The following is a 55,857-nucleotide window of genomic DNA, read 5'->3' as shown; positions in this document are numbered from 1 at the left end:
ACGCTGGACAAGGTTTATCGCGACAAGCGCGTGCACGTCGCGTTCGATTTGCCCGACCCATGTTACGTACCGATCGAGCAGGGTGCTCTGCTGGAAATGATGGGCAATCTGCTGGAAAACGCCTATCGCCTGTGCCTGGGCGAAATACGCATCAGTGTGCGTGAAACCCTCAGCGGCACGCAGTTGTGTGTCGAGGACGACGGCCCTGGCGTACCACAGGATCAGCGCGCACGGATTCTCGAGCGCGGAGAACGCCTGGACCGCCAGCACCCGGGGCAGGGTATCGGCCTGGCGGTGGTCAAGGACATCATCGAGAGCTACCACGCCCAGCTGACCCTGGGGGATTCACCGATGGGCGGAGCGGCGTTCCGGATTTATTTTCCGGCGGTGTGAACGGGTATTTGATAGCAGTCTTTTCGGGCTACAGGCATCAAGCGTTAAACGACCGGCAACAATGTTTTGTTGGCGTTCAGCCGTTTGGTGGCAAGTAATAAGCCTCGCCTTATTGACGACATGAACACGCAGAGTCTGTGTTGCTTGCATGAGTGGATAGGGGCTGAAGCGTTACAAGCCACCAAAGGAGATAAGGATGGAAAGGAAGAAAGTTTGGCTGACGTTTGACGACGGTCCTCGGCAAGCCCAGACCGAAACCGTGCTGGAAACACTGGAGCTGTTTGATATCAAGGCAACGTTTTTTATTGTTGGCAATCTGGTTGCCAGGCATGGCGAGCGTATCAAGCGCATCCTGGGCGAAGGGCACCGGATCGGCAATCACACTTACGATCATCTAAGACTGGTCGGCCAGGACAAAGACACCATCATCGATCAAGTCAAAATGACGGAGCAGGCGCTGACTCCCTACCAGCAGCCGGACCTGATCATGAGGCCGCCTTATGGCGCTCACGACGCGATGGTCGATCGCACTGTCGCCGAGTTGGGGTACCGGCAGGTTCTCTGGAACGTGGATACCCTGGACTGGAGCAGCAACTACCAACCGGGGGGCTGGGTATCCCATGGTGTTGAGCAAGTAAGGAAAAGAAAGAATTCCATTGTGCTGATGCATGACATACATGCGACCACGGCCAATAATCTTGGCCGGTTCATCGGACAAGTAAACCTGCTGGGCGATGTGGACTTCGAGTCACCGGCCACACTGGCGATTGCGCCGGTCAGTCAGTTGAATATGTATGTGGTGGTAAGGGGCGATACATTGTCCAGAATTGCCAGAGAGTTTTATGGTGATGCTGCCAAATACCTACTGATCTTTAATGCGAACAGGTCGGTGCTGGATCATCCAGACAAAATTTACCCTGGCCTGTCACTGATCATCCCGCCTCCAGGGTAAGCGTTCGCCAAATCTGGACGGGGTATTCCCCCGGTACGTACGGGAGGACACCAGTGATCACTGCGTAACGCGGGTGCTGAAAATTCAGCTCTCCTGCGCCCGATAAGCCCCCGGCGTCAGCCCCGTCCATTTCTTGAACGCCCGGTGAAACGCCGACGGCTCGGAAAACCCCAACTGCTCGGCGATCTGTTGCAACGACAGGTCGGCGCGGCTCAGGTGATAAATCGCGATGTCCCGGCGCAATTGGTCCTTCAATTCCTGAAAGCTCGAACCCTCTTCCCGCAAATGCCGGCGCAAGGTCTGCGGGCTGATGTGCAGGTGGGCGGCCACGGCTTCCAGGTCGGGCCAGTGTGAACTGTCGCGACTGAGCAAGCGCCGCAGGCGGCTGCTCAAGCTGTCGCCATCGTCCGGGCGCGAGAGCAGGTCGGCGGGGGAGCGTTCGAGGAAATGCTTGAGGGTGCGTTCATCCTGCAACAACGGCATGGCCAGGTAGCGGCTGTGAAACAACAGGCTGCTCTGGGGCCTGGAAAACTCAAGCGGACAGGAAAACAGCAGGTCGTACTCGGCGCCGTGTTCCGGCCGGGGGTAGCTGAACGTGGCCTGTTCCAGGCGAATGCGCTGGCCGATCAGCCAGCTGCCGAAACGGTGCCAGATCACCAGCAGGCTTTCACTGAGGAAATGATCCGGGTCCCAGAGCTGCGAGTCGTCCAGGCTCAGGCGCACCCATTCATCTTCGCGGCTCAGGGTCAAACGCGGCGCCCCGGGGAACAGGCTGTAAAACAACAAGCCGCGATGGAGTGCCTTATCCAGGCTGCGGCAGTGAATCACGGCATGGCACATCATTGCGAAGCTGCCCGGCCTGCTTGGGGCTTGCCCGAACCCGAGGTACTCGTCGTCCAGTGCCAGCCATAACGCCTGGATCAGTTGGGTGAATTGCTCCGGAGCGATGCGTGCCCGGGGTTCGTCCAGCAACTCGGGGCTGATTCCCAGTTGCTGTAGCAAGCCCGAATAGTCGTAGCCGTGCCGACGCGCACCACACAGGGCGGCGCGGGCGAAGTGACTGGCGATGGTACGTTCGCGCATGGCAGCAGATCTGACCGTTGATCGACGGATGTTAGCTGCGCGCCGCGGGCGTGAACAGGGCGGATATCCGCCAAATTGCAGGACGACTTTCAGTGCAGGGGCGGAAATCCGCCACATGCTTGTAGCCGTTCGGTGACAGGGAATTCGCTGCAACCCCAGATATAAAAAGGCTTGCAGGGGGTTTTACGGAAGGTGGCACGGGCCTTGCGATACAACGAGCAGATGCCTGCCGTTGCGCAGCTCGAAAAAACAAATCCCTCCAGTGCAGGAGGGTTCGCAATCGCGGTGTTGCGGGCAACAGCTGGATGTTGTCACCGGGCACCTTTGAGGAACTTTGCAATGACGACTCGTCAGCCACTGTACAAATCCCTGTATTTCCAGGTGATCGTTGCCATCGCTATCGGCATTTTGCTCGGTCACTTCTACCCGCAGACCGGTGTAGCCCTCAAACCGCTGGGTGACGGGTTCATCAAACTGATCAAAATGGTCATCGCGCCGATCATCTTCTGTACCGTCGTCAGTGGTATCGCCGGCATGCAGAACATGAAATCGGTCGGCAAGACCGGCGGCTATGCGCTGCTGTACTTCGAAATCGTGTCCACCCTTGCCTTGCTGATCGGCCTGGTCGTGGTCAACGTCGTGCAACCGGGTGCCGGCATGCACATCGACGTATCGACCCTGGATACCAGCAAAATCGCTGGCTTCATCTCGGCTGGTAAAGACCAAAGCATCATTGCCTTTGTCCTCAACGTGATCCCGAACACCATCGTCGGCGCGTTCGCCAACGGCGACATCCTGCAAGTGCTGATGTTCTCGGTGATCTTCGGTTTCGCCCTGCATCGCCTGGGTGCCTACGGCAAGCCGGTGCTGGACTTCATCGATCGCTTTGCTCACGTGATGTTCAACATCATCAACATGATCATGAAGCTCGCTCCAGTCGGTGCGTTCGGTGCGATGGCTTTCACCATCGGTGCCTACGGCGTCGGTTCGCTGGTGCAACTGGGCCAGTTGATGATCTGCTTCTACATCACCTGCATCCTGTTCGTGCTCCTGGTACTAGGTGCCATCTGCCGCGCGCACGGTTTCAGCGTCATCAAATTGATTCGCTACATCCGTGAAGAACTGCTGATCGTGCTGGGCACTTCCTCTTCGGAATCCGCTCTGCCACGCATGCTGATCAAATTGGAACGCCTGGGTGCACAGAAATCCGTTGTGGGTCTGGTGATCCCGACTGGTTACTCGTTCAACCTCGACGGTACGTCGATCTACCTGACCATGGCCGCTGTGTTCATCGCTCAGGCGACTGACACCCCAATGGACCTCACTGCCCAGATCACCTTGCTGCTGGTGCTGCTGTTGTCCTCCAAGGGCGCCGCCGGCGTGACCGGTAGCGGTTTCATCGTACTGGCTGCCACCCTGTCCGCCGTGGGCCACCTGCCGGTTGCCGGCCTGGCGCTGATCCTCGGTATCGACCGCTTCATGTCCGAAGCCCGTGCCCTGACCAACCTGGTGGGTAACGCTGTTGCGACCCTGGTCGTGGCCAAGTGGGTGAAAGAGCTGGACGAAGACACGCTGCAAGTCGAACTGGCTTCCGGCGGTCGCGGTATCTCCGACGAGCGTGAAGTAGACGACCTGGGCGTGGCCGAAGGCCCAGCCCCGGCCAGCGTCAAGTAAACGCTCAACAGAAACTCGGCCTGCAATGAAAAACCCGCTTCGGCGGGTTTTTCATGCCTGCGATTTGAGCGCAACGGTCACCGCCAGTGACGCATCAGGTGATTGCTGCGATGTTCTCGGCTGCCTAGGCTTGGAGGATCGCACTGGAGAACACTTATGCTCGGTCCACTGGCATCACTCAAGGTTCTGGATTTCTCGACATTGCTACCGGGGCCGTTCGCCTCGTTGCTGCTGGCGGACATGGGCGCCGAAGTGCTGCGCATCGAATCGCCGACCCGCATGGATTTGCTGCGGGTGTTGCCGCCCCACGATCAAGGTGTGTCAGCCAGTCATGCCTATCTCAATCGCAACAAGCGCAGCCTGGCCCTGGATCTCAAGCAGCCTGAGGCGCTGGAGGTGATCAGGTCGTTGCTGCAGGACTACGACATTGTGCTCGAGCAGTTCCGTCCCGGTGTCATGGAGCGTCTGGGCCTGGGTTACGAAGCCCTGAAGGCGATCAATCCGAGACTGATTTATGTGTCGATTACCGGCTATGGCCAGACGGGCCCCTACAAGGACCGCGCCGGTCATGACATCAACTACCTGGCCCTGTCCGGGCTGGCGAGTTACACCGGCCGTGCCGACACTGGGCCGTTGCCGTTGGGCATGCAGGTGGCGGATGTCGCCGGTGGTTCGCTGCACGGGGTGATTGGCTTGCTGGCGGCAGTCATCGCCCGACAGCAAACCGGGCAGGGCCAGCACCTGGATGTCAGCATGACCGACTGCGCGTTCAGCCTCAATGCGATGGCCGGTGCCGGGTATCTGGCCTGCGGCGTCGAGCCGGGACCGGAAAACCAGGTGCTCAATGGCGGCAGTTTCTACGATTACTACCGCTCCCGGGATGGGCGCTGGCTGTCGGTGGGCAGCCTGGAGCCGGTCTTCATGAAACAGTTGTGCACGGCATTGGGTCTGGAGGAATTGGCCGGCCTCGGCCTGTCACCGCAACCGGCGCATCAGAAACAGCTTAAAGACGCGCTGAAGCTCGAATTCGAAAAGCATGACTTTGCCGAGTTGCGCGCGCTGTTCGCAGAGCTGGATGCGTGTGTCGAGCCAGTGCTGAGCCTGGGAGAAGCGCTCGGTCATCCGCAGTTGCAGGCGCGGGAGTTGGTGGCCGACGTACCTCGTGGCGATGGCTCGACCCAGGCGCAGATGGCTTGTCCGCTGAAGTTTTCGCAAGGTTTGCCGGAGCCCCGGCATATTGGCGCGGCGCTGGGGCAGCATACGGATCAGGTGTTGGGAGAGTTGGGGTTCAGTGCTGAGCGGATCGAGCAGTTGCGGCGGGCCAAGGTGATTCTTTAGTGCCTGTCAGGCCGCCATCGCGAGCAAGCTCGCTCCCACAGAGAATCTGTGGCGTGACACAAACCCAGTGTGGGAGCGAGCTTGCTCGCGATAGCGGCAGCACAAACACCGAAAATCCAACTACTCGACCCGCATCTCGCCACTGAACACCAACGTATTGCGGCACCGCCGACACAAATACCGCCGTCCCTGCCGAACCAGGCTGTGGCGCTGTGCCGAAAACGGGAAGTCGCTGTCGACGCACGGGCACTTGTAGATGTAGCGGGTCACGCTGCGGCGTTTGACGTCATAGGTGTGGCAGCGGTTGGGCGGCAGTTCGTACACGCCGCGCATGATCAGTTGCCACTCTTCACCATGGGGCTGGATGCGGTCGCCGAACAGTTGGTGGGCGATCAGGTGCGCGACTTCATGGGCCACGGTCTGCTTGAGGAAATCTTCGGTGTTTTCCCGGTACAGCTGCGGGTTGAAGCGCAGCAGGTTCTCGTGCAAATGCGCGACACCGGCTTTTTGCCCGCGCAGCTTGAGGCTCACCACGGGGCGCTTGAAAGGTCGTTTGAAAAAGGATTCGGCTAGTTGGAAACAGTCTTCGACGCGGGTATTGAGTTGCTCGGGCATGCTTGATGGATCTCCAGAGCGGTCGAGTATGCCGCAACCTTCGGACCTTGCGAATCACCAGGTTGCCGAATGGTTGTGTGCGTTCTCGTTGCTGAAGAATGAAAAGACCGCCTTGCGGCGGCCTTTGTCGGCAGTTCTGATTTTCAGTGATGAACGGCTAACTGGTGTAGACCGGGCCCACGCCGAGTCCCCAGACAATTACTGTGAACGCCATGATGGCGACCAGCACCACCAGGCCTACGGCGAGCACCGAACTTGAAAACAGGAAGCCCTCGTCAGATGGAATGTTCATGAATGTCGGCAAGCCCACATACAGCAAGTACACCGTGTAGCAGATCGCTGCGGTACCGACGATCATCCCCAGCCACAGGTGCGGGTACAAGGCGGCGAGACCGCCGATGAACAGCGGTGTAGCGGTGTAGGTGGCAAACGCAATGCAACGGGCCAGGCTTGGGTTGGCGTCATAGGTGCGGGCCATCCAGTGGATGAAGGCGCCCATTACGGCCACACCACCGAGCATCGCCAGGTACGACATGACCGTCATCCATATTGCGCTTTCTACGGTCAGCATTACGGGAGGTCGATTGCCGATGACCCAGCCGACCTGTGTGGTGCCAATAAAGGCAGACACGGCGGGGATCGCCGCCAGGATCAGCGTATGGGTCAGGTACATGTGGCTGATGCTTTCCTCCTGGTCGCCACGGATTTCTTTCCATTCTTGGTCAGGGTGGGTGAAGAGCCCCACTACGTGATGGATCATGCCAGTCACTCCTCTTGTTTTTACCGTCGCCCCCCAGTGGAGCGCCTACGGGCCAATGCGGCCAAGCAAGTCATAGGTCTGAATTTGTATGTGACCTTATGTCGCAGTATAGGGAGGAGTTTCCTCAGAGGGAGTAAGGGCTTTAGAGCAAATCGCGCTGTAAACGCAGTTGTTAATCGCCGCAGGGTCTGTGGCGAACAGCCCTTTTGGCGAGGCACTTCGCCCCTGAGGCGTTTTTGCGTAAAATGCCGGCCTTTCGTCACACCTCACGGATTTCGCGTCATGGGCACTCTCACGGTCAACCAGAACAAACTGCAAAAGCGCCTTCGCCGACTGGCCGGAGAGGCAGTTGCCGATTTCAACATGATTGAAGACGGCGACAAGGTCATGGTCTGCCTGTCCGGTGGCAAGGACAGCTACACCATGCTCGATGTGCTGATGCACTTGCAGAAGGTCGCGCCGATCAAGTTCGAGATCGTGGCCGTGAACATGGACCAGAAGCAGCCGGGTTTCCCGGAGCACGTGCTGCCGGCCTACCTCAAGGAACTGGGGATCGAGTACCACATCGTCGAGAAAGACACTTACTCGGTGGTCAAGGAGCTGATTCCGGAAGGCAAGACCACCTGCTCGTTGTGCTCGCGCCTGCGTCGCGGCACGCTCTACACCTTCGCCGATGAAATCGGCGCGACCAAGATGGCCCTCGGTCACCATCGCGACGACATCGTCGAAACGTTCTTCCTGAACATGTTCTTCAACGGTTCGCTCAAGGCCATGCCACCAAAACTGCGCGCCGACGATGGTCGTAATGTGGTGATCCGCCCGCTGGCCTACTGCAACGAAAAAGACATCCAGGCCTACTCGGACTTCAAGCAATTCCCGATCATTCCGTGCAACCTCTGCGGTTCCCAGGAGAACTTGCAGCGTCAGGTGGTCAAGGAAATGCTGCTGGACTGGGAACGCAAGACCCCGGGCCGTACCGAGAGCATTTTCCGTAGCCTGCAGAACGTGATCCCGTCCCAACTGGCGGATCGCAACCTGTTCGACTTCACCAGCCTCAAGATCGACGAAAGCGCCGCATCGCGCTTCGTCAACGTGGTCAACCTCTGACCAAACTGTGGGAGCGGGCTTGCTCGCGAAAGCGGTGTGTCTTCAGCATTGATGTTGGCTGACACTACGTCTTCGCGAGCAAGCCCGCTCCCACAGGTTTTTCGTTTACCTCAGGAGAGGGCATGCGCGACTACAAGTGGCTGAATGAGTACTGCTTGAACCGCTTCGGTTCGGCGGCTGAACTGGAAGCCCATCTGCCCGTTCCCAAGACTCCCGCGCAACTGCGCAAGATCAGCGACGATCGCTACCTCTCGATGATGGCGCTACGGGTGTTCCGCGCCGGGCTCAAGCACAGCCTGGTGGATGCCAAGTGGCCGGCCTTCGAAGAGGTGTTCTTCAGGTTCGACCCGGAAAAAGTCGTGCTGATGAGCGCCGAGCACCTTGAGCGCCTGATGCAGGACACGCGGATCATCCGTCACTTGGGCAAGCTCAAGAGCGTGCCGCGCAATGCGCAGTTCATACTGGACGTGGCCCATGAAAAGGGCAGCTTCGGCGCGCTCATCGCCGACTGGCCGGTGACCGATATCGTCGGGCTCTGGACCTTCCTGAAAAAACGTGGACATCAGTTGGGCGGGCTGTTAGCCCCGCGCTTCTTGCGGATGATCGGCAAGGACACCTTTGTACCGAGCTATGACGTGGTGGCGGCGCTGAATGCGCAGGACATCATCGACAAGGTGCCGAGCAGTCTGCGCGACCTGGCGTTGGTGCAGGACGTGTTCAATCAGTGGCATGAGGAAAGCGGCGGGCGGCCGATGAGCCAGATTTCGATGATGCTGGCTTACACAGTCAATCATTGAGACCGAGTCGCCCCAATCGCGGGCAAGCCCGCTCCCACATTGGATCTGTGTCGTTCACAAAATCCCCTGTGGGAGCGAGCCAGCTCGCGATAGCGGTGGGTCAGGCGACGGAGGGTTCGCCCTCGCCAGCCAACTTGCGATTCAACTGATACCGCCACCGCACATACAACAGCGCCGAGCAAAACACCGCCAGACTCGCGCCCATCTCCAGCAAGCCGAAGACTTGCCGGTTCGGGTCATAGGCGGCCAATGCGCCCTTGATGAAGTACAGGTTCACCACAAAGCACATCCACGAATGCCCGCGAGGGCTGCCGACGATCATCCCCGGTGCCAGAATCAGCAGGGGCACCAGTTCGATCAACAGGATCACCCAGGGGCGTGCCCCATGCAGATCGGCAATCGCCAGGTAGTAAACACACAGCAGTCCCACCAGGCCGAAAAAGCACAGCAGGCTGATGGCGCGCATCGCCTTGACGCGTGGTTCGAGCCATTCGAGGGCGGGCAGGATCTTCGGCTTCTTGGCCACCTCAGCTCTCCAGTTTCTGTGCGGTCTTGGCCAGGCGCAGACCCAGCGCGCGGCACAACGCCACTTCATGGGCATCCAGACCGCTTTTGCCGTCGGCGCCGGCGTGGTGGCTGGCGCCGTATGGCGTACCGCCGCCCTGGGTTTCCAGCAGTGCCGACTCGCTGTAGGGCAGGCCGGTGATCAGCATGCCGTGGTGCAGCAACGGCAGCATCATCGACAGCAGCGTGGTCTCCTGGCCGCCGTGCAGGCTCGCGGTGGAGGTGAACACACCCGCCGGTTTTCCCACCAGGGCGCCGGTCAGCCACAGGTTGCTGGTGCCGTCGAGGAAATACTTCAGTGGTGCCGCCATGTTGCCGAAGCGGGTCGGACTGCCGAGTGCCAGGCCGGCACAGTTTTTCAGGTCGTCGAGGCTGGCATACAGCGCGCCTTCGTCGGGAATCTCCGGCGAAACGGCTTCGCACTCACTGGAAATCGCCGGCACCGTGCGCAGGCGGGCCTCAAGCCCGGCCTGTTCGACACCACGGGCGATCTGCCGGGCCATTTCGTTGGTCGAGCCGCTGCGGCTGTAGTACAGAACCAGAATGTACGGTGCACTCATGGCAACAGTTCCAGGATCTGCTCTGGTGGGCGGCCGATGATGGCCTTGTTGCCGACTTCGAGAATCGGTCGTTCCATCAGTTTCGGGTGGGCGGCGATGGCAGAGATCAATTGCGCTTCACTCAGGCTGCTGTCGGCCAGGTCAAGGGTCTTGTACTCGTCCTCGCCGGTGCGCAGCAATTGCCGGGCGCTGATCCCGAGTTTGCCCAGCAGGCTCTGGATTTGCGCGGCGTCCAGCGGAGTGTCCAGGTAACGGACCACGGTCGGGGTCAGGCCACGGGCTTCAAGCAGTTCGAGCGCACCGCGGGATTTCGAGCAGCGCGGATTGTGATAAAGCGTCAGATCGGTCATGAGCGGGTCGCATCTTGCGTAAGGTGGCGGCTATTCTAACTGTGCAGCGCGCAATCCAGAACCGTAAGAGGCGATGGGTCGCAGGTGCATTCAATTTTTGACAAGGAACACGACATGACAAGGCGACTGGCAGCAGCATTGGCGATCATCGGAGCGTTGATGCTGGGGGGCTGCGGTAATGACTATGGCATCGACCAGGACGGCCACAAGATCGCCGCCGACCGACTGGACGGCAAATGGCTGGTCCTCAACTACTGGGCAGAATGGTGCGGGCCTTGCCGTACCGAGATACCGGAGTTGAATGCCTTGGCTGAGCAGCTCAAGGACAAGAAAATCGGTGTGTTCGGGGTCAACTTCGACAATGTCCAGGGGCAAGAGCTGAAGGACGCGAGCGAGAAACTTGGGATCAGGTTCACCGTGCTGGCCCAGGACCCTTCCGAACTGTTCGAGCTGCCGCGCAGCGAAGCATTGCCGGTGACCTACATCATCGATAACAAGGGCAAGGTGCGTGAGCAGTTGATGGGCGAACAGACGGCGGCGGGGGTGATGGCGAAGCTTGAGGCGTTGCAGGCGAAGAATTGATCAGATGATCGTTTTCATTGTGGTCAGGGGCTTTTTGTGGCGAGGGGGCTTGCCCCCTCCCCACAGGTTTCACCGTGCTGAAAGGGCGATCAACCCTCCTCGAGCCACCAACGCAACGGCTTGCCTTCGGCTGGCCAGAAGCGTATCTGCTCGATCGGGGAGACGTCCCAGCGCTGGACGTTTTCCAGGGCCTGAAGGAAGCGTTTTTCCTGTTCCATCAGTGCCGGCGCGCACAATTTGCGGGTGCTGCCGATTTTGCCGAAGGTCAGTTTGTCGCCATCGAGGGTGTACGGCGCGAACCAGTGGTTGCAGCCGCCATTGCCGTAGGCCCGGCCATCTTCGTCGAGGGTGACGGTCAGGTGGCTGTAGTCCATCAACGGCCGCTCGCCGATCCACTCCAGAATGTAGCTGCGGTTCTGTTGCAGTTGCACCGGCTCGGCGGCGCAGCCCAGCAGGCCGGCACCGACCATGGCGGTCAGAGCGAGGCCTTTCATCACGCAGGCTCCTGGCATTTCGGGCAGAGGTGTTTCTCGCCAACGCTGGTCCAGCCCAGCTCGGCAATCCGCGCGGTGGCGGCAGGCTTTTCGGCCTTGTTGCCCAGCTTGGCATCGACGGCAAACTCGAAGCTCAGCTCTTTGGCACAGCTGTCACAGTTCACTTGCCAGGTGTGGATAGCCAGTTCGCCGAACACCGGGCCACTGGCTACCGCGACCCATTGGCCGGGCGGGTTGATCAGGTGGCGAACCGTTTCGACGGTCAGGCGCATGGACAAGTCCTTGGCACCCTTGAGGGTCACAACCAGCACGTCATTGTTGCGAATCGAACCACCGTTGCCGGTGACTTGATAGCGCCCCGGCACCAGGGCGCGGCATTCAGTGAGGGTGTGTTGCGGGTTCATCAGGCTGTAGCGGAAATCGTGTTCGACCATGGGTCCTCCAAATATGCGCGATATGCTAGCACGGGCTTGTACGCCGCATCGCGCAGGTAGATGACCTTCGATCCGTTTCAGTCTCCCGTCACCAGGTTTTCCGGGGTGCCCGCCGTCCAGGCTGCAATGTTGTGTAATGTGGTGGCGGCAATCGCGTCCAGTGCTTCGCGGGTCAGGAACGCCTGGTGCGCGGTGACGATCACGTTGGGGAAGGTCAGCAGCCGTGCCAGCACATCGTCTTGCAGCGGCAGGTCGGAGCGGTCCTCGAAGAACAACTGCGCTTCCTCCTCATACACATCCAGCCCCAGGTAACCCAGGCGACCGTCTTTCAGGGCATCGATCAGTGCCGGGGTGTCCACCAGACCGCCACGCCCGGTATTGATCAACATCGCGCCCGGTTGCATGTGCGCCAGGGACTCGCGGTTGATCAAGTGCTTGCTCTGCTCGTTGAGCGGGCAGTGCAGGCTGATGATCTGCGATTCGGCCAGCAATTGCGGCAGGCTCAGGTAGCGAGCGCCGAGGGCTTCGACCTGCGGGTCGGGGTAGGGGTCATAGGCCAGCAACCGGCAGCCAAATCCGCTCATGATTTTGGCGAAGGTGGCACCAATCTGACCGGTGCCGACCACGCCGACGGTCTTGCCCACCAGATCGAAACCGGTCAGCCCCTGCAGTCTGAAATCCCCTTCGCGAGTGCGGTTGTAAGCGCGGGGCAAGCGGCGGTTGAGTGCGAGGATCAGCGCTACTGCATGTTCGGCAACGGCGTGGGGCGAATAGGCCGGGACACGCACGATGGCCAGTCCCAGGCGTTTTGCTGTCGGCAAGTCGACATGGTTGTAACCGGCCGAGCGCAGGGCGATCAGGCGTGTGCCTCCAGCGGCCAGGCGCTCGAGTACCGCAGCGCCAAGATCATCATTGATGAACGCGCAGACCGCTTCATACCCTTGGGCGAGCGCTACCGTGTCGAGGCTCAGGCGCGCAATCTGAAATTGCAGCTCGATGCCGGCCGGTTGCCCGGCCGTGAGAAAGCTGTCGCGGTCGTAGTTCTGGCTGCTGAAAAGAATCGTACGCATGCGGTGCTCCTTGAAGGTGGCCTGCGCCGTTGAGCAAGCCGGCATTCGACAGTCCTCAGGTTAACTCGCCGGCAGCCCTTCGCGATTGCGCTGCATCAAGCATTGATGCGCGCCTGGGCTGCCAGGCGATTGATTGCCCGGTCGAGCTCATCCAGTGCCAGGCTGGCTTTCGGGTCCTGTTGCTTGAGCAGGGTTTCGCTGCGTTGGCAGGCCGCACGCAATTGCGGTACGCCGCAGTAACGCGTCGCGCCATGCAGGCGATGGACCCGTTCGACCAGGGCGTTGTGTTCATTGCTTTGCCGAGCCAGTCGGATGGCTTCGCGGTCAGCCTCCAGTGACGCCAGCAGCATCGCCAGCATGTCCGCGGCCAGATCGGCCTTGCCGGCAGCCAGGCGCAATCCTTCCTCGTGGTCGAGCACCAACAGGTCATGGGCGCCAGCATGCCCATCGCCGGAGCGCTCCGGGCTGTGATTGCGCAGCGCCAGACCGCTCCACTTCAGCACCACTTGCGCCAACTGCCGTTCGCTGATCGGTTTGGTCAGGTAGTCGTCCATGCCGCTTTGCAGCAGCGCGCGTTTTTCGTTGGCCATGGCGTGGGCAGTGAGGGCCACGATCGGCAGCGGCGTGCAATGGCGTTCGCTTTCCCACTGGCGGATCGCCTCGGTGCTCTGGCGACCGTCCATGCCGGGCATCTGCACGTCCATCAACACCAGATCGAATGTCTCGTTCTGCACCGCCTTGACGGCGGCATAACCGCTTTCCACCGCGAGTACCTTGGCGCCCATGTCTTCGAGCAGGGTTTGCACCAGCATCAGGTTGGCCGGATTGTCGTCGACGCAAAGCACCTTCGGGGCGCGGCTGGATACCGGTTCGCCCGGCTCGCTGCGCATAGACCGCGGGTTGACCAGGTCAGACAGGGAGCGTCGCAGCTTGCGGGTGCAGGCCGGTTTAGCCTGGAGCTGGCTGTGGGGGTTGGGCACGGAAAGATGGAACAGCGTCTGTTCCGTGGTCGGGCACAGCACCAGCACTTTGCAGCCAAGATGCTCGAGGTCCCAGATGTGCTGGTTGAGGCGTTCCGGCGGCATGTCGTTACTGGTGATGCCGAGCACGGCGAGGTCGATCGCCTGATCGGTCTGGTGGGCGGCGGTGACGCCATTGGTCAGGCTTTCCAGGGTATTGAACGGTGTGGTGCTGAGGCCGCAGTCTTCCAGTTGATGCTGCAACGCCTGCCGTGCCAGCTCGTGGTTTTCCAGTACCGCCACCCGTCGCCCGAGCAAGGGTGCCGAGGGCAGGTCTTCGGCATCGTCGCGGGTTTTTGGCAGGCTCAGGCTGATCCAGAATTCCGACCCTTCCCCCGGCGTGCTGTCGACGCCGATTTCACCGCCCATCTGTTCGATCAGGCGCTTGGAAATCACCAGGCCCAGGCCAGTACCGCCGGGTTGCCGCGACAGCGAGTTGTCGGCCTGGCTGAAGGCCTGGAACAGGGCGCGTACGTCCTGGTTCGACAGACCGATGCCGGTGTCCTGAATGCTGATGCGCAACTGCACGGTGTCTTCGTGTTCTTCTTCGAGCATGGCGCGGGCGACGATGGTGCCTTCGCGGGTGAACTTGATCGCGTTGCTCACCAGGTTCGTCAGGATCTGCTTGAGCCGCAGTGGGTCGCCCACCAGCGACAGCGGCGTGTCCCGGTACACCAGGCTCACCAGTTCCAGCTGCTTGGCGTGGGCAGCCGGGGCGAGGATGGTCAGGGTGTCCTGTAGCAGGTCGCGCAGGTTGAACGGAATATGGTCGAGCACCAGCTTGCCGGCCTCGATTTTCGAAAAGTCGAGAATCTCGTTGATGATGCCCAGCAGGCTGTCGGCGGATTTTTCGATGGTGTCCAGGTAGTCGAGCTGGCGCGGGGTGAGCTCGCTTTTTTGCAGCAGGTGGGTGAAACCGAGAATGCCGTTGAGCGGCGTGCGGATTTCATGGCTCATGTTGGCCAGGAATTCGGACTTGATCCGGCTCGCTTCCAGGGCTTCCTTGCGCGCCAGGTCCAGTTCGATGTTCTGGATCTCGATGGTTTCCAGATTCTGGCGCACGTCTTCGGTGGCCTGGTCGATGCTGTGCTGCAATTCTTCCTGCGCATTTTGCAGGGTGCCGGCCATGCGGTTGATGCCGGAGGCCAACTCGTCCAGTTCCTGACTGCCGAGTGGCGGCAGGCGGGTTTCCAGATGACCGTCCTTGAGTTGAGCCACGGCTTGCTTGATCTGGCTCAATGGCCGATTGATCGTGCGACCCATGCGCAAGGCCAGCAGTGCCGCACCTATGAGCCCCGCCGCGATCAACATCAGGCTGGCGAACAGGCTGCGGTAACCGCGCAACAGCATGCTGTTATGGGACAGTTCAAGCTCGACCCAGCCCAGCAGGCGGTCGGCTTCTTCGGGAATCACGTCCCCGGCCAGGTTGCGGTGCTTGCCGAATACCGGCAGCAGATAGCGGGTCGCATCGTTGCCACTGCGGCGCAGCATCTGCGTGCCACTGCCGGAGGGTGTCTGGTTGAGCATGGTCGGGCCGGCGTGGGCCAGCAGCGTGCGGTCAGGAGCCAGGAAGGTCACGGCCCGCACGTCGGTTTGTTCCAGGGCCTGGGTGGCGATGCGTTCGAGCAGTTCGTTGTCCTGATGGCCCATGGCTGGCGCCGTCAGTGGAGCCAACTGCTCGGCGATCATTTCGCCGCGCTGCATGAGTTGGGTTTGCAGGTCAGCCTGTTGCATCCAGGTAAAATATCCCCCCAGCACCAACGCCATCAGGCTGGTTGGCAACAGGGTCAGCAACAGCACGCGGCCTTTGATTCCCAGTTTCTTGAGCACGCATCTCTCCTGCATCCCGCTATTTATAGGCCTGCACATGCATCCGCCATGCACCACTTGCGCAGTGTAGCGATTTGCTCGCGGGCAATCTTCGTAAAAATGGTGCCGTCATTCGTCGGATCGGACGACTCATTGGCAATTGGGACAAACGGTGGGTTGCCCCTGGCGAGGCAATCTTGAATAATCGCTCAACTGAGAATTATTTGCAGATAGTCATGACTCCCATCACTGCCGGCCTTCCCCGAATCCTGTCCATCGAAGACGACCTTGTGCTCGGAGCCTACGTTCATGAACATCTGGACCGCAGCGGCTTCCAGGTGACCTGGTGCCAGAACGGTCAGGAAGGCCTGGACATTGCCCGCCGGCAACCATTCGACGTGGTGTTGATGGATATTCTGCTGCCGGGCATGGACGGCCTGGCGGTACTGACCCAATTGCGCCAGAGCCATTCCACCCCGGTGTTGCTGATGTCGGCCCTCGGTGCCGAGGCCGATCGCATCAGCGGCTTTCGCCTGGGGGCTGATGATTACCTGCCAAAACCCTTCAGCATGGTGGAGTTGCGGGTGCGCATCGAAGCCATTCTGCGGCGGGTGGCACTCGACCGCCGACCGGCACCCGCAGTGCCGGCCCCGTCGATGGACAGCCTGCGTTTCGACGATGAAAGCTTCGAGGTCTTTTATGGCGAACAGGCCGGTGGCCTGACCCGCAGCGAGTATCGGTTGCTGGAGACGCTGCACCGAAGCGCCGACGAAGTACTGAGCAAAGCCTTCCTTTATCAGCAGGTGCTGCAGCGCGGTTACGCGGCCCATGACCGCAGCCTGGACATGCACATCAGCCAGATCCGCCGCAAGCTCAAGGCCATTGGATATACCGAGCGCGAAGTGCGTACGGTTTGGGGCAAGGGCTACATCCTGAGCGCCGCCGATGACATGTAACTTGCCGGGCAGGCATTCGCTGTTCTGGAAACTGGCCTGTCTATTGGTCGCTTTCTGTCTGCTGATGATCTGGCTGAGTTGGTCCTGGGGCCGTTACATGGAGCAGCGTAACCAGTTCCTCTCCGATGAGGCCCGCGGCACCCTGTCCGGTTATGCCGCCGAAGCCGAGCAGGCATGGCAGCAACGTCAGAGCGCCGGTATCGATGACTGGCTGCAAGGCATGCATCAGCGGGAAAAAGGTTGGGTCGGTGTCATCGGCGGTGATTTGCAGTCCTTGAGCAACCAATCGCTGACGGACAAGGAAGTCGAACGCCTGACTTTTTTGCGCGGCCTCGATTGGCCCATCCACAAGAAAGGCCGGCCGTGGATGCGCATACCCTTTCCCGGTGACCCCTCCGTCGGCAGCCTGGTGATCGAGTTGCCCAAGCGCTTCGTACCCGGGCGTTACCGGGTGTTCTGGCGGGTGATCACCAACGGCGTGATTCCGGGATTGTTCACCTTGCTGTTGTGCGTCGGGCTGTATCGTTTGTTGGTGGTGCCGCTCAACAGTCTGCGTGAACAGGCCAATGCCTGGCGTGCCGACCAACTGAATGTGCGCCTGTCGAGCCGCACCACCAATCGTTCCGATGAATTGGGCGAGTTGGGCAGGGCGTTCGATCACATGTCCGAGCGCCTGCAAAGCACTGTGGCCTTGCAGCAGCAACTGCTGCGCGACTTGTCCCACGAATTGCGCACGCCCTTGAGCCGCCTGCGGGTGGCCAGTGAAAGCGAGCAGGGGCTGGAGCCATTGCGCGAACGCATCGGCCGTGAAGTCGATGGCATGCAGCGCCTGGTGGAAGACACGCTGCAACTGGCGTGGCTCGATACCGAGCGCACCCGATTGCCTGACGAAGCGATCCAGATCCAGGCCCTGTGGGAAATGCTCACGGAGAACGCCTGCTATGAAAGTGGTTGGCCCGATACGCAGTTGCAATGCACCGTAGATTCATCCTGTTGGGTTCGCGGTCATCTCAACACCCTGGCCCAGGCATTGGAAAACATTCTGCGCAATGCGATACGGCATTCACCTGATGGTGGGGTTGTCCTGCTCGGCGGCCAGCGTGATGGAGATTTCTGGCATCTATGGCTGGAGGATCAGGGCGGCGGCGTGGCGGAAGCTGATCTGGAGCGGATCTTCCTGCCGTTCACCCGACTCGACGGTTCGCGGCCGGGGGATGGTGGGTTTGGCCTGGGCTTGAGCATCGCCCGAAACGCGGTGCAGCGTCAGGGCGGACAGTTGTGGGCACAGAACACCGGAACCGGGTTGCGCCTGAACATGCGGTTGTTGGCGGATGTTGATAGCGCCAGTGCCGACGCCATCGCGGGCAAGCCCGCTCCGACACTGACCGTGCTTGAACCGCGAAACCTGTGATCACCCCGGCACCCTGTGGGAGCGAGCTTGCTCGCGATGAGGCTCACCTGTTCACCGCAACATATCTGCTTATTCCCATAAGCCATAAGCACCACACTTTGCGTGATATGGCCTGGGAACGTTTGCCGGTATGATAGTCGCCCCCGCAGTCTGGATTGCGAATACGCCATGACCTTGCAGTACCCAACCATCGCCGATTGCGTCGGCAACACTCCGCTGGTCCGTTTGCAGCGCCTGCCCGGCGCCACCAGCAATACCCTTTTGCTCAAGCTCGAAGGGAACAACCCGGCGGGTTCGGTCAAGGACCGTCCGGCGCTGTCGATGATCACCCGCGCCGAGTTGCGCGGGCAGATCCACGCCGGCGATACGCTGATCGAGGCGACCTCGGGCAACACCGGGATCGCCCTGGCCATGGCCGCTGCAATCAAGGGTTACAAGATGATCCTGATCATGCCCGACAACTCCAGCGCCGAGCGCAAGGCAGCCATGACAGCTTATGGCGCCGAGCTGATTCTGGTCAGCCAGGAGCAGGGCATGGAAGGCGCCCGTGACCTCGCGCAAAAGATGGAAGCCGAAGGTCGCGGCAAGGTCCTGGACCAGTTCGCCAATGGTGACAACCCCGAGGCGCACTACACCACCACCGGCCCGGAAATCTGGCGCCAGACCCAGGGCACCATCACCCATTTCGTCAGCTCCATGGGCACCACCGGTACCATCATGGGGGTGTCGCGCTACTTGAAAGAGCAGAACGACAACGTGCAGATCATCGGTTTGCAACCGATGGAAGGCTCGGCGATCCCGGGGATCCGCCGCTGGCCCCAGGAATACCTGCCGAAGATCTACCAGGCTGACCGCGTGGACCGGATCGTCGACATGGCGCAAAGCGAAGCCGAAGACGTGACCCGTCGTCTGGCCCGCGAAGAAGGCATTTTCTGTGGCGTGTCCTCGGGCGGTGCCGTGGCGGCAATGCTGCGCCTGTCCAAAGAAGTTGAAAAGGCGGTGATCGTCGCGATCATCTGCGACCGTGGCGACCGTTACTTGTCGACCGGCATTTTCGACGCGCCCAACTGATGGCCAAACATGAAAGAGGCCTGCGCTTCCAGCCCACCGGCGGCAGCAAGGCCCCGCAAGTCCCGACCGGCAAAAAGCAGCGCCTGACCATCGAGCGCCTGGCCAATGACGGTCGCGGTATCGCGTTTTTCGAAGGTCGCACCTGGTTCGTCATCGGCGCATTGGCCGGTGAAGAGATCGAGGCACGCGTCCTCGGTGCCCACGGCAAAGTGGTCGAGGCGCGCACCGAACGGGTGTTCAAGGCCAGCGAACTACGCCGCCCTGCACCGTGCGCCCATGCCGGTCGCTGTGGCGGTTGCAGCGTGCAGCATCTGCCCCACAACGAACAGCTTGCCCTGAAACAGCGCATGCTCGCCGAGCAGTTGTCGAGAGTCGCGGGCGTCGAACCCGATGAGTGGGCAGCGCCATTGAGCGGTGCGGAGTTCGCTTACCGCCGTCGCGCCCGCGTTGCGGTGCGCTGGGACATGAAGGCAAAAAAACTCGAAGTCGGTTTCCGTGCCGCTGGCAGCCAGGACATCGTGGGCATCGATGACTGCCCGGTGCTGGTACAGCCCTTGCAACCGATCATGGCCCGCTTGCCGGAGATGCTGCGGCGCTTGAGCAAACCCCAGGCACTCGGGCATGTGGAGTTGTTCAGCGGCTCGACGCTGGCGGTTTTACTGCGGCACATGGCGCCGTTGTCCGATGCCGACCTGACGATCCTCAAGGAATTCTGCGCGTTCCATGAAGCCCAGTTGTGGCTGCATGGCGATGGCGAACCGCAACCGGTCGAGGCCGATCAGTCGTTGGGCTATCGTCTTGAACAGTGGGACCTGGAGCTGGCGTATCGTCCCGGGGATTTCATTCAGGTCAACGCCGCCGTCAACGAAGCGATGGTCGCCCAGGCACTGGACTGGCTGAAGCCGACAGCGGATGAGCGCGTACTCGACCTGTTCTGTGGCCTGGGCAACTTTGCCTTGCCGCTGGCCAAGGCCGCTCGTGAAGTGGTGGCGGTCGAAGGCGTGCAGGTGATGGTCGATCGGGCCGCGGCGAATGCGGCCAGCAATAATCTGCATAACGCGAAGTTTTTTCAGGCCGATTTATCCCAGCCTTTGACGGACGCCGAATGGGCCGCCGAAGGCTTTTGTGCGGTACTCTTGGACCCACCGCGTGACGGTGCTTTCGAGGTTGTGCGCAAGCTCAGGAGCCTGGGCGCCGAACGTTTGGTGTATGTGTCGTGCAACCCTGCAACTCTGGCGCGCGACACGGTCGAATTGATCAAGCAGGGCTACCGGTTAAAACGTGCCGGGATTCTCGATATGTTTCCTCAAACGGCACATGTCGAGGCCATGGCGTTATTTGAAGCGAGCTAGGATGCTCGTCTGGTCCGACTGGCCCGCCCGTGCAGCCGCGCACCCAGCCCGACGTGGGCGCACCGGCAACGAAGGTCAGCGATTTGACGCATTGAATCTGCGTCGTAGGGAAGGTAAGCAAGATGGTACAGGTGAGAGCACACCAGCCGATCAACACCGACGGCAGTATCAATCTCGAGGCTTGGCTCGATCATGCGGTCAGTGTCGATCTGGCACTGGATCGCGAAGCCTTGAAAGAAGCCTGCGAGTACGCTCGCGAGGCCGAACAACAAGCCAATGCGGCACAGAATCTGTGGTCGGAAGGTAACTCGACTTTCCGTACAGGGCTTGAGATCGCCGAGATCCTCGCCGATCTCAAACTCGACCAGGACTCTTTGGTCGCCGCGATCTTGTATCGAGGCGTGCGCGAAGGCCAGATCAAGTTGCCGGCCGTCAGCCAGCGCTTCGGTCCGGTGGTGTCCAAGCTCATCGACGGCGTGCAGCGCATGGCCGCGATCAGCGACAGCCTGAGTCCGCGAAAATCCCTGGTGCTGGGCACCCAGGGCCAGGTGGAAAACCTGCGCAAGATGCTGGTGGCCATGGTTGACGACGTTCGCGTCGCCCTGATCAAACTGGCCGAACGCACGTGCGCGATCCGTGCGGTGAAAACCGCCGACGACGAAAAGCGCAACCGTGTGGCCCGTGAAGTCTTCGACATCTACGCGCCATTGGCCCATCGCCTGGGTATCGGTCATATCAAGTGGGAACTGGAAGACTTGTCCTTCCGTTACCTGGAACCGGACCAGTACAAGCAGATCGCCAAGCTGCTCCATGAGCGGCGACTGGATCGCGAACGCTTCATCAGCGACGTGATGAGCCAGCTGAAAAACGAACTGCAGGCCACCGGCGTCGATGCCGACATCAGCGGCCGGGCCAAACACATCTATTCGATCTGGCGCAAAATGCAGCGCAAGGGTCTGGAGTTCAGCCAGATCTATGACGTGCGTGCCGTGCGCGTGCTGGTGCCGGAAATGCGCGACTGCTACACCGCGCTCGGCATCGTCCACACTCTGTGGCGGCATATCCCGAAAGAGTTCGACGACTACATCGCCAACCCGAAAGAAAACGGCTACCGCTCGCTGCACACGGCGGTGATCGGTCCGGAAGGCAAGGTACTGGAAGTGCAGATCCGCACCCACGCCATGCACGAAGAGGCTGAGCTGGGGGTATGCGCCCACTGGAAGTACAAAGGCACCGACGTCAAATCCGGTTCCAATCACTACGAAGAGAAAATTTCCTGGCTACGCCAGGTGCTCGAATGGCACGAAGAACTGGGCGACATCGGTGGCCTGGCGGAGCAACTGCGGGTCGACATCGAGCCGGACCGGGTCTACATCTTCACCCCGGACGGTCACGCCATCGACTTGCCGAAGGGCGCGACCCCGCTGGACTTCGCCTACCGCGTACACACCGAGATCGGTCACAACTGCCGTGGCGCCAAGATCAACGGGCGCATCGTACCGCTCAACTACAGCCTGCAAACCGGTGAACAGGTCGAGATCATCACCAGCAAGCACGGCACCCCGAGCCGTGACTGGCTGAACCCGAACCTGGGTTATGTCACTACGTCGCGGGCACGGGCGAAGATCGTTCACTGGTTCAAGTTGCAGGCTCGCGACCAGAACGTCGCGGCCGGTAAAACCTTGCTCGAGCGCGAACTCAATCGCCTCGGCCTGCCAGCGGTGGATTTCGACAAGCTGGCCGACAAGGCCAACATGAAAACTGCCGAAGACCTGTTCGCCGCCCTCGGCGCCGGGGACTTGCGCCTGGCGCAACTGGTCAACCTGGCGCAGCAACTGGTCGAGCCGGAGCGTGGCAACGAACAGCTTGAACTCATACCACGCAAGGCCACCGGCTACAAACCGGGCAAGCGCGGGGACATCCAGATCCAGGGCGTCGGCAACCTGATGACCCAGATGGCCGGCTGCTGCCAGCCATTGCCGGGTGATGCCATCGTCGGTTACATCACCCAGGGCCGCGGCGTGAGCATTCACCGCCAGGACTGCGCCTCGGTGCTGCAACTGAGTGGGCGGGAGCCGGAGCGGATCATCCAGGTCAGCTGGGGCCCGGTACCGGTACTCACCTATCCGGTGGACATCATCATCCGCGCCTACGACCGTTCCGGGTTGCTGCGTGACGTCTCGCAGGTTTTGCTCAATGAGCGGATCAACGTGCTGGCGGTCAACACCCGTTCGAACAAGGAGGACAACACCGCGCTGATGTCCCTGACCATCGAGATTCCGGGGCTGGATGCATTGGGGCGGTTGCTGGGGCGGATTTCCCAGTTGCCGAATATCATCGAAACCCGGCGTAACCGTACACCTTGATGCATGTTCAGCGCCGATCCACTGTGGGAGCGAGCTTGCTCGCGATGACGGTTCAACATTCAACACAGGTGTTGTCTGACTGTCCGCTATCGCGAGCAAGCTCGCTCCCACAAGGGACTTTGCAGTGAGAGAGATTGATGTATTCACTTGAAGACCTGCTGCACCTCATGAACCGCCTGCGCGACCCGCAGTACGGTTGCCCGTGGGACATCAAGCAAACTTACGCCACCATCGTCCCCCACACTCTGGAAGAAGCCTACGAAGTCGCCGACGCCATTGAGCGCGGTGACTTCGATCACTTGCAGGGGGAGCTCGGCGACTTGTTGTTCCAGGTGGTGTATTACAGCCAGTTGGCTCGGGAAGAAGGGCGCTTCGAGTTTGAAGGTGTGGTCGACAGCATCACCCGCAAGCTGATCCGTCGTCACCCCCATGTGTTTCCTACGGGCGACCTCTATGCACCGCTGGATGTCCCGCGCCTCAGCGAAGAGCAGGTCAAGCAGCGCTGGGAAGAGATCAAGACCGAGGAGCGCGCAGAGAAGTCCTGCGCGCCCGAACAGCTGTCATTGCTCGATGACGTCCCCGCTGCATTGCCGGCGTTGTCACGTTCGGCGAAATTGCAAAAGCGCGCGGGGCAGGTCGGGTTCGACTGGCCGGACGCCTTGCCGGTGTTCGACAAAGTGCGTGAAGAGCTCGATGAAGTCCTCGAAGCCATGTCGGAAAATGATCCCGAGGCCGTGGCCGAAGAGATCGGTGACCTGCTGTTCTCCGTGGTGAATCTGGCGCGGCACCTCAAGGTTGATCCGGAAACCGCACTGCGGGGTGCCAACGGCAAGTTTGAAAGACGCTTTCGTTTTATCGAACAGGCATTGCGCGACACCCGCCGTCCCATGGAAGATTGCACCCTCGAAGAGTTGGACGCCTTGTGGGGCGAAGCCAAACGTCAGGAAAAGAATTTGCCCAGCTGCGGTTGAGCAGTGGCCTAAGTGAGTAATAAGCACCATGAGCATTTCCCTTCGCGACCAGTTGCTCAAAGCAGGGCTGGTCAACCAGAAGCAGGCCAAGCAGGTCAGCAAAGACAAGCAGAAACAGCAACGCCTGGCCCACAAAGGCCAGATCGAGCTGGATGACTCCCAGCAGCGCGCGGCACAGGAAGCCATGGCCGAGAAGGTCAAGCGCGACCAGGAGCTCAACCGCCAGCAGCAGGAAAAGGCTGAGGCCAAGGCCCGTGCCGCGCAGGTCAAGCAATTGATCGAAGTTTCGCGCCTACCGAAATTGACGACCGAGGATTACTACAACTTCGTCGACGACAAAAAGGTCAAGCGCATCTGCGTCAACACCCTGATGCGCAACAAGCTCAGCAGCGGTTCGCTGGCCATCGTGCATCACGCTGGCGGCTACGAAGTGATTCCGCGCGAGGCGGCATTGAAGATTCAGGAGCGCGACCCGCAACGCATCGTGCAGATGAATGTGCAGACCGAAGAAGTCAGCGTCGAGGACGATCCGTATGCGGCCTACAAGATCCCTGATGATCTGATGTGGTAATCGCTCCTCTTCCATTACATGTTTGTTAGTACATTGCTGGATTAATGAATTGAACCCGAAAGATCGCGTCGATACGATCTCTCGGGTTTTCTTTTGCCCGAAATATTCTCAGGGGAGAGAACTAATGGAATGAAATTAAATGAATAAGGATATTGTCAATGCTGGTAAGTATCGCCTCGTTACGCCAACCTACTTTTAAATCGCAGCTTTCACAGCCGCGACAACCCGATCAATCCATTCACGACTATCTGGACGACGAGCTTGTCACACGAGCGGAGCTTGTGCGCCGAAAGATCAAGATCGCTGCGAAAGCTGCTCGCGACGATCACGGCAGGCCCGCGTGCGTTTTCGTAACCCTGCCTGAGTTTTTCTGGAACATTCCCTGGCACGAAGTCCGTAATGAACAGGAACTTCACGAACTGAACTCTGCTTATCTGACGAAGGTGACCGAGTGTGTGACGCTGTTGATAAGTGATCTGCCAGTGGAGCGCTACGGCAAGATCGTTTTATTGGCGGGAAGTTGTGCGACGCTGATCAAGGTGGGAGAGGGGGAGTCGAGCTATTACGATGTCATTAATTATGTGCTCACAATTTCCAATAAGGAATACGAGGTCGACATGCCGCTGATGTCGATGTGGCCGAAGCGTTATGTGTCAGGAATCGATTTTGGAAGACATGTAGGGTCGGAAGACGGGTACTGGTTTTTCAAGTTGTTCGATGAGGTTGTGGTACGGGTAAAGAAGGTCAGTAGTGTACAGGCCGAGCACAGTTACTTTGGTGGCTACGAAGGAATATTTATTAATAGTCTTGTAGTGGGTTGCCCATTCGGTATCAACTTGTGCCTCGATTATGCGGCGTTGAAAGACGGTGAACGGGACAAGGAGGTTGAACTGGCGGGGGCCAAAATCGATTTCCTGATCGCCTGTGGCATGGACTTCGATGACGGCAAGCGTCATCTATCTTCGCTTCAGTTTGCCGTCCGCAATGACGGCATGGGCGATGGTGAGTGCGAGGTGGTGAAGCTTGAGGCGGGCTGGATCGTCGGTGTTGTTCCTTCGGTGGTGATCGACGACTCCCTTCATTTAGCGGCCATTCAGATTGCCTGAGCCGCGTGCTCCGGTTGCAGCCTACCCGTGCGGGAAGGGGCAGGCTGCATGGTGGTGGAGTCTGCCTTCAACCGGTTGCGAGCTCGCGGTTGCGCTCGAGCATTTCCAGTTCGGCCCTGTAGTTTTGCGCGTCGATCTCGGAGTGGAACATCCCGACCAGCAGGTCTTGTTGATGCACGTCCCAGATCCGGATACCGGCGGCTACACCCTCGTGGGATTTATGTGAATCGTCGCGTTCAGTTACTTTTACAGTCATCTGCTAGCTCCAATCTCTGTTATCTGCAGCAAGGCGTGTGCAGGACTCTGTTATATGTTTTGTTAGCTTGCTAAGTAAATAACTGAGTTTGGTAACGGTTTTTTGCAAAAATGGAAACAGTCCTGCAGCCCGCGGAATCCGCGACATTCAGTCGCAGGGCGTTAAGTTTCATGACAAACGTTTCATGTTGAAGGCACCACAAATCCAGTGTCGAGCACTGAAACTGTGGGAGCGAGCTTGCTCGCGATTGCGGTGGGTCAGACAGCAATGATGTCGATTGACACTCCCTCATCGCGAGCAAGCTCACTCCCACAATGGTTGTGGTGTCGAATTCTTTGAGGCCAAAAAAACGCCCCGAACCAGTCGGGGCGTTTTCATGTGCGACTCAGCAGAGGGAAATTACTTACCTTCCCAGCGCTTCAGTACCAAAGTGGCGTTGGTGCCACCGAAACCGAAGCTGTTGCTCATCACGGTGTTGATGGTGGCGTTTTCGCGGGTCTTGGTCAGCACCGGCAGATCGGCCACTTCAGGGTCCAGCTCGTCGATGTTGGCGGAGCCGGCAATGAAGTTGCCTTCCATCATCAGCATGCAGTAGATCGCTTCGTGAACGCCGGCAGCGCCCAGGGAGTGACCCGACAGGCTCTTGGTGGAGCTGATGGCCGGAGCCTTGTCGCCGAACACTTCACGCACACCTTTCATTTCCGCGACGTCGCCGACCGGGGTCGAAGTGCCGTGGGTGTTCAGGTAGTCGATCGGGGTGTCGACGGTGGACAGCGCCTGCTGCATGCAGCGGATCGCGCCTTCGCCGCTCGGGGCAACCATGTCGTAGCCGTCGGAGGTCGCGCCGTAGCCAACGATTTCCGCGTAGATCTTCGCGCCGCGGGCCAGAGCATGTTCCAGCTCTTCAACCACGACCATGCCGCCACCGCCGGCGATGACGAAACCGTCACGGTCTGCGTCGTAGGCACGGGAAGCTTTTTCCGGGGTGTCGTTGCGCTTGCTGGACAGGGCGCCCATGGCGTCGAACAGGAACGACTGGCTCCAGTGCTCTTCTTCACCGCCGCCGGCGAAGACGATGTCCTGCTTGCCCATCTGAATCTGTTCCATGGCGGTACCGATGCAGTGAGCACTGGTGGCGCAGGCAGAAGCGATGGAGTAGTTCAGGCCCTTGATCTTGAACGGAGTGGCCAGGCAAGCGGAAACGGTGCTGCTCATGGTCCGCGTTACGCGGTATGGGCCGACGCGCTTGACGCCTTTCTCGCGCAGGATGTCCAGCGCTTCCATCTGGTTCAAGGTCGATGCGCCACCGGAACCGGCGATCAGGCCGGTACGCGGGTTGGAAACCTGCTCTTCGGTCAGGCCGGAGTCAGTGATGGCGTCTTTCATGGCCAGGTAGGCATAAGCTGCCGCGTGGCCGACGAAGCGATAGATCTTGCGATCGATCAGTTCTTCAAGGTTGAGGTCAATGGAGCCGGAAACCTGGCTACGCAGACCCATTTCGGCATATTCCGGGTTGAACCGGATGCCAGGGCGGCTTGCACGCAGGTTAGCGGAGACGGTCTCTTTGTCATTGCCCAGGCAAGAAACGATGCCCAGACCAGTGATAACGACGCGGCGCATGCGGATAACCCTTAGAAGTTGTCAGTGGAGGTGAACACGCCGACCCGGAGGCCTTCGGCGGTGTAGATTTCGCGACCGTCGACAGTGACCGAACCGTCGGCGATGGCCAGGTTCAGCTTGCCCTTGAGGACGCGCTTGATATGAATGTTATAGGTGACTTTCTTGGCGGTCGGCAGGACCTGGCCGAAGAATTTCACTTCGCCCGAACCCAGCGCACGGCCACGGCCCGGCAGGCCTTGCCAGCCCAGGAAGAAACCGACCAGTTGCCACATGGCGTCGAGGCCCAGGCAGCCCGGCATCACCGGATCGCCTTCGAAGTGGCAGGCGAAGAACCACAGGTCCGGATTGATATCCAGCTCGGCGACCAATTCACCTTTGCCGTACTTGCCACCTTCTTCGCTGATCAGGGTGATGCGATCAACCATCAGCATGTTCGGGGCGGGCAGTTGCGCGTTACCAGGGCCGAACAGCTCACCGCGACTGCAGCGCAGCAGATCTTCCCGGGTAAAGGCGTTTTGTTTGGTCATGCGAGCTCCTCAATAGTCCCATGCGGCAGGTGGGGCAAATCTTCCCGGCCGATCGAAGCGTTCATGCCTCGAACCGGCAGCCTACTCATAGACTATTGCGTTGTGGTGAAAGTCACAGCACCAAGGACATGAATGTACACTTGTGCACTGAAATTATTATTCAAGCCCCTTTTCGGGCCTGTTCGGGTGACTAAGACTGCCGCACTTTCGCCTTTCACGCCAGTCGCAGATGGTCGAAAGGCCTGTACTACTGCACCCAACGCTGAAGAATTTGCTGCAGATCAGTCCGTTTGAACGGCTTGGCCAGGTAATCGTTCATCCCCGCCGACAGACAGGCTTCGCGGTCACCCTGCAAGGCATTGGCGGTCAGGGCGATGATCGGCAGGTCGGTGCAACCGGGTAGATTGCGTATTTGTCGGGTGGCTTCATAGCCATCGATGATCGGCAAGCGGCAATCCATCAGGATCGCTTCGAAGATCAGGCTCTCGGCGCTGCGTACCGCCTGCGCGCCGTCGGCAGCGACACTGACCTTGAAGCCCAGGCTGCGCAACATGGCTTCGATGACGGTCTGGTTGACCGGGTTGTCTTCGACCAACAACACATTGCGTCCTTCGCCGTTGCTGTTGCGCGATTGCGCGCGAGGGGGTAGGAGTGGTTGTGTCTGCTGGTGCAATGCCAGGGGAATTTCCAGGGTGAACACCGAACCGCGGCCTTCCTCACTCTGCGCGCGCAAGGTGCCGCCCATGCGTTCGGCCAGGGTACGGGCAATCGGCAGGCCCAGCCCCGTACCGCCGTAGCGTCTTGAAATAGAACTGTCGGCCTGCTGGAAAGCGCTGAACATCAATTCCAGGCTTTGCGCCGGGATGCCGATCCCGCTGTCGCGCACGGTGCAGGTGAACCACAGCAACTCGTGGTCCAGCGATTGCCACTGCGCCTCGATCGTGACGCGGCCCTGCTCGGTGAACTTCAGCGCATTGCCGACCAGGTTGACCAGTATCTGACGGATACGCGTCGGGTCGCCCTTGACCTGCAAACCGCGCATGTCGTCGGGGATCATCAGTTGCAGGTCCAGGCCGCGTTGCGCGGCGCTGTGCTGGAACGACTGGGCGCAACTGCCGATCAGGTCGGTGAGGTTGAATGCAATGTGCTCCAGTTCCAGCTCTGAACGTTCGATCCGCGAGAAATCCAGGATGTCGTTGATGACCTTGAGCAAGTGCTCGGTGGATTCGGAGGCCAGCGCCGCATACTCCATCTGCTCCTCGGTCATGTCGGTGGTTTCCAGTAACTGCAGCATGCCCAGTACGCCATTCATCGGCGTGCGCAGTTCATGGCTCATCATGGCGAGGAAATCGGATTTGGCGTTGTTGGCCTTTTCCGCTTCTTCGCGGGTCTGGATCAACTGCGCCATGGCCTGATGCTGTTCGCGGCTGGCCTGCTCGAGACCGCTGGCGAGGTTGTTGATGTGTTGCGACAGCGCCCCCAGCTCGGTGTCGTCGACAATGGGCAGCGGTGTGTTGTAATCGCCGTCCTGGATCGCCTTGACCGCATTGCCGATATCACGGATCGGTTTCGACAGGCTGCCCGCCAGGCGGCGGGCCACGATGAAGGTAAACAGCAGGGCAAACAGCGCCAGGATGGCGGCCTTGAGCACGATTTCCTGTTGGCGCCGGCTGAAGGCATCGTTGGACAGCCCGACGATCACCCGACCGAGGTAGTCCTCGGTGGGGGCGGCAGTGGCGGTTTTGCTGCTCTGGAAAAAATCATTGTGCAACGCGATACGCTGGAGCCGTATCGGTGCCTGGAACACTTCGAGCTGTTGCGCGCGATTGTGGTGTTCGCTCGGTTGTTCGACGTACACCAGAACCCGGTTTGCACTGTCCTGGATTTCCAGAAAACTCACGTTGGGCGTGGCCAGCGTCGCCTTGAGCAAGGTTTCGAGCACTTCGATGTTGCCCGAAATCACGCCGTACTCGGTGGCCGGGGCCAGTTGATTGGCGATCAACTGGCCGGTGTGGGAGATTTCCTGACGCAGATCCTGGATGCGCACGAACGTGAAGAAACTGATCAGCAACAAGGTCAGCAGCAGTGCAGGGCCGAGGCTGATCAGTTGGGTGCGAGTGTTGATGTCCCAGCGACGGCGCAAGCTCATGGACGGCGTTCTCCTTCAGCCAGCAGTGTGGCGACAGACGCTTCGTTTATCTGTTCGATACCCAATGAACGTGCGACTTGCGGGTTGCTCGCGACCTTGAATCGATGGGGATAGTGCGTGCGCGGCCAGGTGGCTGGTGGCCGGTCGAGCAATTCGTCGAGGACCGCCAGCCAGTCGCTCTGATCGCTATAGGTGCTGGCCAGGCTTCCGGCCTTGACGAATCCGGCGTTGGGTCCGATCAGGGCCACTTGCCGCGAATAGCTGCTCAACAGCAGGTTCTTTGCGGTTTTCGGGTTGTACAGGTCGGCATCGTCAAGTCCCAGCAACACGTCGCTGTTATTTAGCAGTGCCTGTAATGGACGACTGTCGTGAATGTTGTCCCAGCGCTGGGTGACCATCTCAAGACCCAGGGGGAGGGCGGCCTGACGCAGCTCATTCAACAGAAATTCACTGTGGGTGTCGTAGAGCACGCCGATGCGTCTGGCTTGTGGCAACAGGGTGCGGGTCAAGCGCAACTGGCGATCCAGTGGTGGATCGCTCCATAGCAGGCAAAGGCGCGCAGGCAACGTATTGTTCAAGCGTTGCCGGGCTTGCAGGCGGCTGATGCGCAATACGAGAGTCGCCGGGCCCTGGGCGTTTTGCAGGCGCCAGTCGAGGCTGGGCAGGTCGAGCAGTATCAAGCGGATGTTTTCCGGCAGCTTGTCCGGTATCGGCATTTTGGCCAGCGTCTGGAAGCGTACGTTATCGCGTGGTCGCAACTCGCTCAGGGCCTGGGTAAACGCCCGCACACCGGGGCTGTCTTCGGCCCCCGTGAGCAAAATGTCGGCCGCGTTACTCGCCAGGCTGCCCAGCAGGCCGCTTGTCATCAGGCAAAGTATGGCCAGCAGCCGACCCAGGGGCGGCATTCTGCAGGCCGGGCGATTCGACATCTTAAAGCTCCAGCTCGGCGCTGAAATACATCACCTGGCGCTGGTCATAATTATTGTCGATGAAGGTGGTCGGCTGATTGTCCAGCCGTTGCTGGAGCACCCCGGCCAGTTCCAGGCTGGCCTTGCCCAAGGCGATGCGTTTGGCGATGCGCGCATCGACCCGTTCGAAGCGGTAGCCGTTGAGGGCGTCGTCGCCATAGTAGAAAAGCGCACTGTTCCAGCCTTGGCCCCAATCGCGCAGCCATCCGGCCGAACCACTGTTACTTGCAGTCTGTCTGGCATCCAGCGGATTGCTGGCATCGGTATCGACGTAGGCATAAGTCAGTCGCAGGCGATCGAGGCTGCCGACACGCCAGTCGAGCTGGGTTTCGACCCCCGAAAAGCGCGCCTTGTTGGCATTGCTGGCAATGTACTGATTGTTGCGCAGCGGCTCACTGATCATGCCGGTGATTTCGTCGTGGAACAGCTTCACGTCGAGCGCCAGCCCCGGTTCGGGAAAATAGCCGTTGTAGCCCAGTTCCCGGGAGCGCATGTGCTCTTGATCAAGGTCGCCGGGGCCGCGGGTCTTGACGAAATAACGGGCGCTGGACTGGCCAAACGCACCGGGCTTGAGGTTGGTGACCTGATAACTCCAGTTGACGTTGTTTTCGAACATGTCCGGTGAGCGGATGGCCTCGGAGTACACCGCACGCAAGCCGTGGCGCGGGTTGATCAGGTAGTTGACCGCCATGCGAGGTGTCAGCGAGCTGCCGGTCAACCGGGTGTCCTCGAACATGGCGCCGCCTTGCAGCAGCCAGTGTTCGGTGGCACGCCACTCGAACTGGCCGAACGCTCGCCAGATCCTGTCATCGAGAGTGCCATTGAAGTAGGTCTCGGAATCCGCCCGGTCGTAACGGTAGTTTATCCCGCTGACCAGTCGCAGGTTATCGGCAAGGCTCAGGGTGTCCTGCAGTTCGAGGTCGTAGCGCGATTCCCGGGTGCTCTGGTCGATGTCGCCGCAAACGGTCTGGCTCGCGCCGTTGCGCCATTGATCGAGTACCTGGTTGGCCAGCGCCTGCTCGGCGGGCGTCCCGGCCGGCGCACCAGAGCCGATGAACCGCGTGATATTGCGGGCCAGGCGCTCGGTGTAGTTCGGGTTCAATTGCCAGAGTTCGGTCAGTTGCGGGCTGAACGAAACTTCTGCGTCGCAGGCGCGCCAGGTTTGCTGGCGATCCCAGTGTTGGGCCGAACCCTGGATGTAAAGGCTGTGGTCGGGATTGACGTCCAGATTCCAGCGCAATGACCCGGCGTAGTCCTTGGCGGTGACGTCGGAGTCGTCGCCGGCGCGGGTAATTCCCGGGAACACCGGCCGGTAGGTATAGGGCCGCTGGTTGGTGCCGTCCTTGGCATTCAATTGCCAATCGAGGCTTTGCCGTTCGTCGAGGCTCTGGCTGACGGTGAGGTTGAAGCGCTCGAGGCGACGACTGTCATGGTAGTCAGCGCCGGTTCTGTCGGTGTCGAAGCCGTCGTCTTGCTGGCCGGACAGGGACAGGCGCATGTCTCCATCCTCCCAGCCCAGGCCCTGGCTGGCGTAAAAGTCGTTGATGCCGCGCTGGCCCCGGGTGACCTTCATGCGCGTGCCGTGACTGTCGGCCGGGCGCCGGGTAATGATGTTGACCACCGCCATCAGGGCGTTGGCGCCGTAGCTGACGGTATTCGGTCCGCGAAAGACTTCGATGTGCTCGATGTCTTCCATGGCCACCGGAATGTCACTCCAGTCCACGGTGGCCAGGCCGGCGCGATACACCGAGCGCCCGTCGATCAGCACTTGCATGCGCCGCGCTTCATTCGCATTGGTGCCGTGGTAGTTCACCGTCGCCTGATTACCGCTGATGTTGCCGACCATCATCCCCGGCACCAGGCGCAGCAGTTCGCTGATGTCACGGGCACCGCTGGCGTGGATCAAGGCACTGTCGATCACCGTCATGCTTCCCGGCACGGCCGCCGGCGACTGCTTCAGGCGCGTGGCGGTGAGTACTTGCGGCAGCGGTTCGTTGTCCAGGAACAAGTCGTCGGCCAGCGCCGGCGAGCTGAAAATCAGCGCCAGTACCAGAGGTGAATGCGGTGAAGGAGAGCCCGGAGACACAACACATCCCTGTCAGTGATTGTTGGCGCGCATGTTAACCGAGCCGAATGACTTTTCCATTCACGATGTCTGCATTTTCCTCGGTTTTATTGGTCTTCTTCCTACGGGTGCAGGTATTTGATGTCGGGGCTGGCCGTCGATGGACTGCCCCGTATAATGCCGACATCGCCACTGGTATGGATTAACGGATTGCATATGACTGAACAGCGCCCGATTGCGGTCCTGGGAGGCGGAAGTTTTGGAACCGCCGTGGCTAATCTGCTGGCCGAGAACGGGCATCAGGTCCTTCAGTGGATGCGTGACCCCGAACAGGCCGAGGCCATTCGGGTCAATCGCGAGAACCCGCGTTACCTCAAAGGCATCAAGATTCTGCCCGGCGTCACGCCGGTCACCGACCTGCAAGCCACCCTGGACGCCTGCGACCTGTGTTTCGTCGCATTGCCCTCCAGTGCGCTGCGCTCGGTGTTGGTACCGCACGCCGAACGTTTGAGCGGCAAAATGCTCGTGAGCCTGACCAAAGGCATCGAAGCCCACACGTTCAAGTTGATGAGCGAGATCCTCGAAGAGATCGCCCCGCAGGCGCGCATCGGCGTCCTGTCCGGACCCAACCTGGCCCGTGAAATCGCCGAGCACGCGCTGACCGCCACGGTGGTCGCCAGTGAAGACGAAGAACTCTGCCAGCAGGTTCAGGCCGCGCTGCACGGACGCACCTTTCGTGTGTACGCCAGCGCCGATCGTTTCGGCGTGGAGCTGGGCGGGGCGCTGAAAAATGTCTACGCGATCATCGCCGGCATGGCGGTGGCGCTGGGCATGGGAGAAAATACCAAGAGCATGCTGATTACCCGGGCATTGGCGGAAATGACCCGCTTCGCGGTGAACCAGGGTGCCAACCCGATGACCTTCCTGGGGCTGGCCGGCGTGGGCGATCTGATCGTGACCTGTTCGTCGCCCAAGAGCCGCAACTATCAGGTCGGCTTCGCCCTCGGCCAGGGCCTGAGCCTGGACGAGGCGGTCACGCGCCTGGGCGAAGTCGCCGAAGGGGTCAATACCCTTAAAGTGCTCAAGGCCAAGGCGCAGGAGGTTGGCGTGTACATGCCGCTGGTCGCCGGGCTGCACGCGATCCTGTTCGAGGGGCGCACGCTGGAGCAGGTCATCGGTCTGTTAATGCGTGGCGAGCCGAAAACCGACGTCGACTTTATTTCCACCAGTGGTTTCAACTAATCACGCTTGCCAGAAAAGCAGGGAGTTGCGCATGAACGATCCAAAAATAGAAGCCAAGTACGAGTCCATCCTGCTGCGGGTGCTGTGGATGATCCTCTTCGTGCTGGTGTGGCAAGTGGCGCAGTTCATCCTCGGCGCCGTCGTGCTGGTGCAGTTGATCTATCGTTTGTTCTATGGCGCCCCAAGCGCCAGCTTGATGAATTTCGGCGACAGCCTGAGCCAGTTTCTGGCGCAGATCGGTCGTTTCGGCAGCTTTCACAGCGACCAGAAGCCCTGGCCGTTCGCCGACTGGCCGACGCCGCGTACACCGGAAGGTGAGGCGCCGCATGTCGTGGCACCGGCACCGCATCCGGCCCGAGATGAGGAACCCAAGCTATGAAACTCTGGGTATTGCGTCATGGTGAAGCTGTACCACACGGCTCCCGCCCCCACGATTCGGAGCGGGAATTGACGGATAACGGTCGTAAGGAAGTATTGAAAATCGCCGCAGAGCTGATGGGTCAGCCACTGACCGGCATTTACGCCAGCCCGTACCTGCGAGCGCAGCAAACAGCGCATCTGGTGCGAGATGCATTGGGTTTCGAACCGGAAATCCGCACCGTCGAGTGGCTGACACCGGACACGGAGCCGGACAAGGTGGCCGAACAGATGGTCGCGGTAAGCAACGTTTTGCTGGTCAGTCACAACCCGCTGGTGGGGAATCTGCTGAGCTACCTGCAGCATGGTGCCGGACATCCGCCGGAAAGGGTCAGCACTGCCGGTCTGGCGGAGCTCAAGGGTGAAGAGCTGCTGGTCGGGTCAATGAAACTCGACAGCATCAAGCATCCCTGACCACGGGTTTCATAGGGCAAAGCTTGACTTGAAGTGGGCGCCCAACACTGTGGGAGCGAGCTTGCTCGCGATAGCGTCAAGCCAGTCGACATCCATGTTGAATATTCGTCCGCCATCGCGAGCAAGCTCGCTCCCACAGATGTAGAAAGTTTTGTATGAAATAGTCAACCAAGCACTTGCTTGGTTGACTACGCTTGCTCCAGACCAAAATCACAGGAGCGAGTCGCATGTCTGCTGCTTTTCGTTTGCCGCTGGACGTTTTCTACGAGCGTGAGGCCCGTCATCCCCGCCAGCGCTTTCTGGTCCAGCCTGTCGGGGGCGGCCAGGTCGAGACCTTGACCTGGGCGGACGTCGGTCATCAAGCACGCTGCGCCGCCCACTGGCTGAGAGCGCGGGAACTGCCGCAGGGCAGCCATATCGCCCTGATCTCGAAAAACTGTGCGCACTGGATCGTTGCCGATCTCGCGATCTGGATGGCCGGGCATGTGTCGGTGCCGTTGTACCCAAACCTGACCGCCGAGACCGTTGCCCAGGTACTCGAACATTCGCAAGCAGCGCTGGCATTCATCGGCAAGCTCGACGACTGGCCAGGTATGTCCCGTGGTGTCAGCCCCGACCTGCCGACCATCAGCCTGCCCCTGCATCCTCCCGGCGACTTTGATTTCAGTTGGGACGACCTGCAACGCAGTTCGCCCATCCAGGACAATCCCAAGCCCGACGCCGACCAACTGGCGACCATCATTTACACGTCCGGCACCACGGGCATGCCCAAGGGTGTGATGCACAGCTTCGGCACTCTGGGGTTTGCCACCACCCGCGGCACTGCGTTGTTCGGTCTCAACGAGTCGGACCGGCTGCTGTCCTACCTGCCGCTGTGCCACGTTGCCGAGCGCATGTTCGTCGAGCTGGCATCGATCTATACCGGCCAAACGGTGTTTTTCGCCGAGAGCCTCGATACCTTCCTCACCGACCTGCGCCGTGCGCGCCCGACCGCACTGTTTGGCGTGCCGCGCATCTGGACCAAATTCCAGATGGGCGTGTACAGCAAGATCCCGGCAAAACGTCTCGACTTCCTGCTCGGCCTGCCGATCATCGGCAAACGGCTCGGGCATAAAGTCCTCGCCGGGTTGGGGCTGGATGCGCTGCGCATCGCGTTGTCCGGCGCGGCTCCGGTACCGCAGACCTTGTTGCAGTGGTACCGCAAACTGGGGTTGGACGTGCTGGAGGTCTACGGCATGACCGAGAGTTGCGGCTACTCCCACATCGGCCTGCCGGGCCAGAACAAACCGGGCTGGATCGGCAAGCCGTGTCCGGAAGTCGAAGTGCGGATCGCCGAGACGGGGGAGGTCATGGTGCGCAGTGGTGCGACCATGCTCGGGTATTACAAGGAACCGGAAAAAACCGCCGACACCATTACCGAGGACGGCTTCCTGCGTACCGGCGACAAGGGCGAGGAGGACGCCGAAGGCAATCTGCGCCTGACCGGGCGCCTGAAGGAAATCTTCAAGACCAGCAAAGGCAAGTACGTGGCCCCGGCACCGATTGAAAATCGCCTGGCCGTGCATTCGCGCATCGAACAGGTCTGCGTGGTGGGCGATGGCTTGAGTGCGCCGCTGGGTTTGTGCGTGTTGTCGGCGGTCGGCCAGCAGGATGCCGGCGGGGCCGCGCGCGCCGGTTTGCATTCGAGCCTGGAAAAACTGCTGGAGGAGGTCAATGGTGCCCTCGACAAGCATGAACAACTTCGGCGCCTGGTGGTGGTCAAGGACAGTTGGGCCGTGGAAAACGGCTTTCTTACCCCGACCCTGAAGATCAAGCGCAACGTGATCGAAGCGGCTTACGGTGAACGCTTTGAGGAATGGAGCGAGCGCAGCGAAGCGGTGCTGTGGCAGGATTGATCCACGAACAAAACCAACGAGGAAACTCTGCGATGAGCCTGTGGCGCACCACCCCGAACATCGAGCAGTTGAACGCAATCCAGAAAAACACCATCGGCGAAGTGCTGGACATCCGTTTCGAAGCTTTTGACGATGAGTCCCTGACCGCCAGCATGGTCGTCGATCACCGCACCCATCAGCCTTACGGCTTGCTGCATGGCGGTGCCTCGGTGGTGCTGGCCGAATCGGTCGGCTCGATGGCCAGCTACCTGTGCATCGATGCCAGCAAATTCTATTGCGTGGGCCTGGAAATCAACGCCAACCATTTGCGCGGCCTGCGCAGCGGACGGGTGACGGCGGTGGCCAAGCCGATCCACATCGGCCGCACGACCCATGTCTGGGATATTCGGTTGACCAGCGATGAGGGCAAGGCCAGTTGTGTGTCGCGACTGACCATGGCAGTGGTGCCCTTGGGGGAGAATCCGCCGACGCGTTGAACCAAAACCATAGCTTTGACCGGACTGTCATCATTCCTGTCAGTTACGGTCATTGCTGTAGGACGCGGTCTTGCGGACAATCTACGCCTGTTCTCGCTCATGGATTTGCAGGTATGTCGCAACAGATCTTTTTCGCCCACGCCAATGGATTTCCTTCGGGGACCTACGGCAAGTTGTTTGCGGCGCTGGCACCCGAGTTTCAGGTGACGCATCTGGAGCAGCACGCCCACGACCCGCGTTTCCCGGCGGACGACAATTGGTACAACCTGGTGGATGAGCTGATCCATCACCTGCAACAACAGGCCGAACCCGTGTGGGGCGTCGGTCACTCCTTCGGTGGCGTGTTGCACCTGCATGCGGCCTTGCGTTGCCCCGAGTTGTATCGCGGCGTGGTGATGCTCGACTCGCCAGTGCTGACCCGGACCGATCAATGGGTCATACGGGCGGCCAAACGCTTTGGTTTCATCGACCGCTTGACCCCGGCCGGGCGTACCCTGGGCCGCCGTGAAGAATTCGCCGACCTGGAAAGCGCCCGGAAGTATTTCGCCGGAAAAACCCTGTTTCGTGGCTTCGACCCGGAATGTTTCGATGCCTACCTGCAACACGGCTTGCATCAGGTCGGCGACAAGTTGCGCCTGCGGTTCGACCCGGCCACGGAAATCAGCATCTATCGCGGTGTGCCGCACACCAGCCCGGGCAGCACCCGGCAGTTGCAAGTGCCGCTGGCGGTAGTACGCGGGCACAACAGCCGCGTGGTGATGCGCCATCACGCCAGTTCGGTCGACCGCCTGCCGTTGGGCGAGTCGTTGACCATGCCTGGTGGCCACATGTTTCCGCTCGAACGTCCCCTTGATACCGCTGACATGCTCAAAGGCCTGTTCTACCGTTGGGGCGGCCGTCGACAACAGGATTGCGCATGAACCACGTCGTCGAAGAGGTCCGCCTGAGCCTGCCGCACATCGAACTGGCGGCGCACCTGTTCGGTCCTGAAGACGGATTGCCGGTCATTGCCCTGCATGGCTGGCTGGACAACGCCAACAGTTTTGCCCGTCTGGCGCCGAAGCTTAAAGGCCTGCGCATCATCGCCCTGGACATGGCCGGTCACGGTCATTCCGGGCATCGCCCGCCGGGAGCCGGTTACGCCATGTGGGACTATGCCCACGATGTGCTGCAAGTGGCCGACCAGCTTGGACTGCGCAGGTTTGCGCTGATGGGGCATTCGATGGGCGCCATTGCTTCGTTGATCATCGCCGGGTCGATGCCCGAGCGGGTTACCCACCTGGCGTTGATCGACGGCATCATTCCTCCTACAGACAAAGGTGAAAACGCTGCCGAGCGCATGGGCATGGCCCTGCAGGCGCAACTGGATCTGCGGGAAAAGCGCAAACCGGTCTACGACACCCTCGACCGAGCCGTCGAAGCGCGCATGAAAGGCCTGGTGGCGGTCAGCCGCGAGGCCGCAGAACTGCTGGCGCAGCGTGGCCTGATGCCGGTGCCGGGCGGTTACACCTGGCGCACCGACAATCGCCTCACACTGCCATCGCCGCTACGCCTTACCACCGAACAGGCCATGGCCTTCGTCCAGCGGGTCAAGTGTCCTGCAACACTGGTGGTTGCCGCCGACGGCATGCTCGCCAAACACCCAGAGTTGCTGGAGCGTCTACCCTTTAGCCGGGAACAGCTGCCAGGCGGCCACCATTTGCACCTCAATGATGAGTCTGGTGCCGATCTTGTCGCAGACTGTTTCAATCGGTTTTTCGCCATTCCTTGACTTGCGCCGGGCAACTGTCGAGGCTTGGCGGGTTGAAAAGGGAGACAACCATGATAGATCTCTACACCGCTGCGACCCCGAATGGCCACAAGGTCTCTATCGTGCTCGAGGAACTCGGCCTGCCCTACACGGTGCATGCCTTGAGTTTCGACAAAAAGGAGCAGAAGTCCGCGGACTTCCTCAAGATCAACCCCAATGGCCGGATTCCGGCGATTGTCGACCGCGCCAATGGCGATTTCGCCGTGTTCGAGTCAGGCGCCATCCTGATTTACCTCGCTGAACAGACCGGCAAACTGATGCCATCGGACCCGAAGGGGCGTTCGCTGGTATTGCAGTGGCTGATGTTCCAGATGGGGGGCATCGGCCCGATGCAGGGCCAGGCCAACGTGTTCTTCCGCTACTTTCCGGAAAAACTCCAGGGTGCCATCGACCGGTATCAGCATGAAACCCGTCGCCTCTACGAAGTGCTCGACACGCGGTTGCAAAGCGTGGAGTTCCTCGCCGATCAGTACAGCATTGCCGACATTGCCACCTTTCCCTGGGTGCGCGGCTACGAGTGGTCGGGCGTCTCGGTGGAAGGCTTGACGGCGTTGCAACGCTGGATGGCAACCATGGAGGACCGGCCGGCGGTGCAGCGTGGCCTGCAAGTACCGAAACGCGCCGATGAAGCCAGTATTATCAAGGGCGCCCAGGCCATGCTGATCCGATGAGTCTATCCATGCGTTCATTCAGTTTGCTGGTGCTGTGCAGTTTCAGTCCCTTGTTATTCGCCGCCGATGTTCCGGGCAGTCAGGACCTGCCGATAGTGCCGCGCATGGTCGACGCCCAGATTGTCGACTATCGCCCCGCCGCCGAACTGGAGCGGATCTACCCGTTGGGCTCGATCCGTAAAATCAGTGGCCAGTTACGATTCGACGGCCAGGTCAGTGCCCGCGGCAACGTCACTTCGGTGACCTACGAATTACCCTCGGAGCATTCATCCATCGAGGCGTTCACCGCTGCCCGCGAGGCTTTGCAACAGCAGGACGCCGGGTTGCTCTTCTGGTGCCAGGCGCGCGATTGCGGTGAAAGCAGCCTCTGGGCCAACCAGGTCTTTGGCAACGCCAAGCTGTATGGCGCCGACGATCAGCAAGCCTATTTGTTGCTGCGACTTGCTGCTCCAAGGGACAACACGCTCGTTGCGCTGTACAGCATCACCCGCGGTAATCGCAAAGCCTACCTGCATGTCGAACAGTTCGAGGCTTCGACACCGCTGGGCGAGTTGTTACCGACCTCCGCGACCTTGCTGCGTGAACTCAAGAGCACCGGCGAACTTGATTTTGCCACGTTGAACAGCGCACCTGACGAGACCTGGCTCCGCTTGATTTCTCGCGGACTGAATCTGGACACCACCTTGCGGGTCAGCATTTCCGGAGCGAACGCCGAAGCCTGGCGTCAGGCCCTGATTGGCCAGGGCGTGCGTGCCGCGCGGCTGGAAACCGGTAGTGCCGAAGGCTCTGGCCTGCACATCGAGCTATTGCGCTAGGCTGTACCGGGCGAGCGTGTACGTCGCGTTCGCCTACTCTTTTGCTGACTGACTTTTTCGAGACTTTTAATGATCAATAACGATCGCCTGTTGGTGCAGATCCTGCTCGTGGCGTTGTTCGGCGCGAGCTTCTGGGTGATGGCGCCGTTCTGGTCGGCGATGTTCTGGGGCGCGGTCCTGGCGTTTGCCAGTTGGCCGCTGATGCGCTTGCTGACCCGTTGGCTCAATGGCCGCGAGTCGCTGGCGGCGGCATTGCTGACGCTGGGCTGGATGGTGTTGGTAGCGGCACCCTTGGTGTGGCTGGGTTTCAACCTTGCCGATCATGTGCGCGATGCCACGGCATTCATCAAGGATGCACAGGTTGAGGGGCTTCCCGAAGCGCCGCTGTGGCTGGGTTCGATTCCCCTGGTGGGCGGGCGGCTGGTAGGGATCTGGAACAGCATCGACGAGCAGGGCGCGGCGATGATGGTGTCGCTCAAGCCTTATCTGGGGCAGGTGGGTAACTGGTTGCTGGCGCGCAGCGCGCAGATCGGCGGCGGTATTCTCGAACTGACCCTGAGCGTCGTCTTCGTGTTCTTTTTCTATCGTGACGGGCCGCGCCTGGCGGCATTTGTACACACACTGCTGGAGCGGCTGATCGGTCAACGGGCCGGCTACTACATTGAGCTGGTGGCGGGCACAGTACAGCGGGTGGTGAACGGTGTGATCGGCACTGCGGCGGCCCAGGCGATCCTGGCGCTGATCGGGTTCCTGATTGCCGGCGTACCGGGTGCGCTGGTGCTTGGCATCGTGACGTTCATGCTCAGCCTGATCCCGATGGGCCCGCCGCTGGTGTGGATTCCGGCGACCGCGTGGCTGGTCTGGAAAGGCGAGTACGGGATGGCCATATTCCTCGGGATCTGGGGCACATTCATCATCAGCGGTGTCGACAACGTGCTCAAACCGTACCTGATCAGCCGTGGCGGCAACCTGCCGCTGGTCATTGTGCTGCTTGGGGTGTTTGGCGGGTTGATTGCCTTTGGCTTTATCGGCCTGTTCATCGGCCCGACATTGCTGGCGGTGGCCTACAGCCTGTTGATCGACTGGAGCACGACCCAGGCACGGGGTGAAGATCGCCGGCCCTGAGGCGGGAAGTGCTGTTGTAGGGACCCGTTGTGGTTGCCGAGGGTTGCGGGTCAGGGTGTTGCGGGCGTGTCGTGTGTGTATTGAACTCGACACAATGGCCTCAAGGGCTAGTCTTGCCTGAGCCGTCGCGACGATTTACCGATCATCGGGTCCCGCAGCGGCGCTGGTTCCGCTACAATGCGCGCCGATTTCGACTTGCCTGAGAGCCCACTCATGTCCGCCTGCCAGACTCCCATCATCGTCGCCCTGGATTTCCCTACCCGTGACGCCGCACTGAAGCTGGCCGATCAGTTGGACCCGAAGCTGTGCCGGGTCAAAGTCGGCAAGGAACTGTTCACCAGCTGCGCCTCGGAAATCGTCGGCACCCTGCGCGACAAGGGTTTCGAAGTGTTCCTGGACCTCAAGTTCCACGACATCCCGAACACCACCGCGATGGCCGTCAAGGCGGCTGCTGAAATGGGCGTGTGGATGGTTAACGTGCATTGCTCCGGCGGCCTGCGCATGATGGCTGCGTGCCGTGAAGTGCTGGATCAGCGCACCGGTCCTAAACCACTGCTGATCGGCGTGACCGTGTTGACCAGCATGGAGCGTGAAGACCTGGCGGGCATCGGCCTGGACATCGAGCCACAGGAGCAGGTGCTGCGCCTGGCCGCCCTGGCGGAAAAAGCCGGGATGGACGGCCTGGTGTGCTCGGCCCTCGAAGCCCAGGCACTGAAAGCGGCGCACCCGTCGCTGCAACTGGTGACCCCGGGGATTCGTCCGGCGGGCAGCGCCCAGGACGATCAGCGCCGCATTCTGACGCCACGTCAGGCGCTGGATGCCGGTTCCGACTATCTGGTGATCGGCCGTCCGATCAGCCAGGCGGCGGATCCAGCCAAGGCATTGGCGTCGGTTGTGGCTGAACTGGCCTAAACACCGCTAAACCTGTGGGAGCGAGCTTGCTCGCGATGGGGGAGGATCAGTGACATCAATGTTGCCTGACACTCCGCTATCGCGAGCAAGCTCGCTCCCACAGTGGTTTTTGGGTGAGTCTAAATATCGGGTTAGACCTTCAACACCAACTTCCCGAAGTTCTCGCCGCTGAACAATTTCATCAGCGTCTCCGGGAAAGTCTCCAGTCCTTCGACAATATCTTCCTTGCTCTTGAGCTGCCCCTTGGCCATCCAGCCGGCCATTTCCTGGGCTGCGCTGGCGTATTGGGCGGCGTAGTCCATCACCACAAAACCTTCCATGCGCGCGCGGTTGACCAGCAGTGACAGGTAATTGGCCGGTCCTTTGACCGCTTCCTTGTTGTTGTACTGGCTGATGGCACCGCAAATCACCACCCGCGCCTTCATGTTCAGGCGGCTCAACACCGCGTCGAGAATGTCGCCACCCACGTTATCGAAATACACGTCGACACCCTTCGGGCACTCGCGCTTGAGGCCGGCGAGGACGTCTTCGCTCTTGTAGTCGATAGCGCCATCGAAACCCAGTTCATCGATCAGGAACTTGCACTTGTCGGCGCCACCGGCGATGCCAACCACCCGGCACCCTTTGATCTTGGCGATCTGCCCGGCAATGCTGCCCACGGCGCCCGCCGCGCCCGACAGCACCACGGTGTCACCGGCCTTCGGAGCGCCGACGTCGAGCAGGGCGAAGTACGCCGTCATCCCGGTCATGCCCAGCGCGGACAGGTAACGTGGCAGCGGTGCCAGTTTCGGATCGACCTTGTAGAAGCCTCGGGGTTCGCCGAGGAAGAAATCCTGCACACCCAGGGCGCCGTTGACGTAATCCCCGACCGCGAACCCCGGGTTGTTCGACGCAATGACTTTGCCCACACCCAAGGCGCGCATGACTTCGCCGAGCCCGACCGGCGGGATGTAGGACTTGCCCTCGTTCATCCATCCACGCATGGCCGGATCCAGGGACAGGTATTGGTTTTCGACCAGTATCTGACCCGCCGCCGGCTCGCCGACCGGTACTTCCTGGTAGGTGAATGTCTCGCGGGTCGCCGCGCCAACCGGACGTTTGGCGAGCAGGAATTGGCGATTGGTCTGGGAGGTCATGGCAGGCACTCAAGTTGAATGAAGCTTTGTTGATAGCCGGTCAGCGACGATGCTGCAAGTTCGGCTGATGCGGCGAATGCAGGTTGATCCAGTGCAGTGATAGTTGGTACGGCAGTTCCATCACTGCAACTCATGGGCGCCCAACCGGAGCCTTGATAGTGCTGCCGTGTTCAAGACCTCCATGGCTAGACTGGTCCTACGTGATTCCCCGCATTCTTCTTTTTGAGGGCATAACAAAATGAGCATGACGTTTTCTGGCAAGGTGGTCGTGGTGACAGGCGGGGCGGCCGGTATTGGCCGCGCGACCGCCCAGGCATTTGCCGCCGAGGGCCTGAAGGTAGTAGTGGCCGATATGGACGTGGCAGGCGGCGAGGGCACGGTGGCGCTGATTCGTACAGCCGGTGGCGAAGCGACCTTCGTGCGCTGCAACGTTACCTTGGAAAACGATGTAAAAAATCTGATGGGGGAGGTGATCAATACTTACGGTCGCCTCGACTATGCCTTCAACAATGCAGGCATCGAAATCGAGAAGGGCAAGTTGGCCGAAGGTACGCTCGACGAGTTCGACGCGATCATGGGCGTCAATGTCAAAGGTGTCTGGCTGTGCATGAAATACCAGTTGCCGTTGCTGCTGGCGCAAGGGGGCGGTGCGATCGTCAATACGGCATCGGTGGCCGGCCTTGGGGCGGCGCCGAAAATGAGCATCTACGCAGCCTCTAAACATGCGGTGATCGGCCTGACCAAGTCGGCGGCCATCGAATATGCCAAGAAGAAAATCCGGGTCAACGCCGTGTGTCCGGCGGTGATCGACACGGATATGTTCCGCCGCGCTTATGAAGCCGACCCGAAAAAAGGCGAGTTCGCCAACGCCATGCATCCGGTCGGTCGCATCGGCAAGGTCGAAGAGATCGCCAGCGCGGTGCTGTACCTGTGCAGCGATGGCGCGGCATTCACCACGGGGCACTCATTGGCCGTGGACGGTGGCGTTACCGCGTTTTAACACGACACACCAATACCAGACACACTGCGAACCTGTGGGAGCAAGCTTGCTCGCGATGACGGAGTGTCAGTCGACATCTATGTTGGCTGGCTCCGCGCCATCGCGAGCAAGCTCGCTCCCACAGGTTTTTTTTGGGTTCCGCTGAAGGGCCAGGCAATGTGTATCAAATGATTAGATCGAATGGTTTTGGCGGCGTTGTCGCACAAGTCTTCGAGTACGCCTGTGATTAACTGCTTATCGCAAAATCAACAGGGGTTTGCTTGCTCATGGAATTGAGAATCGACCGACAGGCGCTGGTGCCCGTCGTACAGCAAATTGTTGACGCGCTGACCTGCTGGCTTCATTCCAGCGGGGTATCGCCCGGTACGCGCCTGCCTTCGGTGCGACAGATCGCGCGGATCAATTTGCTCAGTCAGTTAAGCGTCGCTCAGGCTTGTGAACGCCTGGTGACACAGGGAATGCTGGTGTCAGGTCATGGAGCCGGCTATGCGGTTGCCGATCCGGCATTGGCCACAGGTACAAAGCACGAGCCGGTGTGGTTCGAGGGGGCGGAGCCCGATCACGGGCCTTTTTCGAGTGAGTTGAGGCTGGGCTGTGGCGGGCTGCCTGAAAGCTGGCGCGAGACAGACGATCTGACTTACGCGATTCGGCAAGTCAGTCGTACCGACACGGCCAGCCTGTTCAACTACAGCACGCCGCTGGGTTTGCCAGCCTTGCGACAACAGATCCTCAAGCACCTCAGGCAGCTGGATATTCGGGCAAAGGACAACCGGATCATGACCACGGCGGGTGCCAGTCAGGGGCTCGACCTGATTGTGCGGACGCTGTTCAAGGCCGGTGACTGTGTGATCGTGGAGAGTCCCGGTTATCCGGTGCTGTTCGATCTGCTCAGGCTGCACGGCATCCACATGGTCGAGATACCGCGAACACCGCGCGGGCCGGACGTGGAGGTGCTCGAGTCGGTGCTGGTCAAACACCGCCCCCAAGGGCTGTTCATCAATAGCTTCTATCACAACCCGACCGGCAGCAGCCTTGCACCGGTGGTGGCGCGCCGCGTGCTGCAACTGGCCAGGACCTTCGGCGTGCAGGTGATCGAAGACGACGTTTATGCGGATTTGCACAGCGGTTCCGGTATGCGACTGGCTGCGCTGGACGACGATGTGATCTACGTGGGCAGCTTTTCCAAGACCCTCAGCAGTTCCTTGCGGGTCGGTTTCGTGGTGGCCGATGCCGAAGTCATTACACGTCTGGCCGAGGTCAAGATGATCAGCGGCATGGGCGCCTCGCGATTTTGCGAATCGGTGCTGGCGTGCCTGTTGGCTAATGGTGCCTACCGCAAACTGGTACAGCGTCAGCGCCAACGCTTGAGCAGCGACCGGCTGGTGGTGCTGCAATTGCTCGAAGATGCCGAATGGGAAGTGTTCGGCAAGCCGGCGGGAGGCCTGTTCATCTGGGCGCGATCACGAATGTCCGACTACGATCAGCTGCGAACCCAGGCACGGCGCCTGGGTGTACTGCTGTCATCGAAGACCGCCTTCAACCCCTCGGGTGAGGCCAGTGACTGGCAGCGTATCAACGTGACATATGCCTGCGATCCGCGTGCCCGGGCGTTCTTTCAGGCCACTGCCCGGGATCGACCTCAAGCGTTCTGAAAACGACGTTGACGTAGCTTTTTGCCATTATTCCGGAGCCAGAGCCTTGTGTTGCCACTGGCCCGTTGCGAATCTGCGTCTACAGACTTTGGCAGGGGACTAAGTGCAATGAAATCGGCCGTGCAAGGACGTTTTGCCAACCTCGGTATGGCGAAAAAACTGGGTGTCGGGTTTGTCCTGGTGCTGTTGTTGACTGCGCTGGTGGCGGGCATTGGCGTTTGGTCCCTGCAAACCATCAGCCAGCGCTTCGATGGGCTCAAGCAAATGTCATCGCTCAACAGCGGTTTGCTCAAGGTGCGGCTACTGGAGCAGGAGTACGCCTTGCACGGCAATCCGAAAACCGTCGATGCCCTGCACGAGGGCGTCGATGGCTTGATCGCCCTGGCCGGCCAGCTCAAGGCCGCGTCTGCGGCCAACGTGCCGGTGATGAATGATGTCGAACAGTCCCTGGGAGCCTATCGCAAGGCCTTCGACGAGTTTGTCTCGCTCACCCAGGCCAAGGACCTGGCGCTGGAAATGGCCAGTTGGTCGGTGTCCAGCGTGGCCAATAACCTTGATGTATTGCAATCCGGGCTCACCGATGACGGCGCCTATACGCTGAAAGACTCCGAAGGCAAAGACGGTGCGCAATTCATCGAGCAGGCCAGCCAGGTCAGCCAGGTTTCACGCTTGATGCTGCAAGCCATGAATGAAGCGCGTGTGCGTCTGGATCAAAGCCGCAAAGGCGACGACAGCGCCGGGCAGGGCAAGATCGAACAGGCCAGCCAGGCATTGGCCCAGGCCGAACAGCTCAAGACTACGGTCAAGGACGAGGGTTACCAGACCGTCCTCAATGAGGTGATGGGTCATATCGTCAGTTTCAGTGACAAGCTCGCCGAGTACACCGGCCTGCTGGAACAGGAAAAAACCGTCTATCAACAATTACACCAGCGCGCAGCCCAAGTGGTCGAGCGGGTGGATCAGGCTTATGTCGCGCAAGACCTGGCGATGCAGGCTGAACTGAAAAAGAACTCGCTGCTGATCATTGGCTCTTCCGCCCTGGCCTTGCTGGTTGGGTTGGTTGCCGCGTGGATCATCACCCGGTTGATCGTGGCACCGCTGCGCCGTGTGATTCAGGTGGCGCAGCAGATTGCCTCAGGGGATTTGAGTGCGACCATTGACGTGACCCGCCGTGACGAAATCGGCCAGTTGATGCAGGCAATGCAACAAATGGGCGCGGGGCTCAGCCATATAGTCAGCGGCTTGCAGTCGGGTATCGAGCAGTTGGCGACTTCCGCCCAATCGTTGTCGGCGGTGACTGAACAGACCAATCTCGAAGTCAGCACGCAGAAGGAGGAAACCGAACAGGTCGCCACCGCAATGAATCAGATGACGGCCACGGTGCATGATGTCGCGCGTAATGCAGAGGAAGCTGCGCTGGCCGCGCAAACCGCTGACGGCAAGGTCGAAAGTGGTCAGCAGGTGGTGCGCCAGAGCATGGCGCGGATCGAGCAGTTGGCGGACTCGGCCACCTCGGCCAGTTCGAGCATCGAAAGCCTCAGTGCGGAAATCCAGAACATCGGCACGGTCTTGAGTGTGATCAAAAGCGTGGCGGAGCAAACCAATCTGCTGGCGTTGAACGCGGCGATCGAGGCGGCCCGGGCCGGCGAGCAGGGCAGGGGCTTTGCAGTGGTGGCCGATGAGGTGCGTGCGCTGGCCAAGCGAACCCAGCAATCGACCGAGGAAATCGAACGCCTGGTCAGCGCTTTGCGCTCGGCGGCGCAGTCGTCGGTGCAGCAGATCCAGAGCAGTGGCGAGTTGGTGAAGCTGGCGGTCAGCGATGCCTTGCAGACCGAGAGTGCGCTGGGAAGCATTGCGGCGGCGGTATCGTTGATCCAGCAGATGAACCAGCAGATCGCCGCGGCAGCCGAGGAACAGAGCTCGGTGGCCGAGGAGATCAACCGCAGTGTCACCAGTATTCGCGCCAGTGCCGATCAGTCATCGCTGGCGATGCAGGGCAATGCCGCGTCGAGTATTCAGCTGGCGCAACTGGGGGTTGAACTGAAGGGGATGGTGGGGCATTTCAGGCTTTGAAATGATCTTCGGCCAGGCTAAAAAAGCCACCTCTCGGTTAATGCTCATCAGTTAACACACTAAACCTGTGGGAGCGAGCTTGCTCGCGATGGCGGACTGTCAGGCACCCCTTGTGTGACTGTCCAACCGTCATCGCGAGCAAGCTCGCTCCCACAGGGTGGCGGTGTTCAAACCGTTGACTGATCGGAATTAACCTCTAGGTGGCTTTTCCATTTTCGCTGATCAGTCGTAGATCGCTTTCTTCTTCCAGTCTGCGTCAGCCTCGACGTCCTTGAGGCCTTCGGTCAACTGGTTGACCTCACCTTCGACCGGAGCGATGCGATCCATGACCTGGTCGTTGGCCCTGGCCAGGAGTTTTTCCAGGTACTCCAGTTGCTCGGCATAGACCTGTGGTTCCTGCTGTTTGCGCAGGTATTGCACGCCACGTTCGAATGCCAGGCGGGCCTGCCCGGGCTGGTTCTGTTGCAGGGAGTGCTGGCCGAGGTTGTTGAAGAACTCGATGTGCAGCAGCACCAGGATGTGCCGCACTTCACGAATCCAGCGCTTGGCTTCGTTGGGGGGCAGGAAGCCGTCCTGGGCCGCGCGGGTAACCTGGCCGTGCAGGGCTTCGAGCAGGAAGCGTACATCCTTGGCCTTGGCTTCAGTCTGGATCGGTGCCGGCGGATTGTTGACCGGGATGGATTCACCCTGGCCGACAAGGGCCTCCAGTTCGGCGATCCGTGCCTTGAGGTTGGCGCTGGATTTTTCCAGGTTAAGCAGGCGCTGGCAGACGTTCAGTTCCAGGCGGGCCAACAGCAGCTTGAGGGCCGGGGTCATCAGCTGGCCGGGGAACGTCTCGGTGATTTCGCCGCAGCGTCGCAGGCGATCGTTGAGCTCAATCTTGGTACGGGCCTTTTCCAGCTTGTTGTTTTCCACCACATGGTTCATGTAGCCAATGGCGATCAACAGCGCGATCCCGGCTACGACTAGCAGGGTGATCATGAGTGGCGTCACCGGTAAGACCTCTTTATAGGTTACGCATGCGGGTTGAGTGGCTTGGCATTTGAGCCCCCAGGCCCGCACGACGGGTTGGATCGGACATGCTTGTTCTTGTATCGGCCGGAGCAACGCTTCTATGAATGATGGCACTCGATACTCAGATTGCCATCATCGGGTGGACTATAACGTCTTGGCGGGTGCCAGAATATAGGCGTCAAACGCCGGGCAGCGGAAAAACCGCAATGGCTCCCAAAAGCAGGGCGAAGTCATTGATTTAAATAAATTTATATCAGGGGGTTGACGACCTCTCAATCCATCCATAGAATGCGCGCCACTTGCAGCGTAAAGCACACAGCGAAACGAAGCAGGGAGTGAATGTTGTACGTGTGTCCCCTTCGTCTAGTGGCCTAGGACACCGCCCTTTCACGGCGGTAACAGGGGTTCGAGTCCCCTAGGGGACGCCAATGCGGGAATAGCTCAGTTGGTAGAGCACGACCTTGCCAAGGTCGGGGTCGCGAGTTCGAGTCTCGTTTCCCGCTCCAATTTTAAACAGCGTTGCTTTCGGGCAGGGCTGAGTGAAACCAGAACCAAGTCTTCGGATGCGGCTCTGGACACCGAAACACACACCATGTGTTCCGGGTAGCGTGTCCCCTTCGTCTAGTGGCCTAGGACACCGCCCTTTCACGGCGGTAACAGGGGTTCGAGTCCCCTAGGGGACGCCATTTGCGGGAATAGCTCAGTTGGTAGAGCACGACCTTGCCAAGGTCGGGGTCGCGAGTTCGAGTCTCGTTTCCCGCTCCATATTTAACGAAAACGCCGCTCATTGAGCGGCGTTTTTGTTTGCGTGTAAAAAACCGGATCAACCGCTGAGGCTTTGTACCAGGCTTTCGAGCGCTTCAGAGGTTTCTTCATCCTGCTCCAGTTGCACAGCGGCAGCCGCTCTGAGTTGGCGTGCCAGGCGGTATTCGCTGGGCGTGCAGTTGGCGAACTGCTTGAACGCACGAGCGAAGTAGGAAGGATCCTTGAAGCCGGCCTCATAGCCAATGCTGGTAATCGGCATCTGGCTGTTGTCGAGCAGATCTTTGGCGAAGTTCATGCGCTTGTCCAGGATGTAATCCGTGAAGCCAAGCCCATTGGCTTCCTTGAACAGGCGGCTGAAGCGAAATGTCGTCATGCCGCAGCGCTGTGCCAATTCCCTCTGATCGATGCTGTCTCGAAAGTGCTGTTCGATGTACAGCATGACATTGCTCAGCGCCTGGTGTTTTTGATGTCCTGAGGTCCGCCGGATGCTGTCCGGCAGGGTCGGGGCGTGGTCGATTTGCGATGATTTGACCTGGCCGTGGGCATTTCGGCGCAGCTCGCAGAGCTGCACCACCGCCGTCAGGTAACGCTTCTTCTCGGTGGTCGAGAGCGGGAGCACCATGTATTCCCAGACGCTGGAGCGCATGGCCCATACAGCCAGTTCCTCCGAGTGCTGCACGGTGAACATGGTGATCGGGATGCTGGGGGTGGTGCGTTTGATCTCCAGCAACAGCCTCAAGCCTGGCGTGTCAGGGCGATCAAAATGGACGCAGATCATGTCTGCCTGTTCCCTGATGGGCAGCACGGAGTTTTTCGCCAGATTGCAGTCGCAGGAACCCTCGAACTGCGCGACGAGTTCTTTCGTGGAACGATCATGAGTCAGATCGAACCACAGGAGTGATGGCCTTCTGCTTACATTCGACGTCATGTCTCTACTCTGAGGTTCTTGGTGACTCTCTTCGCCAGTATTGCCAAGGTGCTATCACTTTGCAGATTTAATCCTGATAGGAGAGACGATTTTTAGTTCTATTCGCTATATAGGTTGTCTGAACGGCAGCCCCGGGCGAGTGTTTGTTGGTGTGTTTTCGACAAACCGGGTTTAACCACTTGTCGCTTGTGAATCTATGACAAATGCCTTTGCGTTTCAGTGCCTTGTTTGCCCCTCCTCGTTACTTCTGCAAAAGCCAATGACCCGTATTTGGTCGCGGAGCAAAAAAGTCCTAGCGATGTGCAAAATCTTCCTAACGCCCATGCCTTGCAGCTGACTAGTGTTGAACTCAGGCAGCGCAGAAAGTACTGCCTCAGAAAAAACAACATTCGAGTGAGGTGGGCAAAATGATCATGCAAACAATCAAGGCTTCGGTAGTGAAGTTCGTCAAAGACGAAGATGGTCTGACCATTGTGGAGTATGCGGTGGCCGGTGGGCTGATTACGGTGGCTGTCGCCGCAATGTTTGTAACTTTGGGTACCAACGTGAACACCAAGATCACTGCGCTGTGCGCTGCGGTCAAAGGTGCTGCCTGCTGATGATTGCAACTCACGGTGGCGGGGCGCGGTGATATCCATGGAGCAACCGGTTTTTACTGTTTCATTAATAGACCGGGCAACTCAATGGACTTCGCGCTGTCCCCGCCAATGTACTTTCTGAGCCGTATGGCCGCTGAAGTGAGGTTCACAAAAATGACTCTGCAAACAATCAGAACTTCGATAAGCAAGTTCGCCAAAGATGAAGATGGCCTGACCATTGTGGAGTACGCCGTTGCCGGTGGGTTAATTACGGTAGCTGTTGCCGCAATGTTTGTAACTTTGGGCGGCGAGGTGAACACCAAGATCACCGCGCTGTGCGCTGCGGTCAAAGGTGCTGCCTGCTAACGATAATCTCGGTAGGGGAGACGCGCCATGTCCATGGAATTGCTGGTATCGACAGTTGTACTGCTAGGACTGCTGGGCGTCGCGGTGGTGAGCGATCTGCTTCGCCACCGTATTCCCAACATGCTGGTTCTGTTGGGCCTTGCCCTGGGACTGGGGGCTCAAATGTATTCGGGTGGCATCAGCGGATTGGGTGACAGTCTGTTGGGCATTCTGATCTGTTTTGCGCTGTTCCTGCCAATGTACGCCTTCGGTGGCATGGCCGCCGGTGACGTCAAGTTGATGGCCATGGTCGGCAGTTTTCTACCATTCCATTTTGCGTTGTGGGCTGCAATGTTCAGTTTGATAGCCGGCGGCGTATGCGGTTTTTTGATAGTGCTGTATCGCGGTCAACTGTTTCAGACCCTGGGGCGTTATTGGCTGATTCTAAGGGCACAGGCTTATCTGGCGCCAACTTCGGATGAAGTAGCCGGCAAGCCTTTTCCTTATTCGATTGCAATTTTGCTCGGCACGCTGGGCAGCATCTACTGGCAACTCGTTGCCAGTGGGTTGGGAGATTAGTCATGCATGTCATGGTTGATACTGATGCCTTCCCCAATGAGCGGGAAGCGGTGCAGCGACTGGCTCCTCAGCCGTGCACAATCCGCGAAACCGGTCTGACCGACAGTTTTCTCGGCGAGTTGGTGTGCAAGCATTTGTTTGACGCCGGTGTGCTGGACATGTCGCGGCTGGTGGACCGCCTGGCGCTGACCGGCGCGGTACTTGAAGAGGTCCTGGCGTTTCTGCGCAAGGATGGCCGTGTCGAAGTACTCGGCCAGGTGAGTCAAACGGGCGGGCAGATGTTGCGTTATGGCCTGACCGAACGTGGTCGCAGTGTCGCCCGCGATGCCCTGTCGCGCAGTGGCTATATCGGTGCGGCACCTTTCCCGGTGAGTACTTACCGGTCCCTGATCAAGCTACAGACCATTCACCATGGTCGCATCAACGCCAACGATATGCGCAATGCCCTGGCAGGCGTAGTGCTCACGGAGGAGATGCTCGATCAGTTGGGTGTGGCGATGAACTCCGGGCGCGCGATCATGATTTATGGCCCCGCGGGTACCGGCAAGACCTATGTCAGCAGTCGGCTGATCCGTCTGTTCGCCGAGGCCATCTGGGTCCCTCATGCCATCGTGATCAACGAGTCGGTGATCGAGATCTATGACCCGCAGGTGCATCAGCGCCTCGATGACAACGCTCAGCAGAACACCCTGATGCTCAACGAAGGCATCGACCGTCGATTGCTGTGCTGCAAACGCCCGATCGTCATCACTGGCGGCGAGTTGAGCATGGAACAGCTGGACGTTCGTTATGACCCTTTCACCCGTCAATACCAGGCTGCCCTGCAGCTCAAGGCCAGCAATGGCCTGTTCATCATCGACGACATGGGGCGCCAGCGCATGGCACCCGCCGAGCTGTTGAATCGCTGGATCGTCCCGATGGAAGAGAAGCGCGATTTCCTCAACCTGGGCGGTGGTCGGCATTGCGAGCTGCCATTCGATCTGATTCTGGTGTTTTCCACCAACCTCAATCCCCTGGAGCTGGCCGATGAGGCCTTCCTTCGCCGGATTGGCTACAAGCTGCAATTCGGTTACCTGAAGCCCGAGGAGTACGAAAAGATCTGGCGTATGGAAAGCGAGCGTCTGGGTATTTCTTATGACCCGTTGTTGGTGCGTTATGTGCTGCAAAGGCTTTATGCAAGTGAAGGCATGCCCCTGGTGCCCTGCCATCCCCGAGATCTCCTGAACATGGCGCTCGATCGCCAGCGTTATATCGGCGGTTCCGGACCACTGTCACCGAAAGAGTTGGAATGGGCCTGGCACAACTACTTCGTCCAGCTCAACTTTCTTTGATGCGGAGATACTGACATGAGCTCTCGTACGCTTACCCTGATAGGCGCTTCACTGGTCATGGGCCTTGGGGCTGCATGGATGGCCGACTCCTGGCTGAGCGCGCGGCTCAATGCCAGCCCGGATGACCACCTTCGAAACGTGGTGGTCGCCACGGTAGAGATTCCATTCGGGCAGATGGTCGAGGCCCAGCAGGTCACGACCGTACGTATGCCCATGGATACGATCCCGGACGATGCCTTCGATGCCAGCGAAAAAGCCGTGGGCAAGATCGCAACGTTCGACATTCTGCGCGGCGACATCGTGCGTGGTGCGCGTCTGAGCGAGCACCTGGGGGGGAGCACCCTGGCCTCTTTGATAGCGCCTGACAAGCGCGCGATATCGGTACGTGTGGACGATGTGGTCGGCGTCGGTGGATTCCTGTTGCCGGGTAACCGGGTCGATGTACTGGCGACCAAAACCACCAATGCCGGCAGTAACAGCGCCACGTCCAGGACCATCCTCGAGAACTTGCGGGTGTTGGCGGTGGATCAGACCGCGGGTACCGACAAGACCCAACCGGTCGTGGTACGTGCAGTGACGCTGGAAATGTCGGCCGCTGAAGCGGAAGCCCTGGTCACCGCGCAGACGGAAGGCAAGTTGCAACTGGCGCTGCGTAACCCACTGAACCTCGAGAAGAAAGCAGCGGCCGTTACGCCTGCTACGCCTGTTGCCCCGGCCATGGCTGTGGCCACCGCCGAGGCGCCAAAACGCGTGGTACAGCGCAGCAGTGGCGAGGGCGGGGGTATCACTGTTATCCGCGGTATCGAAGCCAAAGTAGTCAACATTCGCTGACAGGGCACAACCGGTATCCGGGCACCAGGGTATTGGCGGAGCCGATCCGGATCAGTATCGGCAATCGAGGGCTTGATGATGAATCTTCGTATTCAGCGGCCGTTCATTTCGACGCCAAGGCGCCAGGAAGGATCGGTGAGTGTATTGATGGTGATCGCGTTGGCGGCGATGGGCATGATGGCGGCGTTGGCTCTGGACGGCGGGCATCTGCTGCTGAACAAAACGCGCCTGCAGAATGCAGTGGACGCCTCCGCCCTGAGTGGCGCCAAGACCCTGAGTCAGGTGGCGGGTGGCGTCAACAGTGCCAGCGCGACGCGTACCGCCGCGCTCAATACACTGACACAGAATGCCAATGCCTCGGGCAACAATGAACTGGCCACGGCGATCGGCGGCAACGCAGGCGCATTTGCAGTGGTGGAACTGGCAAGCAGCGTCTACGGCCCGTTCTCCTACCCCGGACCGGCGGATGCCAAGTACGTTCGGGTATCGGTACCGAGCTATAACCTGACGGGTTTTTTCTGGAATTTCGCCCAGGCATTAGGCGCCTTGGGGAACAAGGCGGTGGCGGCGATCGCCACCGCTGGCCCCAGCCCTACCAGTCCTTGCGATCTCTCACCGTTGATGGTCTGTGGCGACCCGGCTCAATACAACCCGGGCGCCGGCATGTTCTGGGGCTTTCAATTTGGTGATTTGCAGGTGTTGAAGACGGCTGCCGGCAATTCGTCGCCCATTGGTCCAGGCAACTTTCAGTTACTCGATTTTGGCTCGGGTGGTAGTACGGTCAGGGAGGATCTGGCCGGAGGCGGCAAGGTCTGTCGCGATGTGGGGCAAGATGTCCAGACCGCCCCTGGCAACAAG

The 55,857-nt window shown here is 59.9% G+C and carries 54 protein-coding genes, 4 tRNA genes and 1 pseudogene (2 of these 59 running past the window's edge); 40 read left to right on the top strand and 19 right to left on the bottom strand.

Annotation, left to right across the window (positions count from 1 at the left end):
• On the top strand, positions 1-393 hold the end of the coding sequence (locus PSJE_RS10725) for an ATP-binding protein (RefSeq protein WP_090457300.1). The gene continues 954 nt to the left of window position 1, outside the view; only the last 393 of its 1,347 coding nucleotides appear in the window; its start codon lies beyond the left edge, outside the window; it ends in the stop codon at positions 391-393.
• A gap of 196 nt (positions 394-589) precedes the next feature.
• Entirely contained in the window at positions 590-1,345 is a 756-nt protein-coding gene (locus tag PSJE_RS31445) for a polysaccharide deacetylase family protein (RefSeq protein ID WP_090457298.1), read from the top strand.
• 84 nt (positions 1,346-1,429) lie between these two features.
• On the opposite strand, the gene PSJE_RS10715 is transcribed toward PSJE_RS31445, so the two are convergent.
• Positions 1,430-2,428 carry an AraC family transcriptional regulator gene (locus PSJE_RS10715; RefSeq protein ID WP_090457296.1) on the bottom strand — a complete coding sequence of 333 codons (999 nt, stop codon included), beginning with the start codon at positions 2,426-2,428 and terminating at the stop codon, positions 1,430-1,432.
• A gap of 339 nt (positions 2,429-2,767) precedes the next feature.
• Here PSJE_RS10715 and PSJE_RS10710 point away from each other — a divergent pair, with 339 nt between their 5' ends.
• Both PSJE_RS10710 and PSJE_RS10705 read left to right on the top strand, forming a co-directional pair.
• A complete protein-coding gene (locus PSJE_RS10710) occupies positions 2,768-4,102 on the top strand; it encodes a dicarboxylate/amino acid:cation symporter (RefSeq protein ID WP_057713642.1) in 1,335 nt (444 codons plus the stop codon).
• A 156-nt stretch (positions 4,103-4,258) separates the two neighbouring features.
• Positions 4,259-5,440: a CaiB/BaiF CoA transferase family protein gene (locus tag PSJE_RS10705; RefSeq protein WP_057713643.1), complete on the top strand. Its 1,182-nt coding sequence runs from the start codon at positions 4,259-4,261 to the stop codon at positions 5,438-5,440.
• Between the two features lie 120 nt (positions 5,441-5,560).
• On the opposite strand, the gene PSJE_RS10700 is transcribed toward PSJE_RS10705, so the two are convergent.
• Together PSJE_RS10700 and PSJE_RS10695 are read right to left on the bottom strand one after the other, a co-directional pair.
• On the bottom strand, positions 5,561-6,055 hold the full coding sequence (locus PSJE_RS10700) for a SprT family zinc-dependent metalloprotease (RefSeq protein ID WP_057713644.1): 495 nt from the start codon (positions 6,053-6,055) through the stop codon (positions 5,561-5,563).
• A gap of 157 nt (positions 6,056-6,212) precedes the next feature.
• Entirely contained in the window at positions 6,213-6,815 is a 603-nt protein-coding gene (locus PSJE_RS10695; RefSeq protein ID WP_007988750.1) for a Yip1 family protein, read from the bottom strand.
• Positions 6,816-7,097: 282 nt separating this feature from the next.
• On the opposite strand from PSJE_RS10695, the gene ttcA reads away from it, so the two are divergent.
• On the top strand, positions 7,098-7,922 hold the full coding sequence (ttcA, locus tag PSJE_RS10690; protein WP_008051493.1) for a tRNA 2-thiocytidine(32) synthetase TtcA: 825 nt from the start codon (positions 7,098-7,100) through the stop codon (positions 7,920-7,922).
• Between the two features lie 122 nt (positions 7,923-8,044).
• Complete coding sequence (locus PSJE_RS10685) at positions 8,045-8,719, top strand: DNA-3-methyladenine glycosylase I (protein WP_090457294.1); 675 nt, start codon at positions 8,045-8,047, stop codon at positions 8,717-8,719.
• Positions 8,720-8,819: 100 nt separating this feature from the next.
• Here PSJE_RS10685 and PSJE_RS10680 read toward each other — a convergent pair whose 3' ends face one another.
• Genes PSJE_RS10680 through arsC form a run of 3 tightly spaced genes read right to left on the bottom strand, consistent with a single transcriptional unit; the run spans position 8,820 to position 10,193 of the window.
• On the bottom strand, positions 8,820-9,245 hold the full coding sequence (locus PSJE_RS10680) for a DUF2069 domain-containing protein (protein ID WP_090457293.1): 426 nt from the start codon (positions 9,243-9,245) through the stop codon (positions 8,820-8,822).
• Between the two features lies 1 nt (position 9,246).
• On the bottom strand, positions 9,247-9,843 hold the full coding sequence (wrbA, locus tag PSJE_RS10675) for an NAD(P)H:quinone oxidoreductase (RefSeq protein WP_057713647.1): 597 nt from the start codon (positions 9,841-9,843) through the stop codon (positions 9,247-9,249).
• Positions 9,840-10,193: an arsenate reductase (glutaredoxin) gene (gene arsC / locus PSJE_RS10670; RefSeq protein WP_090457291.1), complete on the bottom strand. Its 354-nt coding sequence runs from the start codon at positions 10,191-10,193 to the stop codon at positions 9,840-9,842. The genes wrbA and arsC overlap by 4 nt, the downstream gene beginning before the upstream one ends.
• Positions 10,194-10,307: 114 nt before the next feature.
• On the opposite strand from arsC, the gene PSJE_RS10665 reads away from it, so the two are divergent.
• Complete coding sequence (locus tag PSJE_RS10665) at positions 10,308-10,775, top strand: TlpA disulfide reductase family protein (protein ID WP_057713649.1); 468 nt, start codon at positions 10,308-10,310, stop codon at positions 10,773-10,775.
• An 89-nt stretch (positions 10,776-10,864) separates the two neighbouring features.
• Here PSJE_RS10665 and PSJE_RS10660 read toward each other — a convergent pair whose 3' ends face one another.
• The 4 genes from PSJE_RS10660 to PSJE_RS10645 all read right to left on the bottom strand — a co-directional run bounded on the left by PSJE_RS10660 (position 10,865) and on the right by PSJE_RS10645 (position 15,622).
• Entirely contained in the window at positions 10,865-11,269 is a 405-nt protein-coding gene (locus PSJE_RS10660) for an META domain-containing protein (protein WP_057713650.1), read from the bottom strand.
• Positions 11,269-11,703: a hypothetical protein gene (locus PSJE_RS10655; RefSeq protein ID WP_056728017.1), complete on the bottom strand. Its 435-nt coding sequence runs from the start codon at positions 11,701-11,703 to the stop codon at positions 11,269-11,271. The genes PSJE_RS10660 and PSJE_RS10655 overlap by 1 nt, the downstream gene beginning before the upstream one ends.
• A gap of 77 nt (positions 11,704-11,780) precedes the next feature.
• Positions 11,781-12,773: a 2-hydroxyacid dehydrogenase gene (locus PSJE_RS10650; protein WP_090457289.1), complete on the bottom strand. Its 993-nt coding sequence runs from the start codon at positions 12,771-12,773 to the stop codon at positions 11,781-11,783.
• 95 nt (positions 12,774-12,868) lie between these two features.
• Positions 12,869-15,622, bottom strand: a complete 2,754-nt coding sequence (locus PSJE_RS10645; protein ID WP_090457287.1) for a response regulator — start codon at positions 15,620-15,622, stop codon at positions 12,869-12,871.
• Between the two features lie 215 nt (positions 15,623-15,837).
• On the opposite strand from PSJE_RS10645, the gene PSJE_RS10640 reads away from it, so the two are divergent.
• From PSJE_RS10640 to PSJE_RS10605, 8 genes are all read left to right on the top strand, one after another.
• Positions 15,838-16,557, top strand: coding sequence for a response regulator transcription factor (locus PSJE_RS10640; protein ID WP_090457285.1), 720 nt, complete (start codon positions 15,838-15,840; stop codon positions 16,555-16,557).
• Positions 16,547-17,968: a sensor histidine kinase gene (locus PSJE_RS10635; protein ID WP_090457283.1), complete on the top strand. Its 1,422-nt coding sequence runs from the start codon at positions 16,547-16,549 to the stop codon at positions 17,966-17,968. The genes PSJE_RS10640 and PSJE_RS10635 overlap by 11 nt, the downstream gene beginning before the upstream one ends.
• Before the next feature lie 168 nt (positions 17,969-18,136).
• Positions 18,137-19,039: a cysteine synthase CysM gene (gene cysM / locus PSJE_RS10630; RefSeq protein ID WP_090457281.1), complete on the top strand. Its 903-nt coding sequence runs from the start codon at positions 18,137-18,139 to the stop codon at positions 19,037-19,039.
• The gene (gene rlmD, locus PSJE_RS10625) at positions 19,039-20,391 is read left to right on the top strand and encodes a 23S rRNA (uracil(1939)-C(5))-methyltransferase RlmD (RefSeq protein WP_057713656.1); all 1,353 of its coding nucleotides are present in this window, start codon (positions 19,039-19,041) and stop codon (positions 20,389-20,391) included. The genes cysM and rlmD overlap by 1 nt, the downstream gene beginning before the upstream one ends.
• A gap of 122 nt (positions 20,392-20,513) precedes the next feature.
• Entirely contained in the window at positions 20,514-22,757 is a 2,244-nt protein-coding gene (gene relA / locus PSJE_RS10620; protein WP_090457279.1) for a GTP diphosphokinase, read from the top strand.
• Between the two features lie 137 nt (positions 22,758-22,894).
• On the top strand, positions 22,895-23,728 hold the full coding sequence (gene mazG / locus PSJE_RS10615) for a nucleoside triphosphate pyrophosphohydrolase (protein ID WP_090457277.1): 834 nt from the start codon (positions 22,895-22,897) through the stop codon (positions 23,726-23,728).
• Positions 23,729-23,756: 28 nt separating this feature from the next.
• A complete protein-coding gene (locus tag PSJE_RS10610) occupies positions 23,757-24,299 on the top strand; it encodes a DUF2058 domain-containing protein (protein ID WP_057713659.1) in 543 nt (180 codons plus the stop codon).
• A 158-nt stretch (positions 24,300-24,457) separates the two neighbouring features.
• Positions 24,458-25,405: a hypothetical protein gene (locus PSJE_RS10605; RefSeq protein ID WP_090457275.1), complete on the top strand. Its 948-nt coding sequence runs from the start codon at positions 24,458-24,460 to the stop codon at positions 25,403-25,405.
• 67 nt (positions 25,406-25,472) lie between these two features.
• On the opposite strand, the gene PSJE_RS10600 is transcribed toward PSJE_RS10605, so the two are convergent.
• The 6 genes from PSJE_RS10600 to PSJE_RS10575 all read right to left on the bottom strand — a co-directional run bounded on the left by PSJE_RS10600 (position 25,473) and on the right by PSJE_RS10575 (position 33,011).
• Positions 25,473-25,661, bottom strand: a complete 189-nt coding sequence (locus PSJE_RS10600; RefSeq protein ID WP_057713661.1) for a hypothetical protein — start codon at positions 25,659-25,661, stop codon at positions 25,473-25,475.
• 399 nt (positions 25,662-26,060) lie between these two features.
• Positions 26,061-27,281 carry a beta-ketoacyl-ACP synthase I gene (gene fabB, locus PSJE_RS10595; RefSeq protein ID WP_007974551.1) on the bottom strand — a complete coding sequence of 407 codons (1,221 nt, stop codon included), beginning with the start codon at positions 27,279-27,281 and terminating at the stop codon, positions 26,061-26,063.
• Positions 27,282-27,292: 11 nt separating this feature from the next.
• Positions 27,293-27,808 (bottom strand): 3-hydroxyacyl-[acyl-carrier-protein] dehydratase FabA, encoded by a 516-nt coding sequence (gene fabA / locus PSJE_RS10590; RefSeq protein WP_003227150.1) that lies wholly within the window; start codon positions 27,806-27,808, stop codon positions 27,293-27,295.
• Between the two features lie 247 nt (positions 27,809-28,055).
• Positions 28,056-29,957: an ATP-binding protein gene (locus tag PSJE_RS10585; protein ID WP_090457274.1), complete on the bottom strand. Its 1,902-nt coding sequence runs from the start codon at positions 29,955-29,957 to the stop codon at positions 28,056-28,058.
• Positions 29,954-30,886, bottom strand: a complete 933-nt coding sequence (locus PSJE_RS10580; protein WP_090457273.1) for an ABC transporter substrate-binding protein — start codon at positions 30,884-30,886, stop codon at positions 29,954-29,956. The genes PSJE_RS10585 and PSJE_RS10580 overlap by 4 nt, the downstream gene beginning before the upstream one ends.
• A gap of 1 nt (position 30,887) precedes the next feature.
• Positions 30,888-33,011: a TonB-dependent receptor plug domain-containing protein gene (locus PSJE_RS10575; RefSeq protein ID WP_090457271.1), complete on the bottom strand. Its 2,124-nt coding sequence runs from the start codon at positions 33,009-33,011 to the stop codon at positions 30,888-30,890.
• A 195-nt stretch (positions 33,012-33,206) separates the two neighbouring features.
• On the opposite strand from PSJE_RS10575, the gene PSJE_RS10570 reads away from it, so the two are divergent.
• From PSJE_RS10570 to pyrF, 11 genes are all read left to right on the top strand, one after another.
• Positions 33,207-34,232, top strand: coding sequence for an NAD(P)H-dependent glycerol-3-phosphate dehydrogenase (locus PSJE_RS10570; RefSeq protein ID WP_057713665.1), 1,026 nt, complete (start codon positions 33,207-33,209; stop codon positions 34,230-34,232).
• Between the two features lie 31 nt (positions 34,233-34,263).
• The gene (locus tag PSJE_RS10565) at positions 34,264-34,611 is read left to right on the top strand and encodes a DUF4389 domain-containing protein (protein WP_057713666.1); all 348 of its coding nucleotides are present in this window, start codon (positions 34,264-34,266) and stop codon (positions 34,609-34,611) included.
• The gene (gene sixA, locus PSJE_RS10560) at positions 34,608-35,063 is read left to right on the top strand and encodes a phosphohistidine phosphatase SixA (RefSeq protein ID WP_057713667.1); all 456 of its coding nucleotides are present in this window, start codon (positions 34,608-34,610) and stop codon (positions 35,061-35,063) included. Before PSJE_RS10565 ends, sixA begins: the two co-directional genes overlap by 4 nt.
• 227 nt (positions 35,064-35,290) lie before the next feature.
• Positions 35,291-36,958 carry an AMP-binding protein gene (locus tag PSJE_RS10555; RefSeq protein WP_090457269.1) on the top strand — a complete coding sequence of 556 codons (1,668 nt, stop codon included), beginning with the start codon at positions 35,291-35,293 and terminating at the stop codon, positions 36,956-36,958.
• A 32-nt stretch (positions 36,959-36,990) separates the two neighbouring features.
• The gene (locus PSJE_RS10550) at positions 36,991-37,434 is read left to right on the top strand and encodes a hotdog fold thioesterase (RefSeq protein WP_090457267.1); all 444 of its coding nucleotides are present in this window, start codon (positions 36,991-36,993) and stop codon (positions 37,432-37,434) included.
• Between the two features lie 113 nt (positions 37,435-37,547).
• On the top strand, positions 37,548-38,354 hold the full coding sequence (locus PSJE_RS10545; protein ID WP_046042984.1) for an alpha/beta fold hydrolase: 807 nt from the start codon (positions 37,548-37,550) through the stop codon (positions 38,352-38,354).
• Positions 38,351-39,205: an alpha/beta hydrolase gene (locus PSJE_RS10540; RefSeq protein ID WP_090457266.1), complete on the top strand. Its 855-nt coding sequence runs from the start codon at positions 38,351-38,353 to the stop codon at positions 39,203-39,205. Before PSJE_RS10545 ends, PSJE_RS10540 begins: the two co-directional genes overlap by 4 nt.
• Positions 39,206-39,255: 50 nt before the next feature.
• On the top strand, positions 39,256-39,915 hold the full coding sequence (locus PSJE_RS10535; protein WP_090457264.1) for a glutathione S-transferase family protein: 660 nt from the start codon (positions 39,256-39,258) through the stop codon (positions 39,913-39,915).
• Positions 39,916-39,923: 8 nt separating this feature from the next.
• Positions 39,924-40,730 (top strand): DUF4892 domain-containing protein, encoded by an 807-nt coding sequence (locus PSJE_RS10530; RefSeq protein WP_090457262.1) that lies wholly within the window; start codon positions 39,924-39,926, stop codon positions 40,728-40,730.
• A gap of 69 nt (positions 40,731-40,799) precedes the next feature.
• Positions 40,800-41,855, top strand: coding sequence for an AI-2E family transporter (locus PSJE_RS10525; protein WP_090457260.1), 1,056 nt, complete (start codon positions 40,800-40,802; stop codon positions 41,853-41,855).
• A 213-nt stretch (positions 41,856-42,068) separates the two neighbouring features.
• Entirely contained in the window at positions 42,069-42,767 is a 699-nt protein-coding gene (gene pyrF / locus PSJE_RS10520; protein WP_008016546.1) for an orotidine-5'-phosphate decarboxylase, read from the top strand.
• 131 nt (positions 42,768-42,898) lie between these two features.
• On the opposite strand, the gene PSJE_RS10515 is transcribed toward pyrF, so the two are convergent.
• The gene (locus PSJE_RS10515; protein WP_090457259.1) at positions 42,899-43,903 is read right to left on the bottom strand and encodes an NADP-dependent oxidoreductase; all 1,005 of its coding nucleotides are present in this window, start codon (positions 43,901-43,903) and stop codon (positions 42,899-42,901) included.
• A 238-nt stretch (positions 43,904-44,141) separates the two neighbouring features.
• Here PSJE_RS10515 and PSJE_RS10510 point away from each other — a divergent pair, with 238 nt between their 5' ends.
• The 4 genes and pseudogenes from PSJE_RS10510 (at position 44,142) to PSJE_RS32150 (ending at position 48,628) form a co-directional block, all read left to right on the top strand.
• Positions 44,142-44,903 (top strand): SDR family oxidoreductase, encoded by a 762-nt coding sequence (locus tag PSJE_RS10510; RefSeq protein ID WP_090457257.1) that lies wholly within the window; start codon positions 44,142-44,144, stop codon positions 44,901-44,903.
• 266 nt (positions 44,904-45,169) lie between these two features.
• Positions 45,170-46,555 (top strand): aminotransferase-like domain-containing protein, encoded by a 1,386-nt coding sequence (locus PSJE_RS10505; RefSeq protein WP_090457255.1) that lies wholly within the window; start codon positions 45,170-45,172, stop codon positions 46,553-46,555.
• Positions 46,556-46,663: 108 nt separating this feature from the next.
• Positions 46,664-47,767: pseudogene (locus PSJE_RS32155) on the top strand (HAMP domain-containing protein); the annotation flags it as partial.
• The gene (locus tag PSJE_RS32150; RefSeq protein ID WP_371918576.1) at positions 47,747-48,628 is read left to right on the top strand and encodes a methyl-accepting chemotaxis protein; all 882 of its coding nucleotides are present in this window, start codon (positions 47,747-47,749) and stop codon (positions 48,626-48,628) included. The pseudogene PSJE_RS32155 and the gene PSJE_RS32150, both read left to right, overlap by 21 nt.
• A gap of 222 nt (positions 48,629-48,850) precedes the next feature.
• Here PSJE_RS32150 and PSJE_RS10495 read toward each other — a convergent pair whose 3' ends face one another.
• Entirely contained in the window at positions 48,851-49,609 is a 759-nt protein-coding gene (locus PSJE_RS10495; protein ID WP_057713677.1) for a hypothetical protein, read from the bottom strand.
• Between the two features lie 385 nt (positions 49,610-49,994).
• Between PSJE_RS10495 and PSJE_RS10490 the strand changes: the two genes are divergently transcribed.
• From PSJE_RS10490 to PSJE_RS10475, 4 genes are all read left to right on the top strand, one after another.
• Positions 49,995-50,070, top strand: a tRNA-Glu gene (locus tag PSJE_RS10490).
• A gap of 2 nt (positions 50,071-50,072) precedes the next feature.
• Positions 50,073-50,148, top strand: a tRNA-Gly gene (locus PSJE_RS10485).
• A gap of 104 nt (positions 50,149-50,252) precedes the next feature.
• Positions 50,253-50,328 (top strand) — tRNA-Glu (locus PSJE_RS10480).
• Between the two features lie 3 nt (positions 50,329-50,331).
• Positions 50,332-50,407: transfer RNA gene (locus PSJE_RS10475), tRNA-Gly, on the top strand.
• Positions 50,408-50,465: 58 nt separating this feature from the next.
• On the opposite strand, the gene PSJE_RS10470 is transcribed toward PSJE_RS10475, so the two are convergent.
• Complete coding sequence (locus PSJE_RS10470; protein ID WP_090457252.1) at positions 50,466-51,335, bottom strand: AraC family transcriptional regulator; 870 nt, start codon at positions 51,333-51,335, stop codon at positions 50,466-50,468.
• 407 nt (positions 51,336-51,742) lie between these two features.
• Here PSJE_RS10470 and PSJE_RS10465 point away from each other — a divergent pair, with 407 nt between their 5' ends.
• From PSJE_RS10465 to PSJE_RS10440, 6 genes are all read left to right on the top strand, one after another.
• Positions 51,743-51,934, top strand: coding sequence for a Flp family type IVb pilin (locus PSJE_RS10465; RefSeq protein ID WP_090457250.1), 192 nt, complete (start codon positions 51,743-51,745; stop codon positions 51,932-51,934).
• Between the two features lie 153 nt (positions 51,935-52,087).
• Positions 52,088-52,279, top strand: a complete 192-nt coding sequence (locus PSJE_RS10460; RefSeq protein ID WP_090457978.1) for a Flp family type IVb pilin — start codon at positions 52,088-52,090, stop codon at positions 52,277-52,279.
• 27 nt (positions 52,280-52,306) lie between these two features.
• Positions 52,307-52,837 (top strand): A24 family peptidase, encoded by a 531-nt coding sequence (locus tag PSJE_RS10455; RefSeq protein ID WP_090457248.1) that lies wholly within the window; start codon positions 52,307-52,309, stop codon positions 52,835-52,837.
• Positions 52,838-52,839: 2 nt separating this feature from the next.
• Positions 52,840-54,168 (top strand): AAA family ATPase, encoded by a 1,329-nt coding sequence (locus tag PSJE_RS10450; RefSeq protein WP_090457246.1) that lies wholly within the window; start codon positions 52,840-52,842, stop codon positions 54,166-54,168.
• A gap of 15 nt (positions 54,169-54,183) precedes the next feature.
• Entirely contained in the window at positions 54,184-54,999 is an 816-nt protein-coding gene (cpaB, locus tag PSJE_RS10445) for a Flp pilus assembly protein CpaB (RefSeq protein ID WP_090457244.1), read from the top strand.
• Positions 55,000-55,074: 75 nt separating this feature from the next.
• A protein-coding gene (locus PSJE_RS10440) for a pilus assembly protein TadG-related protein (RefSeq protein ID WP_090457242.1) crosses the window boundary here: on the top strand, positions 55,075-55,857 show its 5' portion. 543 nt of this gene lie beyond the right edge of the window; 783 of the gene's 1,326 nt are visible here — the first part of the coding sequence; the start codon lies at positions 55,075-55,077; its stop codon lies beyond the right edge, outside the window.

The organism is Pseudomonas jessenii (assembly GCF_002236115.1).
Classification (GTDB): domain Bacteria; phylum Pseudomonadota; class Gammaproteobacteria; order Pseudomonadales; family Pseudomonadaceae; genus Aquipseudomonas; species Aquipseudomonas jessenii.
Note: the sequence above shows the minus strand (reverse complement) of the source record. Positions and strands in the feature narration are given on the sequence as shown.

Coding starts and splice junctions, on each gene's coding strand:
- PSJE_RS10700 (WP_057713644.1), bottom strand. CDS start 6,055: ATGCCCGAGCAACTCAATACCCGCGTCGAAGACTGTTTCCAACTAGCC.
- PSJE_RS10685 (WP_090457294.1), top strand. CDS start 8,045: ATGCGCGACTACAAGTGGCTGAATGAGTACTGCTTGAACCGCTTCGGT.
- PSJE_RS10580 (WP_090457273.1), bottom strand. CDS start 30,886: ATGTCGAATCGCCCGGCCTGCAGAATGCCGCCCCTGGGTCGGCTGCTG.
- PSJE_RS10565 (WP_057713666.1), top strand. CDS start 34,264: ATGAACGATCCAAAAATAGAAGCCAAGTACGAGTCCATCCTGCTGCGG.
- PSJE_RS10655 (WP_056728017.1), bottom strand. CDS start 11,703: ATGGTCGAACACGATTTCCGCTACAGCCTGATGAACCCGCAACACACC.
- rlmD (WP_057713656.1), top strand. CDS start 19,039: ATGGCCAAACATGAAAGAGGCCTGCGCTTCCAGCCCACCGGCGGCAGC.
- ttcA (WP_008051493.1), top strand. CDS start 7,098: ATGGGCACTCTCACGGTCAACCAGAACAAACTGCAAAAGCGCCTTCGC.
- PSJE_RS10455 (WP_090457248.1), top strand. CDS start 52,307: ATGTCCATGGAATTGCTGGTATCGACAGTTGTACTGCTAGGACTGCTG.
- PSJE_RS10510 (WP_090457257.1), top strand. CDS start 44,142: ATGAGCATGACGTTTTCTGGCAAGGTGGTCGTGGTGACAGGCGGGGCG.
- PSJE_RS10650 (WP_090457289.1), bottom strand. CDS start 12,773: ATGCGTACGATTCTTTTCAGCAGCCAGAACTACGACCGCGACAGCTTT.
- PSJE_RS10605 (WP_090457275.1), top strand. CDS start 24,458: ATGCTGGTAAGTATCGCCTCGTTACGCCAACCTACTTTTAAATCGCAG.
- PSJE_RS10535 (WP_090457264.1), top strand. CDS start 39,256: ATGATAGATCTCTACACCGCTGCGACCCCGAATGGCCACAAGGTCTCT.
- PSJE_RS10710 (WP_057713642.1), top strand. CDS start 2,768: ATGACGACTCGTCAGCCACTGTACAAATCCCTGTATTTCCAGGTGATC.
- PSJE_RS10540 (WP_090457266.1), top strand. CDS start 38,351: ATGAACCACGTCGTCGAAGAGGTCCGCCTGAGCCTGCCGCACATCGAA.
- PSJE_RS10495 (WP_057713677.1), bottom strand. CDS start 49,609: ATGATCACCCTGCTAGTCGTAGCCGGGATCGCGCTGTTGATCGCCATT.
- PSJE_RS10505 (WP_090457255.1), top strand. CDS start 45,170: ATGGAATTGAGAATCGACCGACAGGCGCTGGTGCCCGTCGTACAGCAA.
- PSJE_RS10550 (WP_090457267.1), top strand. CDS start 36,991: ATGAGCCTGTGGCGCACCACCCCGAACATCGAGCAGTTGAACGCAATC.
- PSJE_RS10465 (WP_090457250.1), top strand. CDS start 51,743: ATGATCATGCAAACAATCAAGGCTTCGGTAGTGAAGTTCGTCAAAGAC.
- arsC (WP_090457291.1), bottom strand. CDS start 10,193: ATGACCGATCTGACGCTTTATCACAATCCGCGCTGCTCGAAATCCCGC.
- PSJE_RS10600 (WP_057713661.1), bottom strand. CDS start 25,661: ATGACTGTAAAAGTAACTGAACGCGACGATTCACATAAATCCCACGAG.
- PSJE_RS10660 (WP_057713650.1), bottom strand. CDS start 11,269: ATGAAAGGCCTCGCTCTGACCGCCATGGTCGGTGCCGGCCTGCTGGGC.
- PSJE_RS10705 (WP_057713643.1), top strand. CDS start 4,259: ATGCTCGGTCCACTGGCATCACTCAAGGTTCTGGATTTCTCGACATTG.
- PSJE_RS32150 (WP_371918576.1), top strand. CDS start 47,747: ATGCAGGCAATGCAACAAATGGGCGCGGGGCTCAGCCATATAGTCAGC.
- PSJE_RS31445 (WP_090457298.1), top strand. CDS start 590: ATGGAAAGGAAGAAAGTTTGGCTGACGTTTGACGACGGTCCTCGGCAA.
- PSJE_RS10530 (WP_090457262.1), top strand. CDS start 39,924: ATGCGTTCATTCAGTTTGCTGGTGCTGTGCAGTTTCAGTCCCTTGTTA.
- PSJE_RS10515 (WP_090457259.1), bottom strand. CDS start 43,903: ATGACCTCCCAGACCAATCGCCAATTCCTGCTCGCCAAACGTCCGGTT.
- PSJE_RS10695 (WP_007988750.1), bottom strand. CDS start 6,815: ATGATCCATCACGTAGTGGGGCTCTTCACCCACCCTGACCAAGAATGG.
- cpaB (WP_090457244.1), top strand. CDS start 54,184: ATGAGCTCTCGTACGCTTACCCTGATAGGCGCTTCACTGGTCATGGGC.
- PSJE_RS10665 (WP_057713649.1), top strand. CDS start 10,308: ATGACAAGGCGACTGGCAGCAGCATTGGCGATCATCGGAGCGTTGATG.
- PSJE_RS10450 (WP_090457246.1), top strand. CDS start 52,840: ATGCATGTCATGGTTGATACTGATGCCTTCCCCAATGAGCGGGAAGCG.
- wrbA (WP_057713647.1), bottom strand. CDS start 9,843: ATGAGTGCACCGTACATTCTGGTTCTGTACTACAGCCGCAGCGGCTCG.
- PSJE_RS10640 (WP_090457285.1), top strand. CDS start 15,838: ATGACTCCCATCACTGCCGGCCTTCCCCGAATCCTGTCCATCGAAGAC.
- cysM (WP_090457281.1), top strand. CDS start 18,137: ATGACCTTGCAGTACCCAACCATCGCCGATTGCGTCGGCAACACTCCG.
- PSJE_RS10525 (WP_090457260.1), top strand. CDS start 40,800: ATGATCAATAACGATCGCCTGTTGGTGCAGATCCTGCTCGTGGCGTTG.
- PSJE_RS10635 (WP_090457283.1), top strand. CDS start 16,547: ATGACATGTAACTTGCCGGGCAGGCATTCGCTGTTCTGGAAACTGGCC.
- PSJE_RS10460 (WP_090457978.1), top strand. CDS start 52,088: ATGACTCTGCAAACAATCAGAACTTCGATAAGCAAGTTCGCCAAAGAT.
- relA (WP_090457279.1), top strand. CDS start 20,514: ATGGTACAGGTGAGAGCACACCAGCCGATCAACACCGACGGCAGTATC.
- PSJE_RS10585 (WP_090457274.1), bottom strand. CDS start 29,957: ATGAGCTTGCGCCGTCGCTGGGACATCAACACTCGCACCCAACTGATC.
- PSJE_RS10715 (WP_090457296.1), bottom strand. CDS start 2,428: ATGCGCGAACGTACCATCGCCAGTCACTTCGCCCGCGCCGCCCTGTGT.
- PSJE_RS10610 (WP_057713659.1), top strand. CDS start 23,757: ATGAGCATTTCCCTTCGCGACCAGTTGCTCAAAGCAGGGCTGGTCAAC.
- mazG (WP_090457277.1), top strand. CDS start 22,895: ATGTATTCACTTGAAGACCTGCTGCACCTCATGAACCGCCTGCGCGAC.
- PSJE_RS10570 (WP_057713665.1), top strand. CDS start 33,207: ATGACTGAACAGCGCCCGATTGCGGTCCTGGGAGGCGGAAGTTTTGGA.
- sixA (WP_057713667.1), top strand. CDS start 34,608: ATGAAACTCTGGGTATTGCGTCATGGTGAAGCTGTACCACACGGCTCC.
- fabA (WP_003227150.1), bottom strand. CDS start 27,808: ATGACCAAACAAAACGCCTTTACCCGGGAAGATCTGCTGCGCTGCAGT.
- PSJE_RS10555 (WP_090457269.1), top strand. CDS start 35,291: ATGTCTGCTGCTTTTCGTTTGCCGCTGGACGTTTTCTACGAGCGTGAG.
- fabB (WP_007974551.1), bottom strand. CDS start 27,281: ATGCGCCGCGTCGTTATCACTGGTCTGGGCATCGTTTCTTGCCTGGGC.
- PSJE_RS10470 (WP_090457252.1), bottom strand. CDS start 51,335: ATGACGTCGAATGTAAGCAGAAGGCCATCACTCCTGTGGTTCGATCTG.
- pyrF (WP_008016546.1), top strand. CDS start 42,069: ATGTCCGCCTGCCAGACTCCCATCATCGTCGCCCTGGATTTCCCTACC.
- PSJE_RS10545 (WP_046042984.1), top strand. CDS start 37,548: ATGTCGCAACAGATCTTTTTCGCCCACGCCAATGGATTTCCTTCGGGG.